The 57,162-nt window shown below is 69.3% G+C and carries 54 protein-coding genes, 4 tRNA genes and 1 pseudogene (1 of these 59 only partly in view); 21 read left to right on the plus strand and 38 right to left on the minus strand.

Going from position 1 to position 57,162, the window contains the following annotated elements:
• Positions 1 to 109: 109 nt before the first annotated feature.
• Positions 110 to 628, minus strand: coding sequence for an O-acetyl-ADP-ribose deacetylase (locus M8859_RS00005; RefSeq protein ID WP_249643583.1), 519 nt, complete (start codon positions 626 to 628; stop codon positions 110 to 112).
• A 105-nt stretch (positions 629 to 733) separates the two neighbouring features.
• Entirely contained in the window at positions 734 to 1,723 is a 990-nt protein-coding gene (locus tag M8859_RS00010) for a GlxA family transcriptional regulator (RefSeq protein ID WP_201295124.1), read from the minus strand.
• Positions 1,724 to 1,793: 70 nt separating this feature from the next.
• On the opposite strand from M8859_RS00010, the gene M8859_RS00015 reads away from it, so the two are divergent.
• The 4 genes from M8859_RS00015 (at position 1,794) to M8859_RS00030 (ending at position 4,125) form a co-directional block, all read left to right on the plus strand.
• Complete coding sequence (locus tag M8859_RS00015; RefSeq protein ID WP_223513226.1) at positions 1,794 to 2,756, plus strand: NADP-dependent oxidoreductase; 963 nt, start codon at positions 1,794 to 1,796, stop codon at positions 2,754 to 2,756.
• Positions 2,757 to 2,797: 41 nt separating this feature from the next.
• Positions 2,798 to 3,004 carry a DUF5988 family protein gene (locus tag M8859_RS00020; protein ID WP_159919410.1) on the plus strand — a complete coding sequence of 69 codons (207 nt, stop codon included), beginning with the start codon at positions 2,798 to 2,800 and terminating at the stop codon, positions 3,002 to 3,004.
• Positions 3,005 to 3,117: 113 nt separating this feature from the next.
• Positions 3,118 to 3,477, plus strand: coding sequence for a metalloregulator ArsR/SmtB family transcription factor (locus tag M8859_RS00025; protein ID WP_159919412.1), 360 nt, complete (start codon positions 3,118 to 3,120; stop codon positions 3,475 to 3,477).
• A gap of 144 nt (positions 3,478 to 3,621) precedes the next feature.
• Positions 3,622 to 4,125 (plus strand): SRPBCC family protein, encoded by a 504-nt coding sequence (locus tag M8859_RS00030; RefSeq protein ID WP_159919414.1) that lies wholly within the window; start codon positions 3,622 to 3,624, stop codon positions 4,123 to 4,125.
• On the opposite strand, the gene M8859_RS00035 is transcribed toward M8859_RS00030, so the two are convergent.
• The 3 genes from M8859_RS00035 to M8859_RS00045 form a co-directional block, all read right to left on the minus strand.
• Positions 4,122 to 4,874, minus strand: coding sequence for a YebC/PmpR family DNA-binding transcriptional regulator (locus M8859_RS00035; RefSeq protein WP_159919416.1), 753 nt, complete (start codon positions 4,872 to 4,874; stop codon positions 4,122 to 4,124). The genes M8859_RS00030 and M8859_RS00035 overlap by 4 nt on opposite strands.
• A gap of 153 nt (positions 4,875 to 5,027) precedes the next feature.
• The gene (gene pdxT / locus M8859_RS00040; RefSeq protein WP_159919418.1) at positions 5,028 to 5,678 is read right to left on the minus strand and encodes a pyridoxal 5'-phosphate synthase glutaminase subunit PdxT; all 651 of its coding nucleotides are present in this window, start codon (positions 5,676 to 5,678) and stop codon (positions 5,028 to 5,030) included.
• 84 nt (positions 5,679 to 5,762) lie between these two features.
• Positions 5,763 to 6,584: an acyl-CoA thioesterase gene (locus tag M8859_RS00045; RefSeq protein WP_159919420.1), complete on the minus strand. Its 822-nt coding sequence runs from the start codon at positions 6,582 to 6,584 to the stop codon at positions 5,763 to 5,765.
• Between the two features lie 112 nt (positions 6,585 to 6,696).
• Between M8859_RS00045 and M8859_RS00050 the strand changes: the two genes are divergently transcribed.
• Positions 6,697 to 7,320 carry a nucleoside/nucleotide kinase family protein gene (locus tag M8859_RS00050; RefSeq protein WP_195070558.1) on the plus strand — a complete coding sequence of 208 codons (624 nt, stop codon included), beginning with the start codon at positions 6,697 to 6,699 and terminating at the stop codon, positions 7,318 to 7,320.
• A 241-nt stretch (positions 7,321 to 7,561) separates the two neighbouring features.
• On the opposite strand, the gene M8859_RS00055 is transcribed toward M8859_RS00050, so the two are convergent.
• From M8859_RS00055 to M8859_RS00120, 14 genes are all read right to left on the minus strand, one after another.
• On the minus strand, positions 7,562 to 8,296 hold the full coding sequence (locus tag M8859_RS00055; RefSeq protein WP_159919424.1) for an SDR family oxidoreductase: 735 nt from the start codon (positions 8,294 to 8,296) through the stop codon (positions 7,562 to 7,564).
• Between the two features lie 155 nt (positions 8,297 to 8,451).
• A complete protein-coding gene (locus M8859_RS00060) occupies positions 8,452 to 8,943 on the minus strand; it encodes a WKL family lipoprotein (protein WP_195070557.1) in 492 nt (163 codons plus the stop codon).
• 159 nt (positions 8,944 to 9,102) lie between these two features.
• Complete coding sequence (locus M8859_RS00065; RefSeq protein ID WP_195070556.1) at positions 9,103 to 9,987, minus strand: LysR family transcriptional regulator; 885 nt, start codon at positions 9,985 to 9,987, stop codon at positions 9,103 to 9,105.
• 24 nt (positions 9,988 to 10,011) lie between these two features.
• Positions 10,012 to 10,914, minus strand: coding sequence for a pyridoxal 5'-phosphate synthase lyase subunit PdxS (pdxS, locus tag M8859_RS00070; RefSeq protein ID WP_195070555.1), 903 nt, complete (start codon positions 10,912 to 10,914; stop codon positions 10,012 to 10,014).
• Between the two features lie 455 nt (positions 10,915 to 11,369).
• Positions 11,370 to 12,413 (minus strand): NUDIX hydrolase, encoded by a 1,044-nt coding sequence (locus tag M8859_RS00075; protein WP_159920233.1) that lies wholly within the window; start codon positions 12,411 to 12,413, stop codon positions 11,370 to 11,372.
• On the minus strand, positions 12,413 to 13,537 hold the full coding sequence (locus tag M8859_RS00080) for a glycosyltransferase family 4 protein (RefSeq protein WP_159919426.1): 1,125 nt from the start codon (positions 13,535 to 13,537) through the stop codon (positions 12,413 to 12,415). Before M8859_RS00080 ends, M8859_RS00075 begins: the two co-directional genes overlap by 1 nt.
• A complete protein-coding gene (locus M8859_RS00085; protein WP_159919428.1) occupies positions 13,534 to 14,502 on the minus strand; it encodes a phosphatidylinositol mannoside acyltransferase in 969 nt (322 codons plus the stop codon). Before M8859_RS00085 ends, M8859_RS00080 begins: the two co-directional genes overlap by 4 nt.
• Before the next feature lie 88 nt (positions 14,503 to 14,590).
• Complete coding sequence (pgsA, locus tag M8859_RS00090) at positions 14,591 to 15,286, minus strand: phosphatidylinositol phosphate synthase (protein ID WP_159919430.1); 696 nt, start codon at positions 15,284 to 15,286, stop codon at positions 14,591 to 14,593.
• Positions 15,287 to 15,309: 23 nt separating this feature from the next.
• The gene (locus M8859_RS00095) at positions 15,310 to 15,903 is read right to left on the minus strand and encodes an ATP adenylyltransferase (RefSeq protein WP_159919432.1); all 594 of its coding nucleotides are present in this window, start codon (positions 15,901 to 15,903) and stop codon (positions 15,310 to 15,312) included.
• 181 nt (positions 15,904 to 16,084) lie between these two features.
• Positions 16,085 to 18,154, minus strand: coding sequence for a threonine--tRNA ligase (thrS, locus tag M8859_RS00100; protein WP_159919434.1), 2,070 nt, complete (start codon positions 18,152 to 18,154; stop codon positions 16,085 to 16,087).
• A 242-nt stretch (positions 18,155 to 18,396) separates the two neighbouring features.
• Positions 18,397 to 19,011, minus strand: a complete 615-nt coding sequence (locus tag M8859_RS00105) for a (2Fe-2S)-binding protein (protein WP_236565234.1) — start codon at positions 19,009 to 19,011, stop codon at positions 18,397 to 18,399.
• Positions 19,008 to 19,439 carry a TIGR02611 family protein gene (locus tag M8859_RS00110; RefSeq protein ID WP_159919438.1) on the minus strand — a complete coding sequence of 144 codons (432 nt, stop codon included), beginning with the start codon at positions 19,437 to 19,439 and terminating at the stop codon, positions 19,008 to 19,010. Before M8859_RS00110 ends, M8859_RS00105 begins: the two co-directional genes overlap by 4 nt.
• A 105-nt stretch (positions 19,440 to 19,544) precedes the next feature.
• On the minus strand, positions 19,545 to 21,794 hold the full coding sequence (locus M8859_RS00115) for a solute carrier family 23 protein (RefSeq protein WP_195070553.1): 2,250 nt from the start codon (positions 21,792 to 21,794) through the stop codon (positions 19,545 to 19,547).
• Between the two features lie 1,196 nt (positions 21,795 to 22,990).
• Positions 22,991 to 23,062 (minus strand) — tRNA-Val (locus M8859_RS00120).
• A gap of 405 nt (positions 23,063 to 23,467) precedes the next feature.
• Here M8859_RS00120 and M8859_RS00125 point away from each other — a divergent pair.
• The 3 genes from M8859_RS00125 to M8859_RS00135 all read left to right on the plus strand — a co-directional run bounded on the left by M8859_RS00125 (position 23,468) and on the right by M8859_RS00135 (position 23,730).
• Positions 23,468 to 23,540: transfer RNA gene (locus M8859_RS00125), tRNA-Gly, on the plus strand.
• Positions 23,541 to 23,583: 43 nt separating this feature from the next.
• A tRNA-Cys gene (locus M8859_RS00130) sits at positions 23,584 to 23,654 on the plus strand.
• A 1-nt stretch (position 23,655) separates the two neighbouring features.
• A tRNA-Val gene (locus tag M8859_RS00135) sits at positions 23,656 to 23,730 on the plus strand.
• Positions 23,731 to 23,859: 129 nt separating this feature from the next.
• Here the strand turns inward: M8859_RS00135 and M8859_RS00140 are convergent.
• Positions 23,860 to 24,237 carry a winged helix-turn-helix transcriptional regulator gene (locus M8859_RS00140; RefSeq protein ID WP_249643584.1) on the minus strand — a complete coding sequence of 126 codons (378 nt, stop codon included), beginning with the start codon at positions 24,235 to 24,237 and terminating at the stop codon, positions 23,860 to 23,862.
• Positions 24,238 to 24,294: 57 nt separating this feature from the next.
• On the opposite strand from M8859_RS00140, the pseudogene M8859_RS37450 reads away from it, so the two are divergent.
• Together M8859_RS37450 and M8859_RS00145 are read left to right on the plus strand one after the other, a co-directional pair.
• A pseudogene (locus M8859_RS37450) lies at positions 24,295 to 24,504 on the plus strand (SDR family oxidoreductase); the annotation flags it as partial.
• Between the two features lie 80 nt (positions 24,505 to 24,584).
• On the plus strand, positions 24,585 to 26,624 hold the full coding sequence (locus tag M8859_RS00145) for a sigma factor-like helix-turn-helix DNA-binding protein (protein WP_249643585.1): 2,040 nt from the start codon (positions 24,585 to 24,587) through the stop codon (positions 26,622 to 26,624).
• Here the strand turns inward: M8859_RS00145 and M8859_RS00150 are convergent.
• Positions 26,590 to 27,534, minus strand: a complete 945-nt coding sequence (locus tag M8859_RS00150) for a hypothetical protein (RefSeq protein WP_249643586.1) — start codon at positions 27,532 to 27,534, stop codon at positions 26,590 to 26,592. The two genes, M8859_RS00145 and M8859_RS00150, sit on opposite strands and share 35 nt — an antisense overlap.
• A gap of 565 nt (positions 27,535 to 28,099) precedes the next feature.
• On the opposite strand from M8859_RS00150, the gene M8859_RS00155 reads away from it, so the two are divergent.
• The gene (locus tag M8859_RS00155) at positions 28,100 to 29,137 is read left to right on the plus strand and encodes a hypothetical protein (protein ID WP_249643587.1); all 1,038 of its coding nucleotides are present in this window, start codon (positions 28,100 to 28,102) and stop codon (positions 29,135 to 29,137) included.
• Here M8859_RS00155 and M8859_RS00160 read toward each other — a convergent pair.
• The 4 genes from M8859_RS00160 to M8859_RS00175 all read right to left on the minus strand — a co-directional run bounded on the left by M8859_RS00160 (position 29,104) and on the right by M8859_RS00175 (position 33,583).
• Entirely contained in the window at positions 29,104 to 30,075 is a 972-nt protein-coding gene (locus tag M8859_RS00160) for a LysR family transcriptional regulator (RefSeq protein ID WP_195070551.1), read from the minus strand. The genes M8859_RS00155 and M8859_RS00160 overlap by 34 nt on opposite strands.
• Positions 30,076 to 30,537: 462 nt before the next feature.
• A complete protein-coding gene (locus M8859_RS00165; protein ID WP_195070550.1) occupies positions 30,538 to 32,097 on the minus strand; it encodes a flavin-containing monooxygenase in 1,560 nt (519 codons plus the stop codon).
• A 114-nt stretch (positions 32,098 to 32,211) separates the two neighbouring features.
• Positions 32,212 to 32,451, minus strand: a complete 240-nt coding sequence (locus tag M8859_RS00170; RefSeq protein WP_308221138.1) for a cytochrome P450 — start codon at positions 32,449 to 32,451, stop codon at positions 32,212 to 32,214.
• Positions 32,452 to 32,764: 313 nt separating this feature from the next.
• Complete coding sequence (locus tag M8859_RS00175) at positions 32,765 to 33,583, minus strand: CE1 family esterase (RefSeq protein WP_249643588.1); 819 nt, start codon at positions 33,581 to 33,583, stop codon at positions 32,765 to 32,767.
• Positions 33,584 to 33,825: 242 nt separating this feature from the next.
• Between M8859_RS00175 and M8859_RS00180 the strand changes: the two genes are divergently transcribed.
• On the plus strand, positions 33,826 to 34,365 hold the full coding sequence (locus tag M8859_RS00180; RefSeq protein WP_159919453.1) for a GNAT family N-acetyltransferase: 540 nt from the start codon (positions 33,826 to 33,828) through the stop codon (positions 34,363 to 34,365).
• 7 nt (positions 34,366 to 34,372) lie between these two features.
• Here the strand turns inward: M8859_RS00180 and M8859_RS00185 are convergent, their stop codons facing one another.
• The 3 genes from M8859_RS00185 to zapE all read right to left on the minus strand — a co-directional run bounded on the left by M8859_RS00185 (position 34,373) and on the right by zapE (position 37,049).
• Complete coding sequence (locus M8859_RS00185; protein ID WP_159919454.1) at positions 34,373 to 35,125, minus strand: alpha/beta fold hydrolase; 753 nt, start codon at positions 35,123 to 35,125, stop codon at positions 34,373 to 34,375.
• A gap of 63 nt (positions 35,126 to 35,188) precedes the next feature.
• Entirely contained in the window at positions 35,189 to 35,977 is a 789-nt protein-coding gene (locus tag M8859_RS00190; protein WP_249643589.1) for a tyrosine-protein phosphatase, read from the minus strand.
• A 55-nt stretch (positions 35,978 to 36,032) separates the two neighbouring features.
• Positions 36,033 to 37,049, minus strand: coding sequence for a cell division protein ZapE (gene zapE, locus M8859_RS00195; RefSeq protein WP_195070546.1), 1,017 nt, complete (start codon positions 37,047 to 37,049; stop codon positions 36,033 to 36,035).
• A gap of 35 nt (positions 37,050 to 37,084) precedes the next feature.
• Between zapE and M8859_RS00200 the strand changes: the two genes are divergently transcribed.
• The 4 genes from M8859_RS00200 to msrB all read left to right on the plus strand — a co-directional run bounded on the left by M8859_RS00200 (position 37,085) and on the right by msrB (position 41,297).
• Positions 37,085 to 37,846, plus strand: coding sequence for a pyrimidine reductase family protein (locus tag M8859_RS00200; protein WP_159919460.1), 762 nt, complete (start codon positions 37,085 to 37,087; stop codon positions 37,844 to 37,846).
• A gap of 31 nt (positions 37,847 to 37,877) precedes the next feature.
• Complete coding sequence (locus M8859_RS00205) at positions 37,878 to 39,431, plus strand: alpha/beta hydrolase (RefSeq protein ID WP_159919462.1); 1,554 nt, start codon at positions 37,878 to 37,880, stop codon at positions 39,429 to 39,431.
• Positions 39,432 to 39,513: 82 nt separating this feature from the next.
• Positions 39,514 to 40,857, plus strand: a complete 1,344-nt coding sequence (locus tag M8859_RS00210; RefSeq protein WP_236565236.1) for a glycosyltransferase family 87 protein — start codon at positions 39,514 to 39,516, stop codon at positions 40,855 to 40,857.
• Complete coding sequence (msrB, locus tag M8859_RS00215) at positions 40,854 to 41,297, plus strand: peptide-methionine (R)-S-oxide reductase MsrB (protein ID WP_159919466.1); 444 nt, start codon at positions 40,854 to 40,856, stop codon at positions 41,295 to 41,297. Before M8859_RS00210 ends, msrB begins: the two co-directional genes overlap by 4 nt.
• 274 nt (positions 41,298 to 41,571) lie before the next feature.
• Here msrB and hemQ read toward each other — a convergent pair whose 3' ends face one another.
• The 3 genes from hemQ to hemE all read right to left on the minus strand — a co-directional run bounded on the left by hemQ (position 41,572) and on the right by hemE (position 45,039).
• Positions 41,572 to 42,267: a hydrogen peroxide-dependent heme synthase gene (gene hemQ, locus M8859_RS00220; protein ID WP_195139077.1), complete on the minus strand. Its 696-nt coding sequence runs from the start codon at positions 42,265 to 42,267 to the stop codon at positions 41,572 to 41,574.
• 103 nt (positions 42,268 to 42,370) lie between these two features.
• Positions 42,371 to 43,732 (minus strand): protoporphyrinogen oxidase, encoded by a 1,362-nt coding sequence (locus M8859_RS00225; RefSeq protein WP_195070544.1) that lies wholly within the window; start codon positions 43,730 to 43,732, stop codon positions 42,371 to 42,373.
• 251 nt (positions 43,733 to 43,983) lie between these two features.
• Positions 43,984 to 45,039 (minus strand): uroporphyrinogen decarboxylase, encoded by a 1,056-nt coding sequence (gene hemE, locus M8859_RS00230; protein ID WP_159919472.1) that lies wholly within the window; start codon positions 45,037 to 45,039, stop codon positions 43,984 to 43,986.
• A gap of 132 nt (positions 45,040 to 45,171) precedes the next feature.
• Between hemE and M8859_RS00235 the strand changes: the two genes are divergently transcribed.
• The gene (locus M8859_RS00235; protein WP_159919474.1) at positions 45,172 to 45,810 is read left to right on the plus strand and encodes a DUF3000 domain-containing protein; all 639 of its coding nucleotides are present in this window, start codon (positions 45,172 to 45,174) and stop codon (positions 45,808 to 45,810) included.
• A 136-nt stretch (positions 45,811 to 45,946) separates the two neighbouring features.
• Positions 45,947 to 47,185: an HRDC domain-containing protein gene (locus M8859_RS00240; protein ID WP_159919476.1), complete on the plus strand. Its 1,239-nt coding sequence runs from the start codon at positions 45,947 to 45,949 to the stop codon at positions 47,183 to 47,185.
• Positions 47,186 to 47,218: 33 nt separating this feature from the next.
• Here the strand turns inward: M8859_RS00240 and dxs are convergent, their stop codons facing one another.
• Complete coding sequence (dxs, locus tag M8859_RS00245; RefSeq protein ID WP_195070543.1) at positions 47,219 to 49,117, minus strand: 1-deoxy-D-xylulose-5-phosphate synthase; 1,899 nt, start codon at positions 49,115 to 49,117, stop codon at positions 47,219 to 47,221.
• Between the two features lie 235 nt (positions 49,118 to 49,352).
• On the opposite strand from dxs, the gene M8859_RS00250 reads away from it, so the two are divergent.
• The gene (locus M8859_RS00250; RefSeq protein ID WP_159919480.1) at positions 49,353 to 50,027 is read left to right on the plus strand and encodes an SIMPL domain-containing protein; all 675 of its coding nucleotides are present in this window, start codon (positions 49,353 to 49,355) and stop codon (positions 50,025 to 50,027) included.
• A 59-nt stretch (positions 50,028 to 50,086) separates the two neighbouring features.
• On the opposite strand, the gene M8859_RS00255 is transcribed toward M8859_RS00250, so the two are convergent.
• From M8859_RS00255 to M8859_RS00270, 4 genes are read right to left on the minus strand one after another with little or no spacing between them, the layout of a single operon-like run.
• On the minus strand, positions 50,087 to 50,452 hold the full coding sequence (locus tag M8859_RS00255) for a VOC family protein (protein ID WP_249643590.1): 366 nt from the start codon (positions 50,450 to 50,452) through the stop codon (positions 50,087 to 50,089).
• 28 nt (positions 50,453 to 50,480) lie between these two features.
• Positions 50,481 to 50,780, minus strand: coding sequence for a DUF1330 domain-containing protein (locus tag M8859_RS00260; RefSeq protein ID WP_159919484.1), 300 nt, complete (start codon positions 50,778 to 50,780; stop codon positions 50,481 to 50,483).
• Positions 50,781 to 50,796: 16 nt separating this feature from the next.
• Positions 50,797 to 52,233 (minus strand): class I SAM-dependent RNA methyltransferase, encoded by a 1,437-nt coding sequence (locus M8859_RS00265; protein WP_195070541.1) that lies wholly within the window; start codon positions 52,231 to 52,233, stop codon positions 50,797 to 50,799.
• 19 nt (positions 52,234 to 52,252) lie between these two features.
• Positions 52,253 to 54,241, minus strand: coding sequence for an APC family permease (locus M8859_RS00270; protein ID WP_159919488.1), 1,989 nt, complete (start codon positions 54,239 to 54,241; stop codon positions 52,253 to 52,255).
• A gap of 161 nt (positions 54,242 to 54,402) precedes the next feature.
• Here M8859_RS00270 and M8859_RS00275 point away from each other — a divergent pair, with 161 nt between their 5' ends.
• On the plus strand, positions 54,403 to 55,068 hold the full coding sequence (locus tag M8859_RS00275) for a potassium channel family protein (RefSeq protein WP_159919490.1): 666 nt from the start codon (positions 54,403 to 54,405) through the stop codon (positions 55,066 to 55,068).
• Between the two features lie 2 nt (positions 55,069 to 55,070).
• Positions 55,071 to 55,742 (plus strand): potassium channel family protein, encoded by a 672-nt coding sequence (locus tag M8859_RS00280; protein WP_159919492.1) that lies wholly within the window; start codon positions 55,071 to 55,073, stop codon positions 55,740 to 55,742.
• A gap of 49 nt (positions 55,743 to 55,791) precedes the next feature.
• On the opposite strand, the gene M8859_RS00285 is transcribed toward M8859_RS00280, so the two are convergent.
• Positions 55,792 to 56,418: a sigma-70 family RNA polymerase sigma factor gene (locus M8859_RS00285; protein ID WP_159919494.1), complete on the minus strand. Its 627-nt coding sequence runs from the start codon at positions 56,416 to 56,418 to the stop codon at positions 55,792 to 55,794.
• Between the two features lie 165 nt (positions 56,419 to 56,583).
• Positions 56,584 to 57,162 carry the 3' portion of a DUF3159 domain-containing protein gene (locus tag M8859_RS00290; protein WP_159919496.1) on the minus strand. The gene runs 114 nt beyond the window's last position, so only the last 579 of its 693 coding nucleotides appear in the window; its start codon lies beyond the right edge, outside the window; it ends in the stop codon at positions 56,584 to 56,586.

Genomic DNA, 57,162 nt, shown 5'->3' on the forward strand with positions numbered 1-57,162 from the left:
GCAAGCTGACCGACAAAGCGCTGATCACCGCGCTGGCATCCTGTCGGCCCGACAAGACCGATCCGATCGCACGTGCGGTGCTCAGCGCGTTGAAAACCCTGGCGCGGCGTCACCGGTTCCTCACCACATGCCGCGCGAACGCCGCGTGAGCGCGCTCGTCGTACAGGACGAACCGCGCTTCCGACACCGCCGTCTCGGTGGCCCGAACCGTGTCGACGGCGATTCGGGCGCCGTCGTCCATCGGCCAGCCGAAGACGCCCGTCGAGATCGCGGGGAACGCGACGGTCCGCGCTCCCAATTCGTCCGCCACACGCAAGGATTCGCGATAGCAGGAGGCCAGCAGGGCGGAGCGGTCCTCGGTAGCCGACCACACGGGGCCGACCGTGTGGATCACCCACCGCGCTGGCAGGTGTCCCGCCGTGGTGGCGACCGCCGCCCCGGTCGGCAGTCCCCCGCCATAGTGGGACGCACGCAGCCTGCGGCAATCCGCCAGGATCTCCGGGCCACCGCGACGGTGGATCGCGCCGTCGACTCCCCCACCGCCGAGCAGCGACGAGTTCGCCGCGTTCACCACCGCGTCCACCTCTTGTTCGGTGATGTCGCCACGCACGAGCACCAGTTCGACCATGGTTGGCATTCTGCCCCGCGCACGGTTCGCGGCGCCGTGAGTCGGCCCGTCAGCGCGGTTGCGTCGTGCGGGCGAAGGCCGAGCCGACCGGCGGGTTCGCGCGGATCACGCCACGATCGTCCGGCTCTCCGCCATGGCGGCACGCGCACGGAACGTACGCCGATAAGCTTGCGGTGACACCCCGATCGACTCGACCAGGTGCTGCCGCAGCGAGGTCCCGGTGGCGAAACCGACCTCGCCCGCGATGCGATCGATGGTCAGGTCCGTGGTCTCCAGCAGGTGCCTGGCGCGGAAGACCCGCTGCTGGATCAGCCAGCGCCCCGGGCTCATGCCGACCTCGTCGCGGAACCTCCGGGCGAAGGTGCGCTTGCTCATCCGAGCCCGGACCGCCAGTTCGTCGACGGTCAGCGCAGAGCGCAAGTTCTCCAGCGCCCATTCCCGGGCCGTGGCGGTGCCCGCCGACGTCGCGGGCGGCACCGGCTGCTCGATGTACTGCGCCTGGCCGCCCTCGCGCCACGGCGGGACGACACAGCGGCGCGCGACCGCGTTCGCGACGGCACTGCCGTGATCGCGCCGCACCAAGTGCAGGCACACGTCCAGTCCCGCCGCCGCGCCCGCTGAGGTGAGGACGTCCCCGTCGTCCACGTAGAGCACGTCCGGGTCGAGACGCACCCGAGGGAAGGCGCGCCGGAACAGACCGGCCTGGTTCCAATGCGTGGTGGCCGGTCGCCCGTCGAGCAGGCCCGCGGCCGCGGCGACGAAGGCGCCGGTGCAGATCGCGACGATTCTGGCGCCCGGACGAATTTGCGCGAACGCGGCGAGCACCGGCTCCGGCAGCGTGCCGGAGACAGCCGTCGCTATATCGCAGGCCGGCAGCACGACGGTGTCGGCCTTCCGCAAGGCCCGGCTGTCGTGCGCGACGGCGATATCGAAATCGGCCGCGCTGCGCACCGGACGCCCGTCGACCGAGCAGGTGCTCACCTCGTATCTGCCCGCAGCGCTACCGAATACCCGATTCGGGATACCCAACTCGAAGGGATACACCCCATCCAATGCCAGCACGACCACTCGATGCAGTGCGGCCCCGTCCACCATGGCACGATCATATCGAAGAATGGCAATCGTGCCATTTCCCTCGCCGTTCACCCGGGGCAGGCTGACAGGCATGACCGACATCGACAGCACCGCCACCATGCGCGCGATCAGCCAGAACACCCTCGGCGGTCCCGAGGTGCTCACCGAAGTACGACTCCCGCAACCCGTCCCGGGGCCCAGCCAGATCCTGGTTCGCGTGCGCGCCGCCGGACTCAACCCGACCGATTGGCGCCACCGGGCCGACGCCGGACTGTTCCTGCCGGAGCCGCCGTTCGTCCTCGGCTGGGACGTCTCCGGCGAAGTGGTGGACACCGGCGTCGGCGTCACCCTGTTCCGGCCCGGCGACGAGGTGTTCGGAATGCTCCCCTACCCGCACGGCCACGGCTCCTGCGCCGAATACGTCGCAGGCCCGGCCCGCGCTTTCGCCCGCAAACCGGCCGTCCTCGACCACGCGCAGGCGGCGGCGATCCCGCTCGCGGGACTCACCGCCTGGCAGGCGCTGGTCGACACCGCCGAGCTCGGCGCGGGACAACGCGTGCTGATCCACGCCGCGGCGGGCGGCGTAGGCCACTTCGCGGTGCAGATCGCCAAGGCGCGCGGCGCCTACGTCATCGGTACGGCCAGCGCGCCCAACCATGCCTTCCTTCGTGGAATCGGCGCCGACGAGGTGATCGACTACCGCGACACCGATGTCGCCGAGGCGGTTCGCGACGTGGACGTGGTGCTGGACTCGATCGATGACGACAACAGCATTCGCTCGCTGCGCACCCTGCGCCCGGGCGGATTGCTGGTGACACTGCGCGCCCTCGGTCCGGCCGACCTCGCGGCCGAGGCCGACGCGCTCGGTGTCCGCGCGGTCCGCATGCTGGTCGAACACGATCACGCCGGTATGCGCGCCCTGGCCGGACTCGCCGAATCCGGCGCCCTGCGTCCCACGCTCGCGGGGTCTTTCCCGCTGGCGGATGCGGCGAAAGCGCATGCGCTGGGCGACACCGGGCGAACCGTCGGCAAATTGGTACTCACCGTGCCCTGAATCTGCCACGATCAGGGCGTTCGCGCTTCTACCATCCGAGGATGAGCAATGGTGCAAAAGCTGTCCTCGAAGGCGGGCCGCAGGACCTGCCCGCGCGCATCGTCCCGATCACCCCGCCCGGAGTGGAGTTGAAGGTCGCGTACCGGGGCGGATACGAGCATTTCAAGGTGACTCAGCGGGAACAGGACACCCCCCAAGGGCGACTGCGCGTGTACGAGTGGTGCGATCGTACGAAGATCGCCGAGTGAGCTCCGCCTTCCCGTTCCGGCGGCGGTGACGCGCCCCCTGGTCGCGAAGTTCTGACCGAATCCGACTCGCACAGCTATGGACAAAAGCGTAACCAAGCGGTTACGCTTTTGTCGTGGACAAGGTAGCCGGTGCGATCGCCGATCCGGTGCGCCGGGAGATCATGGAACTACTGATCAACGCCCGTCGCACCGCAGGAGAGATCGCCGGGCACTTCGAGATCAGTCGCCCCGCTGTCAGCCGGCATCTGCGGGTCCTGCGCGAAAGCGGGCTGGTACGCGACGAACTCGTCGGTAGAGAGCGTTTCTACGTGCTCGACACCGGACCGCTCTCGGCGCTCACCGAGTGGCTCGAGCGATTCCGGCAACCAGCTACCTGGGCACACCACCTCGACGCACTCGAAACCGAGGTGTACCGGGCCAGACGCGAGCGCCGCTCTGGTGACCAGTACACCATTCGGGAGGACACCGCGTAAGCGGTCAAGCCCGGAGGCGGCAGCGAAGCGTCACCACGCAGGGCCCGCTCACTCGAGAAAACAACACCGCGTGAGCGGTCGAACACAACGGCGGCAGCGCAGCGTCACCACGCACGGCCCCGCCGAATGGAGAAAGGACACCGCATGACCAAGCGACCCACCGGACAGCTGTTTCCCGCCGATACGGGCCGAGATCTGGTGCTGACCCGCACCTACCGCGCACCGATCGACGACGTCTGGGCCAGCGTCACCGAATCCGACCGCACCGCACGCTGGTTCGGACCGTGGGAGGGCGAGGCGGGCGCCGGACGAACCGTCAAAGTGCACTTGGCTTTCGAGGATGGGCAGCCGTGGATGGAGCTGCGCATCGATGCCTGCGAACCACCGCACCGCCTCGCTGTCTCCGCCATCGACGACCACGGTTGCTGGCGGCTGGACTTGGCGCTGCGCGAGACGGCGGGAACCACCGAGCTGCGCTTCACTCAACATCTGCTCACCGACACCGAGATCGCCCAGGTGCCGCATATCGGCCCCGGCTGGGAGTACTACCTGGACATGCTCGGGGCGGCCCGTGCGCAGAGCGACCGCCCCGATTTCGCGCACTACTATCCCGCCATGGAGGAGTACTACGCGCGATTGATCGACTAGTCGTCGAGCTGAGCAAGCACCTCGTCGGAGATGTCGACGTTGGTGTAGACGTTCTGCACGTCGTCGCTGTCCTCGAGGGCGTCCACGAGTTTGATCACCTTGCGGGCGCCGTCGGCATCCACCGCGACCGACACCGAGGGCTGGAAACCGGACTCGGCGGAGTCGTAGTCGATACCGGCGCCTTGCAGCGCGGTGCGCACCGCGATCAGATCCCCGGGCTCGCTGATGATCTCGAACGATTCACCGAGGTCGTTGACCTCCTCGGCGCCCGCGTCGAGCACGGCCATCAGCACGTCGTCCTCGGACAGACCGTTCTTCTCCAGGGTGACGATGCCCTTGCGGTGGAACAGGTAGGCCACCGAGCCCGGATCGGCCATGTTGCCGCCGTTGCGCGTCATCGCTACCCGCACCTCGCCCGCGGCCCGGTTGCGGTTGTCGGTGAGGCACTCGATCAGCACGGCGACGCCGTTGGGGCCGTAGCCCTCGTACATGATCGTCTGCCAGTCGGCGCCGCCCGCCTCTTCACCGCCGCCGCGCTTGCGGGCGCGCTCGATGTTGTCGTTGGGGACCGACGACTTCTTCGCCTTCTGGATGGCGTCGTACAGCGTCGGGTTGCCATCCGGGTCACCACCACCGGTCCGGGCCGCCACCTCGATGTTCTTGATCAACTTCGCGAACAGCTTGCCGCGCTTCGCGTCGATCGCAGCCTTCTTGTGCTTGGTGGTGGCCCATTTGGAGTGGCCGCTCATTCCCTACTTCCTTCAGGTCGATGGCACGTCTGGTCGTGTGTACGGTACCGGCACGGCCGGGCGGACAGTTTCCCCAGCCTACTCGGGCGTCCACCGGGGCCGTGCAAAGCGCCCGGCTTCGCGGCCTACTCCACCCCCGCGTGGCCGCGTGCGTCAAACCGAGCGGACGATCTCCACGAACATCTCGTGCACCCGCAGATCGCCGGTCACCTCCGGATGGAACGACGTGGCCAGGACATTGCCCTGCCGCACCGCGACGATCCGGCCCGCGGCGGGACCGTCCGGCACGGTGGCCAGCACGTCGACGCCCTCACCTGCCCGCTCCACCCACGGCGCCCGGATGAACACCGCTCGCACCGGACCGCCGGTCAGGCCGGCGAACGGCAGATCCGTTTCGAAGGAATCGACCTGACGGCCGAACGCGTTGCGACGCACCGTCATATCGATTCCCGACAGGTGCCGGGCGTCCGGGCGGGTGTCGAGCACCTCCGAGGCCAACAGGATCATGCCCGCGCAGGAACCGAACGCGGGCATCCCGTCGCGCAGCCGGGCGCGCAGCGGCTCCAGCAGCTCGAAGGCCTCCAGCAGCTTGCTGATCGCCGTCGACTCCCCGCCGGGCAGCACCAGCGCGTCCACCGCGGCGAGCTCCGACTCGCGCCGCACCAGCACGGGCTCGGCGCCACAGCGCTCGAGCGCGGCGACGTGCTCCCGGACGTCGCCTTGCAGCGCGAGCACACCGACAGCGGGACGGGAGCGCGTCTGTCCGGTGTCGGCGTCGGGCGCGGCGACCGAGGTAGCGTTCACGCTGGAAAGCTTACGAGCCGTGCCGATGTGGGCCTGCTCACGGTCGCCGTCCGGTGCGCGACGGCGGTCGCCGCGGCCGAGCGGTCAGCCCTCGCGCAGCGTGCGGATGAGACCTTCCTGGACTACGGCCGCGACCAGCGTGCCCTCCCGGGTGAAGATCTTGCCGCCGGTGAGGGCGCGACCGAAGCCCGCCGACGGCGACGACTGGTCGTAGAGCAGCCACTCGTCGGCGCGGAACGGGCGCAGGAACCACATCGCGTGATCGAGCGAGGCGTTCTGGGTGGGATCGTCGGGATGGATGACCTTCGAGGAGCCCAGCAGCGTCATATCGCTCATGTAGGCGAGGGTGCACACGTGCACCAGCGGGTCGTCGGGCAGCAGGTGCCGGTAGCGGAACCACACCTGCTGCTGGGAGACCACGCCATCGCGGCGGGACACGTCCTCGTGCGGGACCATGCGGATGTCCCAGTGCTCCCACTCGCGCATTTCCCACAACCGTTCGGGGCTCATCGTGGTGCTCGCGTCGGGGAGGTCTTCCGGCATCGGGACCTCGGGCATGACGTCCTGGTGCTCGGGGCCCTGGTCACCCACGTGGAACGAGGCCGACATGGTGAAGATCGCGGCGCCGTCCTGGATGCCGGTCACGCGCCGGGTGCAGAACGAGCGGCCGTCCCTGATGCGCTCGACCTGGTAGACCGTCGGCTCCTGCGGATTGCCCGGACGCAAGAAGTAACCGTGCAACGAGTGCACCTGGAACCGCGGTTCCACCGTCCGCACCGCGGACACGAGCGCCTGGCCGGCAACCTGGCCGCCGAACGTGCGCGGAAGCTGGGTCTTGGTGGACGCGCCACGGAAGATGTCCCGCTCGAGCCGCTCTATCTCCAGCGCCTCTTCGATTGTCGCCATGCGCTGAGATTATCCCGGCCACTGATGGGGGCGCCGTCCGGCCGCCGGTGAACGCTCGGCAACATGTGCGCTCCCTGGCCGCCCAGGGGTCGCGATTTGCTGAGATGGACGGGTGCCACGCTTCCTGCCGATCACCCGCGACGGCCTTGTCGAGCAAGTGATCCAGCCCGTCCTGACCGCGCGCTCGCACACGGTGATCGCCGTCGACGGTGCGGACGCCGCCCAGCCCGCGGCCCTCGCCGACCGGATCGTCGAGGCGCTGCGCGACGCGGGCCGGTCCGCCGAGGTGGTCTCCCTGCACGACTACGTGCGACCTGCCTCACTGCGCATGGAGTTCGGCCGCACCGACGAGATGTCCTATCGCACAGCGTGGTTCGACTACGCCGCGCTGCGCCGCGAAGTGGTCGACGCGCTGCGCGGGCACGGCCGGTGGCTGCCCGCGCTCTGGGACGAAGCAGCCGACCGCTCCGCGCGCGCCGCGATCCGCACGGCGCCGCCCGCGACCACGATCGTCCTCGCGGGTCCGATGCTCGCGGGCCGACACCTCGCAGTCGACGTGAGCCTCCGCCTGGACCTGTCCGAAGCCGCGCTCCGCCGCAACACTCCGCCCGATGCGCAGTGGACCATCCCCGCCCTGCTGCGGCACGACGCCGAGAACCCGTACACCCCGGATTTCTTCGTCCGTTGGGACCACCCTGATCGCCCTGCGCTTCGAATCGACAGTCCGGCGAGCTAGGGCACCCTCCCTTCCTAGCAGTTCTCGGGATAATAGTCAGCGAACCGGTGTGTGATCGATCGGACTTTGATAGTTAGATGCGCATAGGAACGTAGCCATATGTGATTCTGGGGGTGACAAGCGTTCACCGGGCTGCCTTCGCCCCGCCGTTGCATCCGAATGCTGAATTCAACGCCTGCCGGTGACGATGACCCACATCCCATCGTCTGCTCGAGCTCTCCCCACTCCGCCTGTCCAGGCGTCAGACCAGGCGATGCCCGCCGTCGACGTGCAGGACAGTGCCGGTGATGAAGGGATTGCGCATCACGCCGAGCATTGCCTGCGCGATATCGGAGGGACGACCGATACGTCCGACGGGCAGGCGCACCGCGAGCTGCCGATGGCGTTCGGTCTTCGCGGCGCCCGCGATGGTGTCCCAGATCGGGGTGTCGACCCACCCTGGTGAGACCACGTTGACACGGACCGGACCGAGTTCGAGGGCCAGAGCGTAGGCCAGTGAGGCGAGGGCGCCGTTGACGGCCGCCACCATGGCGCCGCCGGGGGCGGGCCGGTACGCCGCGACGCCGGAGGTGAACGTCACCGAGCCGCCGGGTACCACACGAGCGTGCTTGGCGAGCAGAGTGGGGCCGATCAGCTTGGCGGAGACGAGGTTTCGGGCCAGGTCGGCGTCGAACCGGGCCAGCGGCTGGTAGGCGCCGGTGACGTCGGCCGCCGTGGTGACGACGTGATCGACCGGCTCTGGATCGGCGAACAAACGCTCGAGGTCGGCTTCGCTGGTGATGTCCGCGACGACCGAGCGCACCGTGCCCGGTCCCTTGGGCAGGGTGCGCTCCGCCGAGGCGAGCCGCTCGGCGGAACGGCCCGCGATGGTGACCTCCGCGCCCTCGGCGACGAGCGCGGCCGCCAGCGCCAGGCCCATGCCTGAGCTGCCGCCCACGATGACCACACGTTCGGATGTCGTACTGCTCGAAGTCATGGCCCCAGCCCACCATCGCCGTGGGTCGAGCGTCCATGGAGCACTTCCGAATACGGCTTAGCCGCCGACTAACACCGCAGGCAGCGAATGGACTCGGCCCGGCACCCGCGACGGCGCCGATATCACCGCCCCACGCGCCGGGCCGATTCCGACTCTCAGGGGACGCAGGCCGGGGATTGCTGATTCAGGTTGGCCAGCGCCTGGCAGGCCCAGGCCTTCTGGACCTTCCACTTGCCCCCGTCCAGGACGAACGGAACGTCGACCGGGTTCTCCTGCCCGTTGATGGTGAACTTGGCCTGTGCGCTGACGCTGTCACCGAAGACGGTCACACCTGTCACCACTGCCGTGGCGTTGGCCTGACGGAACGCGTCGGCCAGCCGGTTGGGCAGCGCCGGGTCGGCTTCGATGCCCTGCACGGATTCGAGCTTCTGCTCATTCGGCACCGTGGGGTCGAGGGCCCGCTGCAACAGGGCGTTGAGTTCGTCGACGGTGGGCGGGGCAGGTGTACTCCCGGTCGGCGAGGCGGCAGCCGTGGTGCGGGTCGCCGTGGGCGAGTCGCTCGCGTCGTCGCCGCAGGCGGCGAGGCCGAGGGCGGCCGCGAAGGCCAGGCTCGCGACTGCGATACGTCCGGTCGTGGGAAGCTTCAACTGTTCGTCCTTTGCGCTCGGATCTTTCCGACGGTGAGAGGGCGCGTGGCCGGGATGGCCATCGAATGGCGAAGCTACTGAGCGTGATTGTGGGAACCATGAGGCGACCTTTTGGTCGCCATGAGAGTCGAACCTAGCATCGGAAGCGGTACGAGCGGCCTATTCCGCCAGCAGTTCGCGTGCGAGGGCGGCGATCAGCACCCCGACGGCCGGATCGCGCACCACTGCGCGCCAGGCGACGGCGTAGGTCACCACCAGCGGCGCGCCGCGTAGCGGCCGCCAGACCAGACCGGGTAGTCCATCCGCACGCGAGGAGCTGAGCCCGATCACGTCGGGCCGTGACGGCAGGACCGCGAGCATCTGCGCATGCCCCATCGCGCTGTCGCTGAGCCGCACTCCGGCGCCGTGGTCGGAGAGCGCGCGCAGCAGCGAATCGTGCAGACCGGCAGCGGACTCACGCGCGAACAAGATCAGCTCCTGCCCGCTGAGATCCGCCGGATCGAGCAGCGCCGCGCCCGCGAGCGGATGCCGCGCCGACATCACAACGCCCAGTTCCTCACGGGCGACCGGGCGCTGCGCGAAGCGTTCGGGCAGGTTCACCGGTGTGCGGACCAAGGCGAGATCGACTTCGTCGTCATCGAGCAAGCGCACCTGATCGGCGGTGGTCCCGCCGGTGAGGACCAGGCGGGCGCCGGGCAGCGCGGCGGTGAGCAGGCTGCCGATGCGCGTGGGCAGCCAGGGCGGGACACCGTTCAGCAAACCCAGGCGCACCACCGGGGCGCCCGCGGCGGCAGCGCGCCTCGTTTCCCGGACCGCCTCGTCCATCGCGCGCAGCACGGTCTTGCCGGTGCGCAGCAGCACCGCACCCGCGGCCGTCAGCTCCACGCGCGGCTCCCGGACCAGCAGTGGACCGCCCAGTTCCCGTTCCAGCACCTTGATCTGCTGGCTGAGTGTGGGCGTCGAGATGAACAATCGCTCCGCGGCCCGGCGGAAGTGCAGCTCCTCCGCCAGGACCACGAAGTACCGCAACTGCCGCAACTCCACGCGGCAGACGCTACCGGCCCGCGATCACCAACCGCGCTCGGCCAGGCGGTGCGGCTGGGCGATGTCTTCGACGTTGATGCCGACCATGGCCTCGCCGAGCCCGCGTGACACCTTGGCCAGCACATCGGGGTCGTCGTAGAAGGTGGTGGCCTTGACGATGGCGGCGGCGCGCTGAGCCGGGTTGCCGGACTTGAAGATGCCCGACCCCACGAACACGCCCTCGGCACCGAGCTGCATCATCATCGCCGCGTCGGCGGGGGTGGCGATACCGCCCGCGGTGAACAGCACGACCGGCAGCTTCCCGGTCTCGGCGATCTCCCGGACCAGCTCGTAGGGAGCCTGCAGTTCCTTGGCCGCGACGAACAACTCGTCCTCGGGCAGCGACGACAGCCTCCGGATCTCCTGCCGGATCTTGCGCATGTGTGTGGTCGCGTTGGACACGTCACCGGTGCCGGCCTCGCCCTTGGAGCGAATCATGGCCGCCCCCTCGGTGATTCGGCGCAGCGCCTCGCCGAGGTTGGTGGCGCCGCAGACGAACGGCACGGTGAAGTTCCACTTGTCGATGTGGTTGGCGTAGTCGGCGGGGGTGAGCACCTCGGACTCGTCGATGTAGTCCACGCCGAGGCTCTGCAGGATCTGCGCTTCCACGAAGTGGCCGATACGGGCCTTGGCCATGACCGGAATGGAGACCGCGGAGATGATGCCATCGATCATGTCCGGATCACTCATGCGGGACACGCCGCCCTGGGCGCGGATGTCGGCGGGCACGCGCTCCAGCGCCATCACCGCGACCGCGCCGGCGTCCTCGGCGATCTTGGCTTGCTCCGGCGTGACGACGTCCATGATCACCCCGCCCTTGAGCATCTCGGCCATGCCGCGCTTCACGCGGGCGGTGCCGACGGTCTGGGTGGTCTCGGGCGTGGTCACGGCAAACTCCTCCAGGCATGTGCGCCAATCGATCGCTCGGATGCGAACGCCACGATTCTAGGCGGCCGGGAAAGGCCACTTGATAGCCAGTTGGAGTGGACTGGCCTGGTGTGATCTCGGTTATTGGCGCCCCTACGCCGGGAGGGCTCGGCAGCCGTGCCGTCCCGGCGACGCACTGGCCTGCCCGGCCGCCGCCGGGCGGCGGGTCACAGCGGGCCGACCACCAGCAAATGTGCCCAGTACTCCGCGGCCGCCGGGCCGATCAGCGGCAACAGGAAATCGAACAGCAGGTACGACATGAAGCAACTACCTCCACAACCGAGCAGGAACGGCCCCGCCGTCAGCAGAACCACGACGCCGAAAACGCATGCGCCCCTGACAGCACTACCCTCTGGCGTCTCGAATCATCGCGACGGTATCACGATCGTGAAACACATCACAGGTTCTCGCGCCCGTCAGCGGATGGAGCGGACCTCGGGATCAGCGGTGCCCGACGCCGCCTCGGCCGCTTCGGCGAGCAGCTCATCGAGGTGATACGGGTACACGGTCTCACCGCCGCGATCCAGCGCGACGATGTCGGCTGCGGTGCACCATTTGTGGCCGGTGATGGAACGACGTTCGATCGCGGTCGGATTCGCCGCGTAGGGTTCGAAACCACGCACCCGCAGCGCGAAGAACAGCTCCTCGGACCGGATCAGCTCGCCGTTGAAGGGAAATACCGCGACCCGCCGCCAGAGCGGCCCGCGCAGATCGGCCGGGTCGGCGCGGCACCCGGTCTCTTCGTACAGTTCCCGCACCGCCGCGACGCGCAGGCTCTCCCCCGGCTCCACGCCGCCGCCGACGGTGAACCAGAACGACACCTCCGGCGTCTTCGGGTCGTTGCCGCGCATCAGCAGGGTCCGGTCGTTCTCGTCGAACAGCACGATCCTCGCGGTGGTACGAATGGTGTCCACCGCCAGGCCGGTCGATGCCGCGGGAGTGGCGCGCTCGGTGATCTCGAAGTACGACGGCAGCGGGGCGGTGCCCCCGAGGTGCAGGACGCGGACCGGACGCCGCGTGCGCAGCGCCAGCGTGTCGCGCACGGCGTCGTTGTGGAAGCGGCGGGCGATCAGCACCCGGGCCTCGGCGTCGGCCAGTTCGGCGACCAACTGTGGGCGCAGCGTGCCGATATCGACCGCCGACAGCGCGGAGGACAGCTGGTTCTCCACCGTCTCCCGCTCGGCGCGACCGGCGCGCTCGGCGCGGTCGGCCAGCGACGAGAGGTTTCTGGCCTGCTCCGACCGGGCCGGATCGGACACCGGCCCCGCGATCGCCATGGCCACCGACCGAGCCACCACCGCCCGCCTGGCCAGAGCCGCGTCGAGTGCCTGCCAGGATTGATCGGACCGCACGTGCAACCGGTCCAGTCGGTTGGCGGTGGAGTAGGCCCACAGACCGATCGCGACGATCACCGCGGCGATCAGCGCGAGAACGAGAACGGTGGTCGCGGAAAAGGTGATCATCCGGCGGCCCGCACTCTCGTGTCGCCGATGGTCACCGTCTCGTAGACACGCAAGATCTGTTCGGCCACCACCGGCCAGTCGTACTCGCCGACCACCTGCGTCGCGGTACGCACCAGAGCCTCCCTGCGCACCTCGTCGGTGAGCACGGCGTGCAGCGCGGCGGCCAGGGCCGCCGGGTCGCCGACCGGGACCAGCATGCCCGCCGTACCGTCACGCAGCACCCGGCGGAAGGCGTCCAGTTCGCTGGCCACCACCGCGGTGCCTGCGGCCATCGCCTCGATCAGAATGATGCCGAAACTCTCGCCGCCGAGGTTGGGCGCGACGTACACGTCCGCGCTCCGCATCGCCGAAGCCTTCTCCTCGTCGGACACCTGGCCGAGGAAGCGCAGGTGAACGGACAGCTCACCCGCTTCGCGGCGCAACCGGTCCTCGTCCCCGCGGCCGACGATCAGGATCTCGACATCGGGATGCTTGCGCACCAGCTCGGGAAGCGCGCCGAGCAGCACCTCCATGCCCTTGCGCGGCTCGTCGTAACGCCCCAGGAACAGCACCGTCCCCCCTGGGCGCGGGTACCCCGGCAGCATCGGCGCCCGAGCGAACGCCGGGACGTCGACGCCGTTGGGTATCTCCACCGCGTCCGAGCCCAGCGCTTCGACCTGCCACCGTCGCGCCAGCTCGGAAACGGCGATACGGCCGGAGATCTTCTCGTGATACGGCCGCAGCACGCCCTGAAAAGTACTCAGCACCAACGATTTCGTCGTCGAGGTGTGGAAAGTCGCCACGATCGGGCCCTCGGCGATCTTCAGCGCGAGCATGGACAGGCTCGGCGCGTTCGGCTCGTGGATGTGCAACACGTCGAAGTCGTTGCCGTCGATCCACCGGCGAATCCTGGTGTAGGCCATGGGCCCGAAGGACAATCTGGCCACCGACCCGTTGTAGGGGATCGCCACCGCGCGGCCGGCCGAAACCACGAACTCCGGCAGCGGGGTCTCGTCGGACGCGGGCGCCAGAACGCTCACCTTGTGTCCGCGTTCGATGAACACCCGCGCCAGCTCGACCACATGCGCCTGCACCCCGCCGGGGACGTCGAAGGAATAGGGGCAGACCATGCCGATCTTCATGGCGATACGTCTCCCTGCTCGGCTTTGAGCCCCGCCTGCGCGGCGGCGATCATGGCGCGCCGCCGGGGCGAGAGATCGCTCTCCCACAATGGTTGCAGCATGTGCCAATCCGCGGGGTGCTCGGCGATATTCGCTGCGAAGCGGTCCGCCAGCGCCTGGGTAGCCGCGGCCACCCCGACGGAAACGTCCAGCGGCGCCTCGGTTTTCAGGCCCCAGTTCTCGCGGCCGTCGGTATCGACCTCGAACCACGCGTGCACCGGAATCAACGCGGCTCCCGTCTCGGCGGCCAATTTCGCCGCGCCCGCGGGCATCCAGGTGCGCTCACCGAAGAACTGGACGGGGACGCCCTTGCCGGTGAGGTCGCGTTCACCCATCAGGCACACGATCTTGTTCTGCCGCAGGCGCGCCGCCAACTGGACGAACGGCGGTTGCTCGCCACCAGTCAGCGGGAAGACCTCGAAGCCGAGACTCTCCCGGTAGGCTACGAACCGCTCGAACAGCGATTCGGGCTTCAGTCGCTCGGCCACGGTGGAGAATGCCCCGTAGTGCTGCACGAGCCAGACACCCGCCATATCCCAGTTGCCGGAGTGCGGCAGCACGAGCACCACGCCTCGCCCCTCCTTCAGCGCGGCGTCCAGGTACGGCAACCCGTCGACGAAGTAGTCGATCGTGGAATGGTCCATCGCGGGCAGCCGGAACGCCTCCCGCCAGTACCGCGCGTACGACCGCATGCTGGCGCTGATCAGCTCGTCCGGCACGTCGGCGGGGAGCACGCCGAGCACGCGCGCCAGGTTGCGGCGCAACTGGTTCGGCGGGCCGCCCGCGTGGAACTCCCGATTGGCGCGGCGGGCCGCTTGGTCCCCGCCCCACTCGAACAGCCGCCGTGCCGTCGGCTCCGGCAGCGCACGCACCAGCCGCCAGCCCGCCGCGTATCCGGTGGCGGCGAGCCGCTCCCCGATGGTCATTCGCACTCCCGCGCTGCCGGTCCACACTCCGTCGTCACGAATGCCCCGACGCCACCATCGATCGGTCGGCGTCCGTACCTGGGTGAGATCACGACGGAAGTCCTGTGGTGCCCGGGGTTCCCGCGCTCGGGCTCTGCGGCTGCCCTGCCGGGATCACGGTGCGCGCACCCGGCGAGTTGCGCACCGCCAGCACCCGCTGCACGACGGTGACGATGCTGAGCACGGCGAGGATCCACATAGCCACGTGCACGGCGTAGGTGAGCCACTCGATGCCCCAGTAGCCGCCGATCCCGGTGAACCCCGCTCCCACCAGAACGATGATCAGCCGGTCGGGCCGCTCGATGAGGCCCCCGTCCGCGGACAGTCCGCTGGCCTCGGCGCGCGCCTTGGCGTAGGAGATCACCTGCGAAGTCACCAGGACGACGAGCGTCGCGGCGAACAGCGGTTTGTGCTGCTCGTGGAAGACTGCCCACCAGGCCAGCCCGGCGAAGATGGCGCCGTCGGCCAGCCGGTCGCAGGTGGCGTCCAGTACCGCGCCGTATTTCGTGCCGCCGCCGCGAGCTCTGGCCATGGCACCGTCGAGCATGTCGAACATGACGAACAGCCAGATCACCATGGTTCCCCAGAACAGGTGTCCGGTCGGGAAGAGCGTGACCGCTGCGGCGATGGAGGCAGTGGTGCCGATCAGCGTCATGGCGTCGGGAGTGAGTCCCGTGCCGACCAGTGCGCGGCCCAGCGGAGCCGTCGCTTTGGCGAACGTCTCGCGGCCGAAGAAGCTCAGCACGGCAACTCCGCCCGGGCGCTCATCTACGCCTCCTTCCAGGCCGCCGACAGCAGCGCCCTGGTCTCCCGCAGCAGTTGCGGCATGACCTTCGCCCCGCCGATGACGGTGATGAAATTCGCGTCACCGCCCCAGCGCGGCACGATGTGCTGGTGCAGGTGGTCGGCGAGCGACCCACCCGCTACCCCGCCGAGATTCAGCCCGACATTGAACCCGTGCGGCCGCGACACCTTCTTCATGACCCGGATCGCCTGCTGGGTGAAAGCCATCAGCTCGGCGCTCTCCGCCTCGGTGAGATCCTCGAGGTTCGCCACCTTGCGGTAGGGCACCACCATCATGTGCCCCGGATTGTAGGGGTACAGGTTGAGCACGGCGTACACCAGCTCACCCCGGGCGATGACCAGTCCGTCCTCGTCGGACATCTTCGGGATGTCGGTGAAGGGATGGCCGGTCGAATCCTTCGGGCCCGTGGCAGCCTCCGCGATGTAGGACATCCGGTAGGGCGTCCACAGCCGCAGCAGCCGGTCCGGTTCCCCGGCGCCGGTGTCCACGATGCTGCCCGGCTCGGCCGAGGTCGCGTCCAGATCCGCGAGCCCGTCCGGCACCGTACGCTCGGTCATGCCGTGTCCCTCCCCCTCCGGGACTGACCGCTCATGCTGTAACTCCTGGCGGCACGAGCGGGGCCCTGCGTGGTCACGCTGCGCTGCCGCCTCCGGGACTGACCGCTCATGCTGTAACTCCTGGCGGCACGAGCGGGGCCCTGCGTGGTCACGCTGCGCTGCCGCCTCCGGGACTGACCGCTCATGCCGGGTCCCCACCCTTGTTCGTTGATCGAATCTCGAACCCCTCGGCCGTCGGTGACGCGTTCTCCCGGTGGGCGATCCACGCGACGATGGTGGCCACCGCGTCGTCGACCGGCACACCGTTGACCTGGGTGCCGTCCCGGAAGCGGAAGCTCACGGCGTTCGCGTTCACGTCGCGCTCACCGGCCAGCAGCATGAACGGCACCTTCTGCGCGGTGTTGTTGAAGATCTTCTTCTGCATCCGGTCGTCGCTACGGTCCACCTGCGCGCGAACGCCCTCGTCCTGCAACTGCTCGATCACCCGGTCCAGGTGCGGGGCGAACGCTTCCGCGACCGGGATGCCCACCACCTGCACCGGCGAGAGCCAGGCCGGGAACGCCCCCGCGTAGTGCTCGGTGAGCACGCCGAAGAATCGCTCGATCGAGCCGAACAGGGCGCGGTGGATCATGACCGGCCGCTGCTTGGTGCCGTCGGAGGCGGTGTACTCCAGGTCGAAGCGCTCGGGCAGGTTGAAGTCCAGCTGGATGGTCGACATCTGCCAGGTGCGGCCCAGCGCGTCCTTGGCCTGCACGGAGATCTTCGGGCCGTAGAAAGCGGCGCCGCCGGGATCGGGCACCAGCTCGAGACCGGAGGCCGAGGCGACCTTGGACAAGGTTTCGGTGGCCTCCTCCCAGATCTCCTCGGAGCCGACGAACTTCTTCGGGTCCTTGGTGGACAGTTCGAGGTAGAAGTCGTCGAGGCCGTAGTCCTTCAGCAGATCCAGCACGAACCGCAGCGTGTCGGTCAGCTCGCTGTGCATCTGCTCTTTGGTGCAGTAGATGTGCGCGTCGTCCTGGGTCATGCCGCGCACCCGGGTCAGGCCGTGCACCACGCCGGACTTCTCGTAGCGGTAGACCGAGCCGAACTCGAACAGCCGCAGCGGCAGCTCCCGATACGACCGGCCGCGGGCGCGGAAGATCAGGTTGTGCATCGGGCAGTTCATCGGCTTGACGTAGTAGTCCTGGCCGGGCTTGCGAACGGTGCCGTCCTCGTTGAGTTCGGCGTCCAGGTGCATCGCGGGGAACATGCCGTCGCGGTACCAGTCCAGGTGGCCGGAGACCTCGAACAGGTGGCCTTTGGTGATGTGCGGGGTGTTGACGAACTCGTAACCCGCCGCCACATGCCTGCGGCGCGAGTACTCCTCCAGTTCCTTGCGGATGATCCCGCCCTTGGGGTGGAACACCGGAAGGCCGGAACCGAGTTCGTCGGGGAAGCTGAACAGGTCCAGCTCCAGACCCAGCTTGCGGTGGTCGCGGCGCTCGGCCTCGGCGAGCAGGTGCAGGTGTTCGTCGAGCGCCTCCTGCGACTCCCAAGCGGTGCCGTAGATGCGCTGCAGGTCCTCGCGGCTCTGGTCGCCGCGCCAGTACGCGGCCGAACTGCGGGTGAGCTTGAAGGCCGGGATGAACTTGGTGGTCGGAATGTGCGGGCCGCGGCACAAATCGCCCCAGATCTTCTCTCCGGTGCGCGGATCCAGGTTGTCGTAGATGGTCAGCTCTTTGCCGCCGACCTCCATGACCTCCGGGTCATCGATCCCGGACTTGTCACTGATCAGCTCGAGCTTGAAGGGCTCCGCGGCCAGCTCGACCCTGGCGTCGTCGACCTCGACCACCCGGCGGGAGAACCGCTGCGCGCCTTTGACGATCTTCTTCATCCGCGATTCGAGCTTGGCCAGATCCTCGGGGGTGAACGGCCGCTCGACGCGGAAGTCGTAGTAGAACCCGTCCTTGATGTAGGGGCCGATGCCCAGCTTCGCTCCGGGGAACTCCTGCTGCACCGCCTGGGCGAGCACGTGCGCGGCGGAGTGGCGGATGACGTTGCGGCCGTCGTCGGTGTTCGCCGCCACCGGCTCCACGTCGACGTCCTCGTCCGGGGTCCAGGACAGGTCCTTGAGTTCACCGTCGGCCCGGACGACGACGACGGTTTCCGGGCCCTTGGTGGGTAGTCCCGCCTCGCGCACCGCGGCGCCCGCCGTCGTCCCGGCCGGCACCCGGACGAGGGCGACTGGGCTGATGGGGGCTGAGGTGGTCACGGCTGCGCTCTCCTTGGCGTTCTCGTGTGCGGGAGGGGTCCCGCTGGACGGTGGCCGATCGCATGTTCGCCCGGCGCGACCATGCTACTGTCCCGCCGCGCTCGCCCGCGCCTCCGGGTTTTAGGCCGTACCGGTCAGGTGGCGTGGGGTTTGCGTCCGAGTCCCCTCCGTGACGCTCGAGTTACGGGCATATGCGGCGAGTTACCCGTATGTGCAGGAGTTCAGTTGTCCCCGGCAGTACGTCAGCCCCCGGCGGCTAGGTCCGCGAGCAGTGCCGTTCGTTCGGCGGCCGGGCGTTTCGGGCAGCTCGTGCACATCTGGCAGCCGGGGACCTCGAACACCAGGCAGCAGGAGATGCGCCGGACGAAGGTGCGCCCGCCGATTTCGACGAACCGCGGTGCAGGCAGTTTGCCACCGATGTCGATGGCCAGCCGTGCGCCTGCGTCCGGCGAACCGGCATCCAGCGCCCGGTTGCCGATCGCATCGGTGGTGATCGCCCACAGGGCGGGGACTGCGGCACCGGACACCTCGGCGACCGGCGTGATCACGGCGGCGAGCGTCTCACGCAGCACCGCGGCGCTGCCTGCCCGCGGACCATCGTTCGCCGGGATGCGCACCCGCTCGACACCACCGTCCGGGCGCACCTCGCACTCCATCCGATCCAGGGCGGGTTCGGGGGCGTGCTCGTCGTAGGCGTAGGCGCGCGCGATCTGCTCCACCAGAGCGGAGGCCACCATGCACCACCACAGCGTGCCCGCGATGCGCGGCGACGTGGTCCCCCAGGAGTGGCCCATTTCCGCGATCCGCGCGGCCAGCCAGTCCGGCTGGGTGAGCATGCGCCCTGCGACGGTGGTCACCGCTGCAGGGGGCTGCGCAGCCATTCCCATTCCACTCCGATCCAACTACCGACCAGCCCGAAGGTTCCCAGAATCCACAGCGTCGCGACGACCAACGCCGCGGTGCCGATCGCACCTGCCACCTGCACGGCCCGCCCCTGGCCGGAGTACCAGGCCATCAATTGCCGGTATCGGTCCCGTAGCCAGGTCAATACGCGGTGCGCCCAAGCGAATTCGGTGGCCAGGATGCCGAGCCCCGCGAACACGATCGCCCAGCCGGGACCGGGATAGGGGATCGCGAGAACGCCGACCGCGAGCACGGCGACACCGACCACCGCGACCACGATCCGGTAGGCGAGATACAGGGTAGGCCGTCGTTCGAGCCCGGCGCGGAAGGCGCGCCAGCGGGTCGGCCGGTCGGCAGAGCTCGTTTCCAGATCTGCGGTCACGTTCCCCAGGGTACGAGCAATCCGGCCCACCGAATCCCGCTCCACGCCCCCGGACACGGTGATCCCGCCCGGGCGGCGGGCCGCCCGGGCGGGATCACCGGTCGATCACACCAGTTCGCGAGCGGGCTGATGTCCCGCGTCATCGATGTGCGCGATCCCGTTCTCGGTCACCTCGACGACCCGGGCACTGGCGATGTCGAAGAACAGGCCCGACACCGTGACGCCGCGCTCGGCGATCGCCTTGCGCACCGCGGGGTGCCGGTGCAGCAGTTCGAGCTGCACCGCGACGTTCACCATGGCCAGCTGATCGACCTCACCGAAGCCGGCTTCCCGAGCCGCCGCCGCCACCGGATGGCCCGCGCGGAACCGCTCGAGGCTCGGCTGCGCGTGGGCGAGCCAGGCGTCCACGCCGGGGACCTGGGCGCCGGTGTGCAACGCCTTCATCGCACCGCAGGAGGAATGCCCACAGACCACGATCGAGCGGACGTTCAGCTGTTCGAGCGCGAACACCAGCGCGGCCTCGACCGACGCGTCACCTTCTGCGGGAGCGAGGTTGCCCACGTTGCGCACGGTGAACAAGTCGCCCGGCCCGCTGTTGGTGATGATGTTCGGCACGATCCGCGAGTCCGAGCAGGTCAGGAAGAACGAATCCGGGTCCTGCCTGTCGCGCAACTCGTCCAGGTGCGGCCGCACGACGTGCGCGTGGCTGCGGTGGTAGGCCGCGACGCCTGCCGCGACCGGGTTCTTGTGCCCCTCGTCGCGGCGCCACGGGCCGAGGATGTCGTCCCAGACCGAGCGCGCGAAGCTCCGCGCCGGCGGTTTGGCCGTGGCCTGGGCCATTCTGGCCCCACCGATCTCCACGAAGTCGACGCTGCCTCCGCTGTTCACCTGCTGGCGGGCGAACTCCTCGACCGCCTCGAATGCCGCGTGATCGAGGAAGTCGACCGTCATCTCCACCGTGACGTCGGCTCCCGCGGGGATCTTCGCGAACTGCGCCGACAGTTTCGGCAGCGCGAGGAAGGTGGCCGAGCCGTCGATGGTGATCAGCCAGCGCTGCGTGCCCGGGATCTGTTCGGCTTTGACCGCCACCCGGACCACCCGCCACAGCAGCAGGCCGAAGGCCAGGCCGAGGCCGATCAGCACGCCCTCCAGCAGGTTCAAGAACACCACACTGAGCACCGTGACGACGTAGACCAGCAGGTCACCGGTGCGTTGGGCCAGTTTGATGTGGGCCAGCTTGACCAGCTGGGTGCCGATCACGATGAGGAGACCGGCCAGGGCGGCCTTCGGGATCTGCTCCACTACCGAGACCAGGGCCACCGAGAACACCAAGAGCCAGACTCCGTGCAGTACCGCGGAGGCGCGGCTGTGTGCGCCCGCCGTCACGTTGGTGGCGCTGCGCACGATCACGCCGGTGACCGGCAGACCGCCGAGCAGGCCGGACAGCACGTTCGCCGAGCCCTGGCCGATCAGCTCCCGGTCGAAGTCGGTGCGCTTGCCGGTGTGCATCTTGTCCACCGCCACCGCGGACAGCAGGCTCTCCACGCTGGCGATCAGGGCGATGGTGATGATAGCCAGGACCAGAGCCGACCAGTTACCACTGGGCAGCGCGGGCAGGCCGATGGCGTCGAACAGCGAGCCGTCGAGCACGATGCGCTCGGCGCCGAGCGGCAGGACCAGCGACAACACCGTGCCCACGAGCACCGCGGCGAGCGGCCCCGGCACCACGCGAATCCTGGCGGGCAGGTACTTCCAGCCGACCATGATCGCGATCACGACCGCGCCGATCAACGCGCCGCCGCCGTGCAGGGACATCAGCTGTCCGGGCAGCTCGATGATGTTCCGCCAGGCCGAACTGTGCGAGGAACCGCCGAGCAGCACATGGATCTGTTGCAGCGCGATCGTGATGCCGATACCGGCGAGCATCGCGTGCACCACCACGGGCGCCACGGCGAGCGCCGCTCTGGCCACACGGCTGAGCCCGAGCAGAATCTGCAGGACACCCGCTGCCACGACGATGAAACAGGTGAGGCGCCAACCGAATTGGTCGATCGTCTCGGCCACGACGACGGTGAGGCCCGCGGCAGGGCCGCTCACCTGGAGTACCGAGCCACCGAGCAGCCCGACGACGATGCCGCCGACGATGGCGGCGATGAGCCCCGCGGCGACGGGGGCTCCGGAAGCGATCGCGATGCCGAGCGAAAGCGGCAGCGCGACAAGGAAAACCACGATGGAGGCGGGCACATCGTGGCGCAGGATATCGGTGAAGCGGTCGGACCGCGGTCCGGAACTGCGGCCCGGGCCCGCCGGTGCGGGCATTGACAGTGGCGGGGCTAAATCGTGATCGATAGCCATGACTCTCCTTCGCCGACTCGGCTGTTTCGCCGAGGTCGGTTGACGATCAACATGTCCAGCAGGGCACAAGACCGCGAACCGGCATCTCGCGGTGAAGCAGTCCCGACACAGCGATGAGTCGAGATGTAAACGAGGACAAGTGTATTGGTAAAGACTTAGCAAAGCCTGAGAACTTCAAGAAATTGTGTGTTATTCCCCACCGTCCTCTCGTCGTTATCACCGTGACCTACCGCACATCACCGGGTCAGGCAGGCTCCGCCGCGATCCGGTGCGCGCCACCGTCGACCTCCGCGTTCCCCGCGACCATGACCTCGATCACACGCGCAGCGCGTGGGCGGAGACCGCCTCCACCGAGACATCCGGCTTCCCTCACGCACCGGATCGCACACCGGGCGGACGGCGCGCAGGTCACCCTGCCCGCAGCCCGCGACGGTGTTGGGCGCGATTTGCGTAACCGCAAAGGAGAGGAATAAGCAATCGAGGTCGCGCCGGAGGTGCGGGTGCAACACGGTCGCGCGCCCGTGGTGGCGGGCGGGGTCGCCCGTCATGACAGACCCTTCCCGGATTCCGGTGCGCCGCCGAGGCTCGATCGAGGCAGTGCCGGAAGTACCTTTACCCAGGCGGCCCAGTGACACCGGCGAACTTCCACACGCAGCCCAGTTCGGCGAAATGCGCCGTGCCGCCGAAGTATTCGCGCACGCACGCGCGGTCGGCGAGGAACCCGCATGCCAAAGACACAGGGCGACAGGGGAAACCGCGGCCGAGGAGGCCGAGCAACGGCCGGTTCCGGTCAGACGACCGAGCATGCCTGCGTGCGACGACGTCCGTGGTACGGGATCGGTGTCGGGGGACATATTTCTCCTTCGCCGAGATCGTGGCCCCGGTTCATCGGTCGAACATGTTCTTGGCATCGAAAGCGAGCGGCGGGCGACGCCCGAGCCGCCCTCCCTCGATGGAAGCGCGACCCGTGACGCAGCGGTCGGATTGATAGTAAAGACTTCGCAAAGCGCTTGAAAAGGTTTCCGGTCCAGATGGGGACAACCGCTACCATAATGTGACCCAAGTCACAGCACAAGGAGAGACGTGGGCCACACCGGGGACTCGATACAGATCGCCGACACCACGAAACCCACGGGGCCGATCGGCTCGGAGAACAAAGAAGGCCGGGCAATACTGCACCGGCCTCGCACTGTGTGTGGTCCCAGCTGGGATCGAACCAGCGACCTTCCGCGTGTGAGGCGGACGCTCTCCCGCTGAGCTATGAGACCCGACAATTTCCGGGGGCTCGGGGATGCCCTCCGGACGAGACGAAACATTAGCACGCGCCACCCGCGGTTCACCAAATCGCCATCCGGACAGGGAGGCGGCGGACGAGGTCCCGCCCGCGAGAGGGGGCTCACTCCGAAGCCTCGGATCCGACCCGCCGGAGCACAGTGCCGTAAGCGAGTATGCGATCAGCACCCCTTCGATCCCTGCGGCCGACCGTATCGGATCGTCGGATCGATGACTGGAAGCCTCTACGCCCCCATCCACCACATGAGCCACCGGCGTCACAGTACGCAACCTCCCAGATTTCCCCCGTTCTACCTGCGGATTTGTACCTTTCACCGAGCGTCGGCTAATGTTCTGTCTCGCACCACGGAGGCCGGAAACGAGCCCCGGGGAAGCAAAATGCGGATGTAGCGCAGCTGGTAGCGCATCACCTTGCCAAGGTGAGGGTCGCGGGTTCGAATCCCGTCATCCGCTCGAGAGGTAGGGCCAGGCAACATTACGCCGTCCCCCTTTGCGCGGTGGAGTGGCCGAGTGGTGAGGCAACGGCCTGCAAAGCCGTGCACACGGGTTCGATTCCCGTCTCCACCTCGCGCGATTAGCTCAGCGGGAGAGCGCTTCCCTGACACGGAAGAGGTCACTGGTTCAATCCCAGTATCGCGCACCACCGTCTCACCAGCTCAGGCCCGGTTTTCACCGGGCCTTTGTGGTGTCTTGACCTTTGTGGTGTCTTGACCGAGAACTGCGTCGGTTGCACGCGGCGGTTGTGCAAAGACATCGCTGTAGAGCCACCGAGTCATCCCGAGAGCACAGTGACCTCACTGCGGGGCGAGGGGGGCTCCTCGCCCCACTTCAGCATGGCGTACAAGACCTCGCTGAGGCTTCGCCCGTCCTCGGTGAGTTCATAGACCACGCGGGGCGGCACTTCGGCGTGCACGGTGCGCGTGAGGATCCGCTGGTGTGCCAGGACTCTGAGGCGGTCGGTGAGCGTCTTGGCGCTCGGAGCGCCGAGAGCGGTGCGCAGCTCGCCGAAGCGCTTCGGTCCGGACAGCAGCTCCCGGACGATCAGCGTCGTCCATTTCCCGTCGAGGACCTCGAGCGTGCGCTCGATGCCACAGCCCCGCGGCGGGGCACTGTGCAGCCGTTCGAGCTGCTCGCTGCCGATAGTTTCCACAGGGAACCTATATCACGTTCTGGGTATTGCTTCATGACGGAAACTACCGTCGCCGACATGAACAGTTCAACCGTGATCGTCCATGGGGCGACGGGCACCCAAGGAGCCGCGATCGTCCGTGGACTGTTGTCGGCAGGACACCGTGTGCGTGGCATAGTCCGCGATACTTCGACCTCCCGGCTGCACCCGGACGCCGAGCCGGTCCGGGCCGACCTGCTCGATGCCGGCTCGCTGGCAGCCGTGTACCGCGGCGTCGACGCGGTGATCGTCCAGTTGCCGCTCGTGTTCGCGGCCATCCGGCCATCCGGCAGGCCCGGGCGGCCCTGGCCGGGCTCCGGGAGGCGGGGGTGCGGCAGGCGATCTTCAACGCGGGCAGTGTGGTGCCGAGGGAGGCCGTCGGTGTGCCCTTCGTGGACGCCCGCGTACTCGTGTCCGCCGAACTATCCCGGAGTGCCGGTGTCGCCACGGTGGTCGCCCCGGCCCACACGTACATGGAAAACCTCTCGGCCCCTTGGTCCTCTCCGCTTGTCAGGGCGGGGGAAGTCGCCTACCCGCTCCCGCGGGAACTGCCGGTTCCCTGGGTGGCACTGGACGATCTCGGAGCGGCCGTCGCCGCCCTGATCACGTCGAAAGCTCCTCCCCCACTCCAGATCGTGGCAGGCCCGCGAACACTGACGGGCGACGAGGTCGCCGCCGAACTCACCGCTGCCCTGGGACACTCGGTGCGATGGAACTCGATAACCCCCGCCGCCTACGAGCGGATGCTGGCCCCGCATCTGGGGGCCGAGGCCGCGGAGGGTATCGCGGGGGCTACACCCCACCGCCTCCGGGAACACCTCCATCACCCGGACCCGATCCAGCGGTGGTCACCCCCGGCGCCACCACCGTGCGCGACTGGGCGGCGCGCCAGGACTGGCCTGCCCACGTCGGCGCCGTCGAAGCCTGAGCAGATCACCCACGACCAGTTCGGCCGCCTCGACCGAGAATTGCGAGCACGGGAAACATTGCCGCTGTGGCTGTCAGCCGAGACTGCCTCGCCGAGCCCAACGCGTCGAAAGTCGTGTGGCGCGCATTTCGGCGGTGCGGCCGCGGCAGGGATCAGTGTCGGTGGGTGGGGATACGCTGTGCCGCACAGTGCCGGAGCCGAGTCAGGGGGTTGTCGCGTGACGATCAGTGCGGAGGTCGCGCAGGGAGCCGATGACGACGATCCCGAGTCGCTCGATCTGCGCGATGACATCTCGTTCGAACTCGAGGAGGTCAACGAGGTGCTCGGCGAGTTGATCGCACTGCAAGCCGACCGGAAGGCCAAGGACGGCGACCTGCTGACCGCTCGGCTCGGGGTCGGTGGGGAAAAACCCGAAACCCTGGCTCGGATCGGCGCGCGCTACGACCTCTCCCGTGACCGTGTGCGGCAACTGCACACCAAAGCGGTCGGGCAGATGATCCGGACGGCCCAGCTGTCCGGGCATCGCGCCGCCGCGGTGCTGTCCGCGCGCTATCCGCTCGATGCCATGGACCGGCAACTGGTGCGTGCGCTGCTGGTGGAGACGTACGCGACCGACACCGACATCGCCGCGACCGAGTTGTCGTACCTGAAGCTGCGGCTGGCCGGGCACGCCGCCGAGGACGCGAAGCGGATCGCCGGGTTCGTCACCCAGCGCATCGCCGCCTGGCAGAAGAAGACCAACCGTCGCCTGGCGAAGCTGCACGACGCCGAGCCGCGCGCGACGAGTCAGCTCGATCCCTGGTTGGAGCAGGTCGATTGGCCGGGCGCAGGCGCCGCCGCCGCGGTCCCCACCGTCTCCGCGCGCACCGTGGACAGCGACGACGACGGCCGCGGCCGCTTCTACCTGGACAAGGTCGGCCGCGACGTGCCGTTCGACTCCGGCTTGGAGGCCAGGCTGCTGTGGATCCTCAACGCCAGCGGCCGAGTCGAGACGTTCCAGGAGCAACCCGCGGCAGTCGGCTACGACTTCGACGGTGCGCGGCGGCTGCACTATCCGAGCATCGTCGCCCGCCTCACCGACGGCCGCACGGTCTTGATCGACGTCGCGCCGCTGGGCCACGTCGGCTTCCACGTCAACCGGGTGAAGGCGGCCGCCGGTCGCGCCCACGCGCACGCCAACGGCTGGGGCTGGCTGGTCTGGACCGGCAGCCGCATCGGCGTCCCGGATCTGCGCGCGCGCCCGGTCGGCGCGACGAGCGAGCAGATGCTGCGAAGCCTCGTCGAGCGCGGACCGGTGCACTGGGCCGCGCTACGCGAGGTGCGCGCGAAGACCGGCCTGGAGCTGCTGGACTTCCTCGCGCTGGTGCTGCGCCACGAATGGCGATGGGACCGGGCGCCGTTCCGGCTCAGCGCACCACCATCGCCGCCGCCAGGAACGTGACGATCAGCAGCATCGCGCAGATGGTGATCAGCTGCCAGCGGCCGATGGTCACCTCGAGGTTGGCGATCGTGTTGCGCAGGGCTTTGTCCAGCCGATCGTGATCGGCGATCGTGCGCTGGGCGGCGGCGAGGGCATCGGCCCTTTCCTGGGCGGCCAGCTCCGCGCGTTCCAGTCGCGTGGTCAGCTTCAGCAAGTGCTTCTGCCTGTCCCGCAACGACTTGCGGGCAACCGCCAGCGCCGTGCGCTGGTTGACCAGTTCCTGGCGCTGCCGGGCGATGACCGTGGCCTGCGTCCTCGTGTGGTACTCCCAGTCGGTCACAGTGGCCCAGCCTCCTGTCTTCTCATCCCGATAGCCCCAGACGTACTCGCCGCGTACCCAGCCGGCGAGGAACTCGCGCAGTTCGACCGGGTCACGCCGCGGCGCCGCCATCGCGTGCTCGGTGTCCAGCACGCCGGTGACCGCGCGGTACTCACAGGCGACGGGCGCGAAGTCCGAGATGCCCAGCGCGTGCAGGTACGGCACCCAGTATCCGGGTGGGCACAGCCACAACACGTCCGTGCAGCCCGCGGCACGCAGCCGCTCGGTGTGCTCCTGGGCGAGCGCGCGCTCGAGCGGACCGCTGCGCACCTCGATCGCGTATACCCGATCACCCTTGCGCCAATCCACGTCCACCGGCAGTGTTCCGATGCGCCCATCCACTTCGGCTTCGTCCGCCCCGTAGGCGAGCAGCCTGCCGCACAACCAGTACTTGAGCCGCTGCATATCCCACTGCGCGGCGGAACATTCCGGGCACCCGCAGGCGTAGCCGGACTTCGACCCACGTGTACGGCCGGAAGCCTCTCCGATACCCAACTCGGCGAGCATCGCTCGGCGCCCGCAGGCGATCTCCGCCCGCTGCTTCGTTCTCACGCGACCACTCCCCTGCACAAACCACCGCAGGCCAGGCGACCTACGCCATAGATCAAGAGTGCGTCAGACTCGGCTACCTCGCCAGCCCCGTTCACCCCGCGCTCGGGTGTGCCACGCACGTGGGCTGTCGCTGGGGTCGGCGTCGCATCTTGCGGCACAAGGACTTTCATCATGCCACCCGGACGGAACCGGACACTCCGGTATCGGCGAATTGACCGTTGCCGCCGCCGCGACGCGCCCGGGGGTGAAGAGTTCGACGGTCTCCAGCCCGCCGCACCGGCACCGGGTCGCGCAACGCCGAGCCTCGCGGCGACGGCGAGCGCGGACTCGCGGACGGCGCGGTTCGGGCGGATAATGATCGATCAGATGCGTCGGCATGGTTTCCGGACAAACCGGGTCGCCGCGTAATCCGCCTGCGTGGGGGTATTTCCGGGGGCCTAGGCTGCATCGATCAGGTCTCGGATCGGTTTACCGCCGATTCTTCGCGAGCCGCGGATGCCCAACTGGGCGGATAGAATCGTCCGGCCGAGTGCGAGCTGGGCCGATACGGGGAAGTAGGTACTGGATGGAGCACGGTCAGCAGACCGGCGAGTCGATCGGCGCGATGCTGTCGAGTATCGCGTCGGCTCTCCGAGAGGTCAGCGAGAAGCTGGACGCGGTGGCGGCCCGGATCGATGGCGCACCGGCCGTGGTGGGCGAACCGAGCGTCGAAGGGCGGTTGGCCGAGCTGGAAGCGTGGGCTTTCCGTGCCGGACAAGACATCTCGAATCTCGATACGCGAGTGGAGCGCCTGGAATCCGCTGACGACCACACGCCGGAGGATCGGCGAGCGGCGCCGGAGCGCCCGGCCGCACCGCTGCCCCGGGCAGCCGAGGGACGGGCGAACGCGCGCCAGTCCGAGCGCGGCGGCGCCGAGTTCGCGGCGCGGAATAGTGATGCCCGCGAGCCAGCCGGTTTCCGCAACGGCGCCCGGCCGACGAGCACACCGCGGGAGCCGGTGCACGCGGCAGCGGAACCTAATTCCGCTGCGCGGTCGAGCTTCACGCCGCCTCGCGAGCCCGCGCTGCAACCGGATTCCACCTCCGAGCAGAGCGTCTCCGCGCCCCGCGAACCGGCATCGAATTTCACTGCCCCTCCGTCGCGCGAGCCGACCTTCACCGCGGCGACACCGCGGGAACCCCTATCCCCGTTCACACCGCCGACGCCACGCGATCCGAGTGCGGGGCAGGAAAGGTCCACGGCGGCACGCGAACCCGCCACCACATCGGCCTCGTACTCCGCGGGCGAGAACGCCGCGTACGAAAGCATCGTCGCGTCCGCCACCACGAATCACAGCGGCCCGGAGAACGGGGCGGCTGCGGACGCCCCGGGCACGGGCCTCACCGGAGCGCACCGCGCCGGCGAGGAACACCGCACCCCGGTAGAGAACACACACGTGGACAAACTGCAGGCCATGCTGGACGAACTCAAGCGCACGGCGGCGGCTCCGCTGGGCCGCTCCGACGTCTTCGACTCGACCGTCAACGGATATCAGTCCGAGCGCACCGACGCGCAGCGCAGGCCGACCGACTACCGGCTCTCCAGCCCGCCCCCGGTGTCCTGACCGGCTTTGGCGCGGCGCCGCTTCGGGGGGCGCGCCGCAGCCGCCGAACCCAGCAGGATCTCCTGGACGAGATCGCGCAGCCAGCGATGCCCCCCATCGGCGGTGTTACGCGGATGCCACGCCATCCCGATGGCGACTTCGGGCAGCGGCAGCGGTATCTCGAACGCGCTCAATCCCATCGCGGGTAGTGTGGCGGCGCTCAGCATGGCAGGCGCAGGGCAGACCAGGTTGCCGCCGCGCACCGCGAACAGCGCGCTGGTCAGCGTCGGCAGGGTGGCCACCACCCGCCGGGTGCGGCCGTGCAGGGCCAGGCGGTCGTCGATCGGGCCGTGCGAACGGCCGTTGCGCGAGATGCTCAGATGCGGCGCGGCGGCGTACGCGGCGACGGTGACGCGATCGGTGACCAGTGGATGGTCCGCGGCGGCCACTCCGATCACCCGGTCGGTGAGCACTCTGCGCACGGTGGTCTCCGGGTCGGTGTGGTCGATCACGCCGACTTCCAGGTCGACGCGTCCGTCGCGCAGGGCGGCGGTGCCCTCGAGGGTGTCGGGCAGGAAGCGCAGCGTGACGCCCGGCGCCTGCGCCCGGACCGCCGACAGCAGGGGCTCCGCCAGTTCGGTGAGCACCATGTCACCGGCTTGCACCGCGAACGTCCGGCGCAGTGCCGCGGGGTCGAGATCGTCGCGCGGCGTCAGCAGCGCGCGTCCTTGCTCGACCAGCGTGCTGACCTCATAACGCAATTCCAGCGCGCGTGGCGTCGGTACCAGGTTGCGACCCGCGCGCACCAGCAATGGATCGCCGAGCACGCCGCGCAACTTGGCCAGCGTCCGGCTCATCGCGGGCGGGGAGGTGTGTAGGCGCTGCGCGGCCAGGGTGACGCTGTTGGTGTCCAGCAGCGCGTCCAGGGCCACGAGCAGATTCATGTCCAGCGCTTCCACCCTTGGATTATCGCCAACGCAAACCGCCGGCCCCGGCATTGCGCGGGCGACAACCCGGGGCGAGTCTCCTCCCGAGCGGCAGCACCGGCATGTCCTCGGCGCGACACTCCGCAACCGAGCGCGACGTCGCTTCGAGCGCGATGCCCCACCGAACACCTGACCCTCCGGTGACCTGCGGATATTCACTGCACCACAGCGTCTACCAGCCCGTGCGCCGCTACCTGGCGACAACTCGGGACGGCTCGTGCGCCCAACCATGCCGCGCTGGAGTCGGTCGCCCGAGGGCCGCATACCGCCCTGTCGATCGGCGTGGGTCGATTTCGGCAGTCGATGCAACTGTGCGCACGCAGCGTTCGCAGTCGCCCACGCACCCTGCATCGCGCCTCGGACCGAGGTCTCCGTCCCGTCCACCGCGCGACCTGGAAGGCGCACGGACAGCCGCCGGTCAGCCACGAAGAGGACTCAGTGGCTGACCCGCCCGCTGTCGCCCTCGTACGGCAGCAGTTCCGCATCGATCGGGGCCGCCGGGTGCGTCACCGGCCCGGCCACTGGTTTGCGGCGGGTGGCCAATCCCCGGTAGGACTCCGGCTTGATCCGGCGGAACACCTGTGCCGCACGGGTGCGCAGCGGCAGCCGGAACTTCAGGTCGGCGAGCATCTCATCGATGTTCTGGATGGAGAACGGGACGACCGCGGCGCCGTGGGCGTGGCGGCCGTGCGTACGCTCCTGCATCCAGCGCAGGCGGGCGTCGATCTGCTCGTCGAGTTTGTCGGAGGCCGGCAGGTCGATCCTGCCGGTGAGCAACGCGGCGGTCCAGTGCGCGGCGACTTCGGCGTTCAGCGTGCTGACCGCCGAGGAGTTGTAACCGGCGAAGGTCAGATTCGGGACTTCCAACGGCAGGATCTGTCGGTGCAGGCGGAAATTGCCGTGCTCGTCGGTCAGCCTGCGCTGGGTGTACGGCGTGAGGAACGGCACGCGCTGCTGGAAGCCGGTGGCGCACACGACGACGTCGGCCTGCAGGACCTGACCGGTGGACAGGCGGACCCCGGGCGCCGCCTTGGGGCCGCCGCCCAACTCGGTGATCGTCGTGTCACGATGCACCGTGATACGGCCGTTGGCCACCTGCTCGTAGAAGCCTTCGCTCACGAGGCTGATGGTGCTCTCGGCGATCTCCTCGAACCGCCCGCCGGGCACCAGGCCGAGTTCGCGCAGGTGCGAGTGCTTGGTGACCAACTCCTGGATCAGATCGAAATTGCTGATCCGCACCGACTCGCCCGGGCCGTCCAGAAACCGATCCATCCAGCGGGGCCGTAGGTAGTGGAAGTGGGCCTCGCCGAAGCGGGTGAGCATCAGCCGTTCGTAGTCGATGACCCGCGCCAGCTTGCGCGGCATCTTCCAGAACAGCCGCCGGGCCACCACCGAGGTGGACGCCGCGACCTCGCTCACCGCGGCGGCGATGTCACAAGCGGACTTGCCGTAGCCCACCACGACGACCGACTTGCCGCGCACCGACTCGAGATCGGTGAACTCCGAGGAGTGACACAGCCGCCCGCCCGCCGCGCGGAACCAGTCGGCGCCGCGGTAGTCCGGCATCGCCGGGTCGCTGAACACGCCGTTGGCGATCACCAGGTGGTCGTAGGAGGCCCGGTGGATTCCGCTCTCGTCGCGGATTTCCAGCAACCAGCCGCTGTCCACCGGGTCGGCGGCGACCACCTCGGTGCGCAACCGCAGATGCTCGGTCAGCCCGAAGTGCTCGGCATAGGCGGCCAGGTAGGCCTGCATGTGCTGCCCGTCGAGCACGCGGGGGTAGTCCGCGGGCATCGGGAAGTCGGAGAAGTGATACGTGTCCTTGGAGTTCTGCGTTTGCAGGCCCGGGTATCGCCGGGTCGCACTCCACACGCCACCGACATCGGGTGTGCGGTCGAATATCTCGACCGGAAAACCCTCCTGTTTCAGCACTTTCGCGCAGGCGAGACCTGCGATACCCGCACCGACGATCCCGATGCGGCTTCCGCTTGTCATGCGCAGGAGACTACGTCGCCAGCGGCGCGGAGCAAAGTCGGTCGACCGAATCCGCTCTTCAGCGCGCTGCGGGCGCACTCACGGCAACAACGTGAAGCTCGAGCAGGCCGCGGATCAGGATGTCTCCCGCCACCGCAGATCCACTTCGTCGACGGCGGGACGCAGCAGCGGATAGCGCCGGACCAGCCTGGTCAGCGCGACGCGGGCCTCGAGCCTGGCCAGTCCGGCGCCGAGGCAGTAGTGGATGCCGTGGCCGAAGGCCAGGTGGCCGTTCGCGCCGCGGGCCGGATCGAACGTAGCGGGCGCGGCGAACCGCCGTTCGTCGTGGTTGGCCGACGCGACCGAGACCAGCACCAGTTTCGGTCAACAGTTCGAGCACGGTGTCGCCGATCAGGTTGGGCGGCATGATGCGATGCGCGCCGTCGCTTCGGCCCGGCTACCACGCGCCGGTGAGTTCGATCGCGCCCGTGCCGGCGCTCGCCCGAATCGCGAATTCGTCCGAGTTCGGCCGACGCGGAGCGCTGAATCGAGCACCGGAGCCCTGTTCGGCGTCCGGATCGCGACGGCCGTCGTATTCGCCGCCGACCCGGCCGTAGGACGCTGGTCGGCCCGGTAGCGCATCGAAGACTTGCTCGCCGGTCCGCTGTTGTCGTCGCGGGCGTGACGATCAGCGGCGCATCGGACCTGCCAGCGGATGTGCCCGGAAGAAGTGCCACATGACCTGGTCGGCGCTGATCGACGTGGTGGTGGTGGTGCCGACCAACGGCACGGGCGACGCCAGCGAAGGATGACCCGGCCACGTGTGCCCGCCGTCGATGATCGAGTAGAGCTCCACGTGGCCCCGGCCGGGCACGGGTAACTCGCCAGCGTCACGTCGGGAGCGATCTGCCGCTGTACCGGGTCTGCCGCGCAACCGTTCCGGCGCGCCCACGCCGTCGCCTGCGCCGGGATGCGGTCGGTCGATCTTCGGGCGCCCCGTGCCGTCATCCGGTTCCACGACCGACCCCGAGCCGTCCGGTGACGGCAGGAACCGGGCGTTCGGACCCGTGCCGTCGGTGTAGGCGACGATGGGGTCCGCGGTGCCGTGGAAGGCGATCGCGGGCACCGGACGTTCGGTACGGCACCACGCGAAGTCCTGCAGACCGGCCACCGGAGCGACCGCCGCGATCCGATCCGAGAGCTGACAGGCCAGCGACGAGGTCGTGAAGGCTCCCATCGAGAGGCCGGTGACATAGAGCCGGCGCCTGTCGACGCACAACGACGACTCGACGTGTGAGATGAGTTCGGACAGATAGGCGACGTCACCGCTCCCCTGGCCGAAGTCCCATCGCGGCAAGCCCGGTTGCTCGAGCTGTGGGGTGATCGTCACGAACCCCTCGGCTGCGCCGAGCATGCTGATCCCGCTGCCGGCGGGCTCGAGCTCGGCGGGCTCGAGATAACCGTGGAGGTCGAACACCACGGGCGTCGGCCGCCCGGGGTCGGTCACGGGAATGTCCCGGATGTAGGTGCCCGATTTGTCGCCCGCAACCAATCGCAGCGTCGCTCGTCCCGGTGCCGCCGTAGGCCCTCCGCATCCCACCGAGGCCACGGGATCGTGCGAGGGCGCCTGTCCGTCGGCCCGTGTCGGTGCGGCGCCCGAGAACACAGCGGCGGCTACCGCTGCGGCTACCGCGACCGCGCAGGCGACGCGGCGTTAGCGGCCTGTCGCACGTGTGCTCTGATAAAGGCATGGGCAACCTTCCCGTCATCGTCGACCGGGCCGGGCTGTGGGACGCCGAAGCCCTCAGTGACGTTGCGGCGGCGACGTTCCCACTCGCCTGTCCACCGGGAGCGACGCCCGACGACATCGCTGTCTTCGTCAGCGAGGCGCTGTCGGGCGAACGCTTCGGGGAGTATCTGAGCGATCCGGCCCGGGTCGTGCTCAAGGCCGTCGCCGACGAGGACATCGTCGGTTACGCGATGCTGGTCACGGGCGACCCGGCCGACCCAGCGGTGGCCGAGTCGGTCGGGCTGCACCCGGCGGTGGAGATCAGCAAGATGTATGTCCTGCCCGGTCATCACGGCAGCGGGGTGTCGACCGCGCTGATGCGGGCCGCGCTGGATTGGGCGCGGGCGGAACACTATCCCGGTGTCTGGCTGGGCGTGAACCAGGAGAACGTCCGCGCCCAGCGCTTCTACGCCAAGCACGGCTTCGCCGAGGTCGGCACGAAGACGTTCCTCGTCGGCAACCAGCTGCATCACGACTACGTGCTGCGGCTGGTCTTCTAGGCCGGATTCAGCGCAGGAAATCGACGAGCGCGGCGTGGAAGGCGGGAGCCACCACCGCCATCAGGTGATCGCCGGGCACCACAGCGAGCCTGCCCTCGGGCAGGGCGGCTGCGAGTCGCTCCGGTTCGGCAGCGAACGGGTCGTTGTCGCCGGCCAGCACCAGGGTAGGCACGGTGACGTCCGCGAGGGTCGCGATGGGGCGGTCGTCGAGCCCAGTCGCCACCGCGTGCATGGCGTCCACGTCGGCCCTCACCGCGTCGGCCAGCACCCGGAACATCTTTGCCGCCGGAGACGCGCCCGAGCCGTCTCCGGTCATCGCGGCTTGGAGATCGGGCAGGTCGATCACGCGGCGGTCGACGCCCCCGCAGTCCAGCACGCCCGACCCGATGCCGCCGACGACCAGCCGCCGCACCCGCTGGTCGGCGGCGGCAACCATGAGTGAGATCACCCCGCCCATCGAGTATCCGACCTGCACGACTTCCTCGAAGCCCAGTTCGTCGTAGAGCGCCCGCACGTCGCGCGCCATGGCCCGCCAGGAGTACCGCGCGGCCTCGTGCGGCTTGTCGGAACGCCCGTGGCCGCGCGCGTCCAGGGACACCACGGTATGCCCGGCGGATTGCAGGGCGCCGACCACGCCGGTGCTCATCCAGTTCGCGTTGGTGTCCGCGACCACTCCGTGTTGCAGCACGACCGGGATGCCTTCGCCCTCCCAGAGCCGGTAATTGAGATTCAGGCCGTCCCATGTCTCGAACTTCGTCATGCCGGGATCGTAGTGCGCGATACGGTGGCCGTCCGGCGCAGTGAGCCTCCGGCGGCGGCGCGCTCAGCCCAGCAGACGAGCTCGCAGAACGGAGAGATCGCCGTCGGTGAGCCGCAGCCCGTCCCGGACGTAGGCGTCGAAACTCCCGTATGTCTGGTTCACCTGGTCGAAGGCGGTATCCAGCCAGGCGCGCTGCACACCGTTGAGCGGGTCGTTTCGGTCGGCGTTGCGCAACCGGTTGGACAGCAGGTAGTCCTCGGTGACGGTGGCTCGATCGACACCGAGCAGGGTGAGCAGGACCGCCGCCATCCAGCCGGTGCGGTCCTTGCCCGCGGTGCAGTGGAACAGCACCGCCCCGTCGGAGCCGATGATGTCGCGCAGCACCGAGGCGAATGCCTCGTTCGCGCCGGGCGCGGTGATGAACGCGCGATACAGCCCCTCGCCGCCGGTGAGCGCGGTCGCCACGACTTCCGGCGGAGCCTGGCCGATCACGTCGGCCCAGTACGGCGTCGCGCCCGCGGGAATCCGGTCCGGCCCGAGCACGCGCTCGTAGACCGTGCGCAGATCGTGGACGGAGCGCACGCGGCGGTCGGTCAGCGCAGAAGAGTCATCCGCGGTCGCGTGATTCAACTGCCCGGTTCGGTACACCAGTCCGGTGCGCACGATCCGGCCGTCGGTCGTGCGGTACCCGCCGATATCGCGGGCGTTCTGTACGCCCTGCAGGTGTAGTGCGGGATCGGTTACGGCGGCCGGGGTCGCGGGCGGGTCGGCCGCGGCCCCGGCCGCTACCGGCCCGAAAGCGACCGCCAGACCAGCCGCTACCGCGACGGGGGCACGAAAACGAGGGGTCATCCGGCTACTCCGATCATCGTGTCCGCGGTGCTTGCGTTCCCGCCGAACCGCCGCGCTAGGCCGGGACCTCGAACCGCGACAGCGCGAGCAGGCGGGAGATGGCGCGCAGGTACTTCTTGCGGTAACCGCCCTCGAGCATCTCGGCGGAGAAGATCTGGTCGAGCTTCGCGCCCGACACCGTCACCGGAACGCTCGCGTCGTAGAGCCGGTCGGCCAGGACCACGATCCGCAGCGCCACGGCCTGATCGGTGACCGGATGCACGTTGGAGACGAACACCGACGACACACCGGAGATCAGCGCGCCGTACTTCGACGGATGCAGCGTGCTCAGGTGCTTCAGCAGCGCGTCGAACTCGTCGAGCGTGGAACCAGGGGTATTCGCCGCCCGTTCGGCCAGCACATCCGGCGCGGTGGGCTCCGGCGCGGGCGGCAGATCGCGGTGGCGGTAGTCGGGCCCGTCGACGCGCACCGCCTCGAAGATCGCGCCCAGCTTCTTGATCTCGCGCATGAAATCCTGGGCGGCGAAACGTCCTTCGCCGAGCTGGCCCGGCAAGGTGTTGGACGTGGCGGCGATCGAGACACCGGCCGCGGACAATTCGGTCAGCAGGCGCGAGACCAGCATGGTGTCGCCCGGATCGTCGAGCTCGAACTCGTCGATGCACAGCACGCTGTTGCCCGAGAGCCGTTCGAGAGCGTTGGCGAAGCCGAGCGCGCCCACCAGGTTGGTCAGTTCGCCGAACGTGCCGAACGACTTGGGCGCGGGCGAGCTGTGGAAGATCGAGGCCAGCAGGTGGGTCTTGCCGACACCGAACCCGCCGTCCAGATACAGCCCGGCACCGCTGACCTGCTTCTTCTTGCCGAAGAAGCTCTTCTTGTGCGCGGCCTTGCTGATCTTGGCGACCTGCCCGGCGAACTCCTCGGCCTTGCCGACTGCGGCCGCCTGGCTGGGTTCCTTCGGATCGGGGATGTAGGAGGCGAAACTCACCTCGTCGAACATGGGCGGAGGCACCATCTGGGCGACGAGCTGATCGGCCGGGACCTCCGGGTGACGATCGACGAGGCGTTCTTGCATGGACGAAGCCTAGAGACGTGGTGTGATCTGGTCTCATGCAGCGTAGCCAGAATGCGATCCAGCTCACAGGGCTCAGCCCGGACGACCTCGCGCGCTTGTACGCGTTTCCCGCCGAACTCGACGCGCCATGGGTCCGTGCCAATTTCGTCTCCAGCATCGACGGCGCCGCCACCAGCGGGAACCTGACCGAAGGGCTGGGCACTCCGGCCGACCGGACGGTGTTCATGCTGCTGCGCGAACTGGCGGAGGTGATCGTGGTGGGCGCGGGCACGGTACGCGCGGAGAACTACGGCGGTGCGCGCACCGACCCGGGGCGCCGCCGCGCGTTCCATCAACGCGGCATCGGCGGACATCCCGAGGGCGCGCCGCCGCCGATCGCGGTGGTCACGGCGAGCGCGGCGCTCGACCCCGGCGCGCGCCTGCTCACCGACACCCAGGTGCCGCCGCTGATCATCACGACCGCCACCGCGCCCGCCGATCGCAAACAACGCCTGGCGGACGCGGGCGCCGAGGTGATCGAAGCGGGGGACATCGTGGTGACACCCAGCGCACTGCTGCGCGTGCTCGCCGAACGCGGCCTGCTGCGCGTGCTGACCGAGGGCGGCCCGCACCTGTTCGGCGAACTGCTCGAGGCCGACGTCGTGGACGAACTCTGCCTGACCACCGCGCCGCTGCTGGTCGGTGGCGCGGCACGGCGAATCTCGCTGTCGGCGCACGAGTTCCGCCTCCGCATGACGCGCGCGCACGTGCTGCTGGACGACGACGGCACGATGCTCACCCGGTGGGCCCGTCGATGAAAGAACCGCCCGAACCTGGCAGGCTGTAGCAATGCGCTGGACTCGGGCTGCCGTGCTTGCCGCCACCCTCTCGATCGTGACCGCTGGTTGCGGCGCGGGACCGTCGGATCGTCCCGGTGTCGCGGTGCAGCGCCCGCCGGTCGCGGGCACGGCGACGACATCCGCGGCGCCCGCTCCCCCGCCGGACGCCGAGCTGCCCAAGACCGATCTCAGCTGGCGCGAGTGCACTCGACCGACGCTCGACCAGCTCGGGCTCGGCCCCGCCCCCGCCGGGCTGGTGCTCGACTGCGCCGAATACTCCACCCCGATCGACTCGACGGGCGCCGTGCTGGGCAACTTCCGGGCCGGCGCGATGCGGGCCCGGCTGGCGCAGACGCCTGCCGATGCGCCGCCGCTGGTGCTCACCTCGGGTTCGGATCGCTCCTCGTCCGCCACCCTGGCCGGATTGGCCGCGGGCCCGGCCTCCTCCGCGCTGCTGGCCGCCCGCCCGATCGTCGCGGTGGACCGGCGCGGCATCGGTAGCTCGCAACCGATCGACTGCCTGCCGCCGGAGATCCGCCGCGGCCTGGCCGACAATGCCCAATCCGGCGCGGGCGATCCGGTGGCGCGCATGACCAAGTTGAGCCAGGACGGCACCATCGCCTGCCGCGACTTCCTGCAGCCCTACGAGGGCACCTTCGACGCGCCGCACGCCGCCGACGACATCGAGCAGTTGCGCAGGCAGTGGCAGGTGGAGCACATCGCGCTGCTGGGCACCGGCAACGGCGCGAAGGTCGCGCTCAGCTACGCACGCAAGTACGGCGACCACCTCGCCCGGCTGGTGCTCGACTCGCCCGAACCGGTAGGCACGGATTCCGTCACCCGCGCCGAACAGGCCGTGCAGGGCGCGGAGGCGGCGCTGACCGCTTTCGCGCAGCGCTGCGTCGGCGTGGGGTGCTCGCTCGGCGCCGACCCCCGCGCCGCGGTCACCGACCTGGTGGACCGAGCCGGGACCGGCGGACTGGGCGATATTTCGGCGAACGCTTTGCTCACCGCGCTGTCGGGCTTCCTCGGCAGTCCGCGCGCCGACCAGGCCACCCGGGTCGGCGAGCTGTCCGACGCGCTCGCCGCGGCAGCGCGCGGTGACCGGGGACCGGTGAGCAACCTGATCACACGCGAAGCCGCGGCCATCGAGAGCGACGGCCAGTTCGTCAACCGGTGCACCGACACGCAGCTGCCGCCGACGCCGGACAAGGCCACGGAACTGGCGGGTACGTGGGCCGGCAAATATCCCGTTTTCGGCAAAGCGGCAGCGATCGCGCTGATGGAGTGCGCGGCCTGGCCGGTGTCGACCGCACCTCCGCTGCCGGAGAAGCTGGGCATTCCGGTGCTCGTGCTCGGCGGGGTCGCCGATCCGGTGGTCGGCAACGGCGGTCAATCGTCGGTGACCGGCACACTCGGTTCGGCGGGCGCCCGGCACGCGGCGCTGTCCTGGCAGGGTTTCGGCCATCCGGTGTCCACCCATTCCGGGTGCGCGCAGCGGGCGGTGCTCGACTATCTGAAGGACGGCAAACTTCCGGCGGACGGCACCGCCTGCCCGGCCTGAGCCGGGGCCGAGCAACCGCTCGGGTGGGGCGTCAGGCAGGTCCCGGCAACCGCCGGTAACCGATCCGGTGTACCGTGCCCCAGTGTTCCTTCGACAGCTCGAGCCCCGCACCGCTCGCACCACCGCCGAGGTGATCAAGTTCGCACTCTGGCCGCTGGCGGTCATGACGGTGCTGAACCGGGTTTTCATCAAGGCTGTCAATGGTTTCATCACCGACGACTACAAGCCGGTCTACCAGGCGTCCCTCGATTTCCTGAACGGGCGGCCGGTCTACACCGCCAACTTCGACTCGGTGGACCCGCACTACCTGTACCCGCCCAGCGGCACCCTGCTGATCGCTCCGATCGCGGCCATCGACTACGAGAAGTCGCGGTGGCTGTTCATCGCCTTGAACGCGATCGCGATCCTCATCGCGTGGTATCTGCTGCTGCGGCTGTTCCGGTACACCCTGAACTCGGTCGCCGCACCCGCGCTGCTGCTGGCGATGTTCATGTCCGAGACCGTGATCAACACGCTGGTGTTCACCAACGTCAACGGCTGTGTGCTGCTGGCTGAGCTGATCTTCATTCACCTGCTGTTGAAACGGAGGGACCTCTGGGCAGGCGCGGCGCTCGGGTTGAGCATCGCGGTGAAACCGACCTTGGCTCCACTGCTGTTGATCGCGCTGGTGCGCGGGCAATGGAAGGTGTTCGTGACCGCGATCGGCGTGCCGGTGGCGCTGACCGCGATCGCCTGGCCGCTGTCGAAGGACCCGGAGAAGTTCCTCAGTCGCACCGCGCCCTACATCTTCGAGTCCCGCGACTACTTCAACAGCGCGATCGTCGGCAACGGCGAGTACTACGGCCTGCCGCCGTGGCTGACCTGGGGCATGCGCGTGGTGCTGGGCGTGCTCGTGCTGATCTCGCTGTGGCTGCTGTACCGGTACTACCGCGAGGACGAACTGTTCTTCGTCTGCACCTCCTCCGGCGTGCTGCTGACCGCCTCGTTCCTGCTCAGCTCGCTGGGACAGATGTACTACTCGATGATGCTGTTCCCGTTCCTGATGACGGTGGTGCTGCGCAATTCGGTGCTGCGCAACTGGCCTGCCTGGCTGGCGATCTTCGGGTTCATGAGCTATGACAAGTGGCTGTCGGACCGCTGGCAGCACATCGGCCGCAACCTGGAGTACCTGCGCATCACCTTCGGCTGGGGTCTGCTGCTCATCGTCGTCTTCTGCGTGCTCGGCGAGCGCTATCTGGCCGCGCGGCGCGAGGGCAGGCTGCCGTTCGGCATCGATCCCGTGTGGATGAAATCCGCCCCGGACCCACGCGGCGACGCGCCGCAGCGACCGGTCCCGGGGTCCGACGGGGGCGTGACGGCTGGAACACCCGAGGCACCCAACAGCTCGACGCCCGCGGAGCAGGATCGTATTAGCGTGGAGCCATGAGTTCCGAAGCCGACACGTCTCTGCCCGCACCGCGGATCCAGCTCTCGCCGCAGGAATGGCGGTCGAAGCTGGACCCCGAGGAATACGCGGTGCTGCGCGAGGCCGCCACCGAGCGGCCGTTCACCGGTGCGTACACCGACACCAAGACCGAAGGCGTCTACGCGTGCCGCGCCTGCGGCGCCGAACTGTTCCGCAGCACCGAGAAGTTCGACTCGCACTGCGGCTGGCCCTCCTTCTTCGATCCGGCGGAGTCCGACGCGGTGATTCTCCGGTCGGACGACTCGCTCGGCATGCACCGTGTCGAAGTGCTGTGCGCTAACTGCCACAGCCACCTCGGACACGTGTTCGAGGGCGAGGGTTACAGCACGCCCACCGACAAGCGCTACTGCATCAACTCCATCGCCCTGCGACTGCACCCCTCGGACAGCGCAGCGGAGTAACGACCCGACGCTCACCGGCAGAGTACGTAGCCCGTAGGGCTCGGCGCATGCCCCGAAAACTCTGGGCAAGCGGCACGGGTGTGACCGGACCACCTGAAACGCCGATACGCGCTCTCGCCGCATCGGCTGCCGACCAGGTGACTCCCGGCAGGCGAGCCGGGAGTCCGAGCTGGAGCGGACCGCTGCAGCGCGCCGGAACAAACGCCCGCGTCGTCGGCCGCTACCGCCGGTCTACCGACCGGCGATTGCACACGGCAGCGAGTTCGCCAGGACCTCAGGGCAGAGCGGCGATCAGCTTCTCGATCTCCAGGCGGGGACCGGTGAAGAACGGAATTTCTTCGCGCACGTGCCGCCGGGCGTCGGTAGCCCGCAGATCACGCATCAGGTCGACGATGCGGTGCAACTCGGGCGCTTCGAAGGCCAGAATCCACTCGTAGTCGCCGAGGGCGAACGAGCTGACCGTGTTTGCCCGCACGTCGGGGTAGCCACGGGCGGCCTTCCCGTGTTCGGCCAGCATCCGGCGGCGCTCCTCATCAGGCAGCAGATACCACTCGTAGGACCGGACGAACGGGTACACGCAGATGTAAGCGCCCGGCTCCTCCCCGGCCAGGAACGCCGGGATGTGGCTCTTGTTGAACTCGGCGGGACGGTGCAGCGCCACATTGCTCCAGACCGGCGCGCAGGCCCGGCCCAGCTCGGTGGTGCGGCGGAAGTCGGCGTAAGCGGCTTGCAGGTCCTCCACGCGTTCGGCGTGCGTCCAGATCATGAAATCGGCGTCAGCGCGCATTCCCGCCACGTCGTAGATGCCGCGGACCACGACGTCACGGTCGGCGAGGCCGTCGAAGAACGCCTTGCCCTCCTTGGTCGCGGCGTCCCGGTCCTCGCCCAGCACTCCGGGTTGCACCTGGAACACCGAGAACATCAGGTAGCGGATGGTGGAGTTGAGAGCCTCATAGTCGAGTCGCGCCATAGCCCTATCGTGCCACTCGTCCGGCAGCACGCGATCCGCTGGGCAGCCACCCGTGCGCGACGCACGCTCGGCGGGATGGGTCGCGGCGCTCGGCCCGGGTAGCTCAGTGCGCTGTGTCCGCGCCGACTCGCGCCGCGATACGGTTCGCGGCGGCGGTACCGGAGGCGACGCACGCGGGTACGCCGACGCCGTGCAGGTACGCACCGGCCACGGCGAGTCCGTCGAGCGTCGCGACCTCGGCTTCGACGACCGCGATGCGGGCGGTGTGGCCGGGCGCGTACTGGGCGAGGCCGCCCGGCCAGCGCCGCACCACCGCCGCGACCGGTTCGATGGCGACTCCGGTGACGGTAGCCAGATCCCCGGTGGCGGCGGTGACCAGTTCGGTATCCGGCCACGACAGCGGGGAGTCGTCACCGAATTTGCCGAAAGACACCCGGACGACAGCCGTTTCCCGCTCGGCGAGATGTGTCCACTTACGGCTGGACAAGGTGAAAGCCTTGGCGCGCAGCGGTTCTCCGGTGGCCACCAGAATTCCGGAGTTCTGCGGGAGAGATGTCTCGCGGGGCAGCGCGAGCGCCACCACGACCGACGAGGACAACTCGACACCCGCAAGTTCGGCAGCGGCGCCGGGGGCGACGGCCTTCAACAGCCGTGCGGTCACCGGCGCCGGGGTGGCGAGGACCACCGCGTCCACGGCGCCGATCGGGTCCACCACCCAGCCACGCAAGCCCTTGGCCAGGCGTGTCCCCGGTGTCGCGGTGACGAATCGCGCTCCGGACCGTTCGGCGAGCGCCTCGAGCAGCACCCGGTAACCGTCGCGAATGCCGCCGAAGACCGGCGCGTTCGAGGGCGGCGGCAGCGCGGCGCCGACGGCGGCGGTGAGGCTGGGCGCACCGTCGTCCAGGGCCGCGGCCAGCGTCGGCAGTGCGGCGCGGACGCCGATGGAACGGGAGCTGCCCGCGTACACACCACCGAGCAACGGATCCACGCTGCGCTCGGCCACCTGCGCGCCGAACCGGTCGGCGACCAGGCGGTAGACGTCGACATCGGAGCCCGGCTCCCAAGCCAGAGGCCGGTCGGGCTCGGCGGCGATCCGTGCCAGCGTGGCGTCGTCGACCAGCCCCCGCATCGACTCGGCATTCGCCGGGACACCCATCAGCGTCCCTTCGGGCAGCGGATGCGCCGTCCCCGACGACCACACCAGCGGCCGGAGACCGGCGGGGGTCACCAGCTGCGACTCGAGACCGAGTTCACGCAGGAGCGCGGGCACCTCCGGCCGTCGGCCGACGAACGCTTCGGCCCCGAGATCCACTGGCTCCCCGGCTAATTCACCGGTGTAGAGAATGCCGCCGACCCGATCGGCCCGATCGAGCACGAGCACGTCGGCGTCCGGCCCCAGCGACGTCCGCAACCGATAAGCGGCCACGAGCCCGCTGATCCCACCGCCGACCACAGCGATACGCATGCCTCGACCGTATCGCGTGCCGCGACCGCGACCACCGAACGGTCGGCGCCCGATGACCCGGGACACACTCGTCACCGGCGGTTGCATATCGGCGGCGGGTCGACCATTCCGAAACGGGACCCGGCTCGATCGAGCGCGCCATGGACGCCCGGTACTCCGGGCCGGCGCGTGGCACAGGTCAGCTGACCTCGCTCGGACGGCACGCCGATGACGGTTCGTCCGCGTTCTCGGAAATCGCCATGCTGACCGCCCTATAGTTCGTGAACCAATTCCACCAATGCCGTCAGCACGCCGGGATCGGTATCCGGGAGCACCCCGTGGCCCAGGTTGAAGATGTGCCCGGTGGCGCCGAGCGTGATCGCCTCGTCCGCTTCGCGCGCGATCCGCCGGACCTGCTGTTCGATCGCGGCGGGTCCGGCGAACAGCACGGCGGGATCGAGATTGCCCTGCAACGCTTTTCCGGCTCCGACGCGGCGGACGGCATCGGTCAGCGGCACCCGCCAATCGACACCGACCACATCGGCGCCCGCCTCGCTCATGGCGCCGAGCAGCTCGCCGGTCCCCACGCCGAAGTGGATGCGCGGCACGCCCGCGTCGGCGATCTCGGCGAACACCCGCTCCGAATGCGGCAGCACGAAACTGCGGTAGTCGGCCAGCGAGAGCGCGCCCGCCCAGGAGTCGAACAGCTGCACCGCGTCGACGCCCGCCGCCAGCTGCGCTTGCAGGAACGCGATGGTGATATCGGTGAGCACGCCGAGCAGCGCGTGCCAGGTCTGCGGGTCGGCGTACATCATCGCCTTGGTGCGCTCGTGGTTCTTGCTCGGACCGCCCTCGACGAGGTAGGAGGCGAGGGTGAACGGCGCGCCGGCGAACCCGATCAGCGGCGTCTCCCCCAGCGCGTCCACCAGCAGGCGCACGCCGTCGGTGACCGCACCGACCTCTTCGGGGCGCAACCGGGGCAGCGCGCGCACGTCGTCCACCGTCCGCACCGGCGCGGCGACCACCGGGCCGACGCCGGGCACGATGTCCAGATCGATGCCCGCCGCCTTGAGCGGAACAACGATGTCGGAGAACAAGATCGCCGCGTCGACCCTGTGCCTGCGGATCGGCTGCAAGGTGATCTCGCACACCAGCTCCGGATCGAAGCAGGACTCGAGCATCCCGATGCCCGCCCGCACCTCGCGGTACTCGGGCAGCGAGCGTCCGGCCTGGCGCATGAACCACACCGGACGCCTGCTGGGCGTCGCGCCGGTAGCGGCGGCCAGGAACGGGGCATCGGTCAACCGGCGGCGGGTATGAGTGCTCATCACGGCTATCGTATGCGGGCCCGGCGGGAGGGGCGGACGCGGAGGCGACAGAGATGACCGCGCCGACGCCGCATCGCCTACAGCGGCGCGCCTCCGACTGCGCCGGGTGCACAAGGTCTACCGTCAGCATTCGTGACACCGCTCGACTTCCGCGACGGCGCCGCACCGACCGAAGGACCCGATGGCGAGCCAGCTCAGTTTCGCGCCGCGGTCGAGGCGATGGGCACCGCAACCGTGCACCCTCGGATCGAGCTCGCGCCCATCCGGCCGCCGCAACGACTCGCACCGTACTCCTACGCCATCGGCGCGGAGGTCAAACATCCGGAAGCCGCCGTGGTTCCGGTCGATTCCGAAGGCGACGCCTTCGGCAGGTTGATCCTGCTGCACGATCCGGACGGCGACGACACCTGGCACGGCACCCTGCGTCTGGTCGCCTACATCCAGGCCGACATCGATGCCGCGCTCGCCACCGACCCCCTGCTACCCGAGGTGGCGTGGAGCTGGCTGGTGGACGCACTGGAGTCGCGGACCGAGCCGTTCACCGCGCTCGGCGGCACGGTGACCTCGACCAGTTCGGTGCGTTACGGGGACATCGCCGGTCCACCGCGCGCTCATCAGCTGGAACTACGCGCCTCGTGGACGCCCGTCACCACCGACCTGCGCCCACATCTGGAGGCGTTCTGCGAGGTGCTGGCCTACGCGGCCGGGCTCCCCCCGGCGGGGGTCACCCAGCTGCGCGTACCACCCGGGCTGTCCGGCGATCACCCCTGAGCAGACCCGTGGCAGAGCGTGACCTGCGACGGAACCTCCGACACCCGCTCCACCGGGCCCGTCCGGCCCGATCCGTCGACACATATGCGCCGATAGGACGGCGGCGCCGTCGAGTCGGCACGTAAAGTTCATCACCATGTCCGTACCAGATGAAAACGAACCCTCGGTCGCGACGCCCCTGCTCGCGCCGACGGAGGGCGTGCCACCGGTACTGGACACCGCCGCCGAGATCAGCGCGGCCGCCGCCCTGCTGGTCGCGGGCACCGGCCCGCTGGCCGTGGACGCCGAGCGCGCCTCCGGGTTCCGCTATTCGGCACGCGCGTATCTGATCCAGTTGCGCCGGGCGGGCGCGGGCACGTTCCTCATCGATCCGATTCCGGTCACCGACGCTCTGGGTCCGCTGGCCGAGGCGATCAACGGACTGGAGTGGGTCCTGCACTCCGCGGATCAGGACCTGCCGGGTCTGGCCGAGCTCGGCTTACGCCCGGCCCGGCTCTTCGACACGGAGTTGGGCGGACGGCTGGCGGGTTTCGAGCGGGTCGGGCTGGCGGCGATGGTGGAGCGTCTGCTGGGTCGCGCACTGCGCAAGGGCCACGGGGCGGCCGACTGGTCCACCCGTCCCCTGCCCGCCGAGTGGCTGAATTACGCCGCCCTCGACGTCGAATTGCTGCTGGAACTGCGCGACGCCGTGGCCGCCGCTCTCGACGAGCAAGGCAAAACGGATTGGGCGGCACAAGAATTCGAGCACGTTCGCACCTTGGATCCGCCCGCGCCGAAGGCCGAACGCTGGCGGCGCACCTCGGGCATCCACACGCTGCGCCGCACCCGGCAGCTGGCGGTGGTGCGGGAGCTGTGGACCGCCCGGGACACGCTGGCCCGCGCCCGTGACGTGGCGCCCGCCCGTATCCTCCCCGATGCCGCGATCATCGCCGCGGCGGCCGCGGAGCCCAGATCCATCGCGCAGTTGCGCACCCTGCCCGTGTTCGGGGGTCCGCGACAGCGCCGGTATTCCCGCGAATGGCTCGCCGCGATCGAGCGTGGCCGCACGTTGCCCGACAGCGAGCTGCCGCCGCTCACCCAGCCCTTCGACGGCCCGCCGCCGGTCAATCGCTGGGAGCGCCGCGACCCGGCCGCGGCGGCCCGCCTGGCCCGGGCGCGTGCCGCCATGGGCGAGCTGTCGGCCGAGCACGGGATTCCGGTGGAGAACCTGCTCGCGCCGGACCTGGTCCGCCGCCTGTGCTGGGACGGGCTGCCCGACTACGACGTGGCCGAACCCTCCGCCGTCGACGGATTCCTGAAGTCCGGCGGCGCCCGGCCCTGGCAGCGGGAACTCGCGGTGCCGCGGTTGACCGCCGCGTTGCTACCGTCGGTCTAACATTCCCCGGGTGGTGCGGCTCGAGCGCCCGCGTCAGCGGGCTGCCAGCCACCCGCTGATGCGCCGGGCGATGTCCGGGCCGGTGAGGCCCAGTTCGGTGTGCACCTCACCGCGCGAGGCGTGCTCCAGGAACTGTTGCGGCACACCGAGATCACGGGTGGGGATGTCCAGCCCGGAGTTGCGCAGGCGGGCCGACACCGTCGAACCGATGCCGCCGTGCAACCCACCGTCCTCCAGGGTGACCACGAGCCGGTAGTTCTCCGCGAGCTTGAGCAACGTGTCGGAGACCGGCAGCACCCAGCGCGGGTCGAGGACGGTCACCGAAATCCCTTCGGAATCCAGCAGGTTCGCCGCTTCCAGGGCCGCTGCCGCGAACGAGCCCACCGCGACGAGCAGGACGTCGCCGTGCACCGCCTGCACCGAGCCGCCGTCCGGCTCGGCCATCCGCAGCACATCGATGCCGTCCAGCCGCTCCACCGCGGAGATGTCCTCGGCGACACTGCCTTTCGGGAAACGCAGCGCGGTCGGCCCGTCGTTGACGGCGAGCGCCTCGGCCAGTTCCTCACGCAGCGTCGCGGCGTCGCGCGGAGCGGCGACCCGGATGCCGGGGACGATCCCGAGCACCGACAGATCCCACATGCCGTTGTGGCTCGGTCCATCGGAGCCGGTGATGCCCGCACGGTCGAGCACCACCGTGACCGGCTGCTTCAGCAACGCCACGTCCATCAGCAACTGGTCGAAGGCGCGGTTGAGGAACGTCGAATAGATCGCCACCACCGGATGCATGCCGCCGAGCGCGAGCCCCGCCGCCGAGGCCATGGCGTGCTGTTCGGCGATGCCGACATCGAACATCCGGTCGGGGAAGCGCTCCCCGAACGCCGCCAGTCCGGTCGGGCCGGGCATCGCCGCGGTGATGGCGACGATGTCGGCGCGGCGCTCGGCGTGCGCGATCAATTCCTCGGAGAACACCGAGGTCCAGCCGCGCGCCTTCGGACCGCCGACCGGGACGCCGGTGAGCGGATCGATCGGGTCGCAGGCGTGCATCTGGTCGGCGACGTGGTTCTCGGCAGGCGCGTAGCCGCGGCCTTTCTGCGTGACGGCGTGCACCACGACGGGGCCGCCGAAGTCCTTGGCACGGCGCAGCGCCGCCTCCAGGGCGACGACGTCGTGGCCGTCCACCGGCCCGACGTACTTGAGGCCGAGATCGCTGAACAGTTCCTGCGGGCTGACCGCGTCCTTGATGCCCGCCTTCACCGCGTGCACCATCGAGTACGCCGATTCGCCCACCCGGGGAATGCTCTTCAAGAGGCGCTTGCCCGTGTCCAACGCGTGCTCGTAGGCGGGCTGGGTGCGCAGCGCGGTCAGCCGCTCGGCCAGGCCGCCGATGGTGGGCGCGTAGGAGCGGCCGTTGTCGTTGACCACCACGACGACGGGCCGGTCCGGGGCGGCGGCGATGTTGTTGAGCGCTTCCCAGCACATGCCGCCGGTGAGCGCCCCGTCGCCGACGATCGCGACCACGTGCCGGTCCTGCCCGCTCAACGCGAACGCCTTCGCCAGACCGTCCGCGTAGGACAGCGCTGCCGAGGCGTGCGAGGACTCCACCCAGTCGTGGGGGCTCTCGGCGCGGCTCGGGTAGCCGGACAGGCCGCCCTGCTTGCGCAGCGAGTCGAACTGATCCTTGCGGCCGGTGAGAATTTTGTGCACGTAGGCTTGGTGCCCGGTGTCGAAGATCAACGGGTCGGCCGGCGAGTCGAAGATCCGGTGCAGCGCGATGGTGAGCTCGACCACACCGAGGTTGGGGCCGAGGTGCCCACCGGTCGCGGCGACTTTGCGCACCAGGAACTCGCGGATCTCCTCCGCCAGCTCGCGCACTTGCGGCGCGGTCAGCCGGCGCAGATCATCGGGCGTGTCGACCCGGGAAAGCACTCCCACCTGAACTAGCTCCCTCCGGATAGCGCATCTGATCCATCAGTCTACGGAGCGGCGGCCGATGCTCCCGCACGAGAACGATCACACCGACCCGCATGGCATCGAAATGTGAGCCTCGACATACGGTACCCGGCATGCGGCGCCAGGGTGGGCCGGCCCGAGCAAGCGATGTCGCGGGCGATCGAAGCGGGCACGATGGTGCGGTACGGCTCGACAGGCGACCGACGAGGAGAGTTCCGTGGGCAAGAAGACCGATTCGCGCGCAGGCGCCGTCACGACCTACGGGCACGGCACCGCCCGCGCCACCCCGGACCTGATGCGGGTGACGATCTCCGTCGAATCGCGGGCGAGCAAGGTCGCGCTCGCCTATGGGCAGGCGGGCGAGCGCGTCGCCGCCGTCGCGCGATCGCTGCGGTCCGACGGCGTCGACGGCGCGGACATCGCCACCAGCGGACTGTCGGTGCAGACCGAAACGGTATGGACCGAGGGTCAGGGCAACCGCATCACGGGTTACCTCGCGAGCACGTCGCTGACCGTCGCGTTGCGTGACATCGGCGAGGAAGCCGATCCCGGCCCGGGCACCGTCATCGCCAACTGCGTCGAGGCGGGCGGTGACGATGTCCGCCTCGGCGGTCTCGTCCTCACCTTCGCCGACCAGGAGTCCCTGCTCACCCGGGCCCGCGACGCCGCCTGGGAGAACGCCCGGGCCAAGGCCGACCAGTACGCGCAACGTGCGCAGCGGGCGCTGGGCAAGGTCATCGAGATCACCGAGGACACCGCCGCTGCCCCTCCGGTCCCGCGCGCGCAGTCCCTGTCCGCGCCCATGGAGGCCTACCGCGCCGCCGCCATCCCGGTCGAACTGGGCCAGAGCGAAATCTCGGCGGGTATCCGCGTCACCTGGCAACTGGAGTGACGGCACATCGCCACGGCCAGGCGGTCCGACGACCCGGGTAACCGGAGGCCCGCCTGATCTCAACCGGCGAGGAACTCCAGCCGATTTCCCACCGCGTCGTGGGTGTGGAACCGCCGCCGGCCCTGGATCTCCGCCGGATCGGCCCACACGACCGGATATCCGGCCGCTGCGACCGCTTCGGCGACAGCATCGATGTTCACGACGAACGCGGGGTGCGCCTTGACGGCGGGACGGAAGTCGGCTTCCACGCCGACGTGCAGTTCCCCGTCCGGGCCGCCGTGGCCCGGGACACGGAACCAGCAGCCGCCGCGCGCGGCCGACAGCGGCGGCTTCGGCAATTCGGGCCACCCCAGTACCCCGGCATAGAAACCACGCTGCCGGTCCTCGGCGCCTGTGGGACAGCACAATTGGACGTGATGGATCATCCCTCCATCGTGCCGGAGGTCCGGTGGTTCACGAACCGTGACCGAGACCTCGCACCAACAGGCTCACCGTGTCCGCTCCGGCATGACGATCCTTCGAGATCTCTTGATATTCCGGCGATTCGGCCCAGGCGCGGAACGACGGCTCGTCGGGAAAGGACATCAGCACCACCTTTTCGCGGTCGGTGACGCCCTCGATGGTCTGCGGGGCTTCGTCGGCCGCCAGCAGCGTGCCGGAGTAGCGGACGAAGACGTCCAGGAATCGCGCCTGGTAGCGATCGTAAGCGGCGCGATCGGTGAACTTCAGCTGTGCGATCACATACACGGTCATGGCGGTGACCCTGCACTCACCGCCGCAGCAACGCAAGACATTCGACGTGGTGCGTGGCGGGAAACGCGTCGAAGGCGCGCAGATCGGCGAGGCGGTAGCCCGCGGCCTGGTACAGGCCCAGATCGCGAGCGAACGAGGCGGGATCACACCCGACGTGGATGACGCGCGCAGGCCCGCTGGCGGTGACCGCGCCGACCACTTCCTTGCCCGCGCCCGCGCGCGGCGGGTCGAGCACGACGACATCCGGCGCGGCCGCGCCGACGTGCTCGAGCACCCAGCGCTCCACCCGCTGCGCCCGCAGCTCCACCCAGGGCAGATCACGCAACGCGGCGGACCCGTCGGCCACCGCGGGCCGCGCAGATTCCACCGCCAGCACCACCCCGGTCCGCCCGGTCTGCTCGCCCAGGCGCGCGGCGAAGACCCCCGCGCCGCTGTAGAGATCCCAGGCCCGCCCGCCCGGCCCGAGGTCCGACCACTGCGCGATCAGATCCGAATAGCGTTGCGCCGCACCGCGATGTGCCTGCCAGAAGCCCGTCGCCGCGACCTCCCACCGGCGGCCCGCCACGTACTCGACCGCGCGGCCGCTTCCCCCGAACACCCACTCGTCACGCGCCGCGTGCGCCGCGGCACGTCGCGCGGACGCCTCGCGCCTGCCGTCGCGCCGGTTGTCCGCGCCGGCCCACGCTCCGCCGCCGCCACGCCGTCCCCCACGCTGATCGCGGCCGTGCGGCCGCTCACGCCGACCGCTTCCGGCGCGTTCACGCCGGTCCGGACCACCGGTCTCCGATCGCCGCCCACTCCCGCCGGGGCCGCGCCGATCCCCGCCCCGGCTGACCGGCTCGGCCTCGGCGGCGGGCGCCAGCTCGACGACGTGCCGGATCCCGTCACCGTCCACCGCGATGACCAAGTCCGCGCCCGGCGTCCACTGCCGGTCGGCGATTCCCTCCAGTGCCCCCGCGACCGGTTGCGGGCACCGCAGATCCGCGATCACGTCGGTGCTGCGATAACGATGTACTCCCGCGCGGCCGTGCGCGTCGACCGCGAGCCGTACCCGCGTACGCCATCCGCCGACCGCGTCCGGGGGTCCGATCGGCTCCACCAGCACTTCGCGCTCGATACCGGCCACCCGTCGCAACTGTTCGGCCACCACCGCGGCCTTCATCGTGCGCTGGGCCGTCGGCGTGGCGAACGAGAAATCGCAGCACCCCGCGCCACCGGGACCGGAGACCGGGCAGATGGCGGGCACCCGGTCCGGTGACGCCTCGAGCACCTCGACCGCGTCGGCCCGGCAGAACGAGCCGCCGCGATCCTCGGTGACCCGGACCCGCACCAGCTCACCGGGCAGTCCGTGCCGGACGAACACCACGCGTCCCTCGTGCCGCGCGACGCAGAAGCCGCCGTGCCCCGGCGGCCCGAGCCGCACCTCGAACGTCCTCGTCCGCCGATCGTTCATCGCGCATGCTCCGCGAGCGTCATGTCCGGTCCTCGTAGCCGCGCCGCCACGCACCGGCCGCGTTCACCACACCCGGCGCCTTGGCCCGAGCCGACGAACTCAGCTGCCACGGCACGCTGGTCACCATCACGCCCGGCTCGAACAGCAGCCTGCCCTTCAACCGCAGCGCGCTCTGGTTGTGCAGGATCTGTTCCCACCAGTGTCCGACCACATACTCGGGGATGAACACGGTCACCACGTCGCGCGGGGCGTCCTTGCGCACCCGCTTCACATAGTCGAGGACCGGTTTGGTGATCTCGCGGTACGGCGACTCGATGACCTTGAGCGGCACCGTGATATCGCTTTTCTCCCATTCGCGCACCAGCGCCCTGGTGTCGGCATCGTCGACGTTCACCGTCACCGCCTCCAGCGTGTCGGGGCGGCTGGCGCGCGCGTAGGCCAGCGCGCGGCGGGTCGGCAGATGCAGCCGGGAGACCAGCACGATGGAGTGCGAGCGGCTGGGCAGCACGCCGTCCCACTCGTGCTCGTCCAGCTCACGCGCGACCGAATCGTAGTGCCTGCGAATCAGCTTCATCACGACGAAGATCGCGACCATGGTGAAGATGGCGATGTAGGCGCCCGCGAAGAACTTCGTGATCAGCACGATCACCAGTACCGCTCCGGTCGCGGAGAGACCGACCGCGTTGATCACCCGCGATCGCTTCATCCGCCCGCGTTGCGCCGGGTCGGTCTCGGTGCGCAGCAGGCGGGTCCAGTGGCGCAGCATGCCGGTCTGGCTGAGCACGAACGATACGAACACGCCGACGATGTACAGCTGGATCAGCTTGGTCACCTCGGCGCCGAACAGCACCACGAACGCGATGGCCGCACCGGACAGGAACAGGATGCCGTTGCTGAACGCCAGCCGATCCCCCCTGGTGTGCAGCTGGCGCGGCAGGTAGCGGTCCTGCGCCAGGATCGAGCCGAGCACGGGGAACCCGTTGAACGCGGTGTTCGCGGCGAGCACGAGGATCAGCGCGGTCACCGCCGTGATGAAGAAGAATCCGAGCGGGAACCCGTGGAACACCGTCTCGGCGAGCTGGGCGATGAGCGTCTTCTGGTGGTAGTCGGCTGGTGCGCCGGTCAGGTCGGCGACGTTGTGCGCGTAGACGACTCCGATCTTCTGGGCGAGGATGATGATGCCCATCAGCAAGACGATCGCGATCGCCCCCAGCATCAGCAGGGTGGTGGCGGCATTGCGCGATTTGGGTTTACGGAAGGCAGGCACCCCGTTGCTGATCGCCTCCACACCGGTCAGCGCGGCGCAGCCGGAGGAGAACGAGCGCGCGATGAGGAAGGCGAACGCCAAGCCGTAGAGATGCTCGTGCTCGGCGATCAACCCGAAGCCGGCCGATTCGGCCCGCAATTCCTCGCCGAGCACGAAGATCCGAATCAGCCCCCAGCCGAGCATGATGAACATGCCGGCGATGAACGCGTAGGTCGGAATGGCGAACGCGGTGCCCGATTCCCGCACGCCGCGCAGATTGATCGCGGTCAGCACCGCGATGGCTACGACGGCGAACAGCACTTTGTGGGTGGCGACGAACGGAATGGCCGAGCCGATATTCGACGCGGCCGAAGAGATCGACACCGCGACGGTGAGTACGTAATCGACCAGCAGCGCGCTGCCGACGGTCAGCCCGGCGTTGGGGCCGAGGTTGGTGGTGGCCACCTCGTAGTCGCCGCCGCCGGAGGGGTAGGCGTGCACGTTCTGCCGGTAGCTGGCCACCACCACCGCCATGACGAAGGCGACCGCCAATCCGACCCACGGGGCGTACAGGTACGCCGCCACCCCGGCAGCCGAGAGGACGAGGAAGATCTCCTCGGGGGCGTAGGCGACCGACGACATGGCGTCCGAAGCGAACACCGGAAGCGCGATCCGCTTCGGCAGCAGTGTGTGGCCGAGCGAGTCACTACGGAAAGGCCTGCCCAGCAGCACTCGCTTCGCTGCCGTCGTCAACTTGGACACTGGAGCGAGCATAGGCCCCCGCACGGTGGATCGCGCGCGTGGCTCGCAGGTTTGCTCGCGGGCTGGAGGGGGAACGTGGCCGGTGGAATCATTCGACGGGTAGCGTTCGACCGAACGGCAGATCAGACCGAACACCATGGTTTCAGGAACGAGGTTGCACGGTGTACGTAGTGGTCATGGGGTGCGGGCGGGTCGGCTCGTCACTGGCCCATGCCCTGGTCCGCGTAGGTCACGAGGTCACCGTGATCGATCGGGACCCCAGTTCCTTCCTACGCCTGGGATCCGACTTCCCCGGTGAGCGGGTGACAGGCGTCGGATTCGATCGAGATGTGCTGATAAAGGCGGGAATCGAGCGAGCCGAAGCGTTCGCGGCGGTCTCCTCCGGTGACAATTCGAACATCATCTCCGCCCGGGTCGCCCGAGAGATGTTCGGGGTGGAGCGGGTGGTCGCCCGCATCTACGACGCCAAGCGCGCGGCCGTCTACGAACGGCTCGGGATCCCGACCATCGCGACGGTCCCGTGGACCACCGACCGCTTCCTGCGCGCGCTCATCGGCGACACCGGCACCACCACCTGGCGGGACCCGACCGGAACGGTTGCTGTGACCCAGCTGACGCTGCACGAAGAGTGGTACGGCCGCACGGTGCGCGACCTCGAGCAGACCATCTCGGCCCGAGTGGCGTTCGTCATCCGGTTCGGCCAGGCGCTGCTTCCCGACAGCAAGACCATCATCCAGGCCGACGACATCGTCTATGTGGCCGCCGCATCCGGCACCGTGGGCGAAGCCGTCGCCATGGCCACCAAGCCCCCAGCGAGCGAGGATTGAACATGAAAGTGGCCATCGCCGGAGCGGGCGCCGTAGGCCGTTCGATCGCCAGGGAGCTTCTGCGCGGCGGACACCGGGTCATGCTGTTGGAGCGTCAGCTCGAGCACATCGATGCGGTCGCGATCCCCGACGCGATCTGGGTGCACGCGGACGCGTGCGAACTCGCGCTACTGGAGCAGGCCGGGCTCGAGACCTACGAGGTGGTCATCGCGGCCACAGGTGACGACAAGGCGAACCTGGTGCACAGCCTGCTGGCCAAGACCGAGTTCGGGGTGCGGCGCGTGGTGGCGCGCGTGAACGACCCGCGCAACGAGTGGCTCTTCGACGGTTCCTGGGGTGTGGACGTCGCGGTATCCACGCCGCGGCTGCTGGCCTCCCTGGTCGAGGAGGCGGTGTCTGTCGGCGATCTGGTGCGCCTGATGACGCTGCGTCAGGGCCAGGCGAACCTGGTGGAGATGACACTGCCCGCGGACACCGCGCTGGCGGGCAAGCCGGTGCGCACGCTCACCCTGCCGCGCGACGCCGCCCTGGTGACCATCCTGCGTGGCGGGCGGGTGATCGTGCCGCAGCCGGACGACGCGCTGGAAGGCGACGACGAGCTGCTGTTCGTGACCTCGGTGGAGGCAGAGGAGGACCTCCGGGTGGAACTCGCCAATCACGGCATCAGGCCATAACTCCCCGTACACGGCCGGATGCGTTGTCGGCGAAGCGCCGCACGCGGGACTACGCGGCCGGCTTCAGCTGCGCGCGCAGCTTGTTCAGCGCCCGGTGCTGCATCACCCGGACCACGCCCGGGCTGGTGCCGATGGCTTCGGCGGTCTGCGCCGCCGACCAGCCCAGCATGATGCGCATCACCAGCACGTCACGGTGCGCGGGCGCCAGCACTTTCATGAGTTCCCTTGTGGCGGTGCGCCGTTCGGAGGCCAGCGCCCACTCCTCCGGGCCGGCCGCGGAGGATGCGCGGTCCGGGACGTCGGGCGTCGGGTAGGCGGGATGCTGCTGCGAGCGGCGGAACGCGTCGGCGACCTTGTTGGCCGCGATGCCGTAGACGAAGGCCAGGAACGACTTGCCCTGATCGCGGTAGCGCGGAATGGCGTTCACGGTGGCCAGCAGGATTTCCTGCACCACGTCGTCGGCGGTGACGTGCAGATGGGCCGTGTTGCCCAGGCGCGCACCACAGTAGCGGCGCACCAGCGGGTGCACGATCCGGATGATCTCGCTGATCGCTTGCCGGTCGCCCGCGGCCGCCGGGCCGATCAGCTTGTCCAACTCGGCCGATACCCGCCGGCTCTCCGAGAGAGCGGGATGGTGGTTCTTGGGCAGCGCCGCGGTGTTGTGCTCGGTAGCCACGTCCGAGTCCTTTCTTGCCGATCAGTGCGTGTTCTCGGTACGCATAGATCGTCTGATGAACGCGGAACGGCAACCAGGCACCCCAGGGTGGGTTACCACCCACCTCGGCGGTGGGACTTACCCCACCCCTGTGGTTTTCGCCGGGCGGCGGCGCGGGGCCGACGCTCAGGCCGAGCCGGTCGCGGCCACCGTCTTGGTGGGCAGGTGACCAGCCCGGCGCACCGCCCAGATGGTGACGCCCAGCGCCACGGCGGTCAGCGGCCAGCCCATCCCGATACGGGCGAACGCGAGCCAGCCCGTCCGGTCGGTGTCGTAGAGCTGCGACTGCACCAGGTAGCGCGCGCCGAACACCACGATCCAGGTCGTGGTGGCCAGGTCGTAGAGTCGCACCGCGCGCGGATCGGACCGCCAGTCCGAGCCGTGGCCGTTGAGCACCCCCCAGATCACGCCGACCAGCGGCCGACGAACGAGGATGGACACGAGGAACGCCCCGGCGTAGAGGAGGCTGGTGTAGATGCCGAAGAGGAAGAACCCTTTGGCCTCGCCCATCCGGTAGGCGATGAAAGCGCAGATGCCGACGCCGAAGAAGCCCGAGATGGCGGGCTGAATGGGATCGCGCCGCACCAGACGCCAGAGGAGGATGGCGGCGGCCACCCCGAGAGCCGACCAGATGGCGGCGGTCAGCCCGGCGACGCTGTTGACGGGTACGAACACGACGACGGGGAGCGTCGAGTAGATCAGGCC

The sequence above is a fragment of the Nocardia sputi genome (genome assembly GCF_023501985.1).

Coding starts and splice junctions, on each gene's coding strand:
- M8859_RS00200 (WP_159919460.1), top strand. CDS start 37,085: ATGCAGCGTAGCCAGAATGCGATCCAGCTCACAGGGCTCAGCCCGGAC.
- M8859_RS00260 (WP_159919484.1), bottom strand. CDS start 50,780: ATGACCGTGTATGTGATCGCACAGCTGAAGTTCACCGATCGCGCCGCT.
- M8859_RS00280 (WP_159919492.1), top strand. CDS start 55,071: ATGAAAGTGGCCATCGCCGGAGCGGGCGCCGTAGGCCGTTCGATCGCC.
- M8859_RS00265 (WP_195070541.1), bottom strand. CDS start 52,233: ATGAACGATCGGCGGACGAGGACGTTCGAGGTGCGGCTCGGGCCGCCG.
- hemE (WP_159919472.1), bottom strand. CDS start 45,039: ATGAGCACTCATACCCGCCGCCGGTTGACCGATGCCCCGTTCCTGGCC.
- M8859_RS00020 (WP_159919410.1), top strand. CDS start 2,798: ATGAGCAATGGTGCAAAAGCTGTCCTCGAAGGCGGGCCGCAGGACCTG.
- M8859_RS00035 (WP_159919416.1), bottom strand. CDS start 4,874: ATGAGCGGCCACTCCAAATGGGCCACCACCAAGCACAAGAAGGCTGCG.
- M8859_RS00190 (WP_249643589.1), bottom strand. CDS start 35,977: ATGACCCCTCGTTTTCGTGCCCCCGTCGCGGTAGCGGCTGGTCTGGCG.
- M8859_RS00005 (WP_249643583.1), bottom strand. CDS start 628: ATGGTCGAACTGGTGCTCGTGCGTGGCGACATCACCGAACAAGAGGTG.
- M8859_RS00030 (WP_159919414.1), top strand. CDS start 3,622: ATGACCAAGCGACCCACCGGACAGCTGTTTCCCGCCGATACGGGCCGA.
- M8859_RS00180 (WP_159919453.1), top strand. CDS start 33,826: ATGGGCAACCTTCCCGTCATCGTCGACCGGGCCGGGCTGTGGGACGCC.
- M8859_RS00115 (WP_195070553.1), bottom strand. CDS start 21,794: ATGGCTATCGATCACGATTTAGCCCCGCCACTGTCAATGCCCGCACCG.
- M8859_RS00085 (WP_159919428.1), bottom strand. CDS start 14,502: ATGACCATCGGGGAGCGGCTCGCCGCCACCGGATACGCGGCGGGCTGG.
- zapE (WP_195070546.1), bottom strand. CDS start 37,049: ATGCAAGAACGCCTCGTCGATCGTCACCCGGAGGTCCCGGCCGATCAG.
- M8859_RS00015 (WP_223513226.1), top strand. CDS start 1,794: ATGACCGACATCGACAGCACCGCCACCATGCGCGCGATCAGCCAGAAC.
- M8859_RS00185 (WP_159919454.1), bottom strand. CDS start 35,125: ATGACGAAGTTCGAGACATGGGACGGCCTGAATCTCAATTACCGGCTC.
- hemQ (WP_195139077.1), bottom strand. CDS start 42,267: ATGGCGCGACTCGACTATGAGGCTCTCAACTCCACCATCCGCTACCTG.
- M8859_RS00095 (WP_159919432.1), bottom strand. CDS start 15,903: ATGACCGAGCGTACGGTGCCGGACGGGCTCGCGGATCTGGACGCGACC.
- M8859_RS00240 (WP_159919476.1), top strand. CDS start 45,947: ATGTCCGTACCAGATGAAAACGAACCCTCGGTCGCGACGCCCCTGCTC.
- M8859_RS00205 (WP_159919462.1), top strand. CDS start 37,878: ATGCGCTGGACTCGGGCTGCCGTGCTTGCCGCCACCCTCTCGATCGTG.
- M8859_RS00155 (WP_249643587.1), top strand. CDS start 28,100: ATGGAGCACGGTCAGCAGACCGGCGAGTCGATCGGCGCGATGCTGTCG.
- msrB (WP_159919466.1), top strand. CDS start 40,854: ATGAGTTCCGAAGCCGACACGTCTCTGCCCGCACCGCGGATCCAGCTC.
- M8859_RS00165 (WP_195070550.1), bottom strand. CDS start 32,097: ATGACAAGCGGAAGCCGCATCGGGATCGTCGGTGCGGGTATCGCAGGT.
- M8859_RS00010 (WP_201295124.1), bottom strand. CDS start 1,723: ATGGTGGACGGGGCCGCACTGCATCGAGTGGTCGTGCTGGCATTGGAT.
- M8859_RS00045 (WP_159919420.1), bottom strand. CDS start 6,584: ATGGCGACAATCGAAGAGGCGCTGGAGATAGAGCGGCTCGAGCGGGAC.
- M8859_RS00055 (WP_159919424.1), bottom strand. CDS start 8,296: ATGACTTCGAGCAGTACGACATCCGAACGTGTGGTCATCGTGGGCGGC.
- M8859_RS00255 (WP_249643590.1), bottom strand. CDS start 50,452: ATGATCCATCACGTCCAATTGTGCTGTCCCACAGGCGCCGAGGACCGG.
- M8859_RS00080 (WP_159919426.1), bottom strand. CDS start 13,537: ATGAAGATCGGCATGGTCTGCCCCTATTCCTTCGACGTCCCCGGCGGG.
- M8859_RS00225 (WP_195070544.1), bottom strand. CDS start 43,732: ATGCGTATCGCTGTGGTCGGCGGTGGGATCAGCGGGCTCGTGGCCGCT.